This window comes from Sulfitobacter sediminis, from assembly GCF_040811725.1.
In the GTDB taxonomy this organism is placed as follows: Bacteria; Pseudomonadota; Alphaproteobacteria; order Rhodobacterales; family Rhodobacteraceae; genus Sulfitobacter; species Sulfitobacter sediminis.
Genome location: NZ_JBFNXX010000004.1, coordinates 280,940 through 324,649 on the forward strand (window position 1 = coordinate 280,940; position 43,710 = coordinate 324,649).

General features: G+C 62.7%; 50 protein-coding genes, 1 tRNA gene and 1 other RNA gene. 29 read left to right on the forward strand and 23 right to left on the reverse strand.

The window, feature by feature from the left end:
• Positions 1-32 precede the first annotated feature (32 nt).
• Positions 33-1,325, reverse strand: coding sequence for a capsule biosynthesis protein (locus tag AB2B41_RS07545; RefSeq protein ID WP_367877153.1), 1,293 nt, complete (start codon positions 1,323-1,325; stop codon positions 33-35).
• A 132-nt stretch (positions 1,326-1,457) separates the two neighbouring features.
• Here AB2B41_RS07545 and AB2B41_RS07550 point away from each other — a divergent pair, with 132 nt between their 5' ends.
• Positions 1,458-2,045: a riboflavin synthase gene (locus AB2B41_RS07550; RefSeq protein ID WP_367877154.1), complete on the forward strand. Its 588-nt coding sequence runs from the start codon at positions 1,458-1,460 to the stop codon at positions 2,043-2,045.
• Positions 2,042-2,611 (forward strand): hypothetical protein, encoded by a 570-nt coding sequence (locus AB2B41_RS07555; protein WP_367877155.1) that lies wholly within the window; start codon positions 2,042-2,044, stop codon positions 2,609-2,611. The genes AB2B41_RS07550 and AB2B41_RS07555 overlap by 4 nt, the downstream gene beginning before the upstream one ends.
• A gap of 3 nt (positions 2,612-2,614) precedes the next feature.
• Here the strand turns inward: AB2B41_RS07555 and AB2B41_RS07560 are convergent, their stop codons facing one another.
• Positions 2,615-3,574 (reverse strand): nuclear transport factor 2 family protein, encoded by a 960-nt coding sequence (locus AB2B41_RS07560; RefSeq protein WP_367877156.1) that lies wholly within the window; start codon positions 3,572-3,574, stop codon positions 2,615-2,617.
• A gap of 185 nt (positions 3,575-3,759) precedes the next feature.
• On the opposite strand from AB2B41_RS07560, the gene ribB reads away from it, so the two are divergent.
• Genes ribB through AB2B41_RS07580 form a run of 4 tightly spaced genes read left to right on the forward strand, consistent with a single transcriptional unit; the run spans position 3,760 to position 6,294 of the window.
• Positions 3,760-4,899, forward strand: coding sequence for a 3,4-dihydroxy-2-butanone-4-phosphate synthase (gene ribB / locus AB2B41_RS07565; RefSeq protein WP_367877157.1), 1,140 nt, complete (start codon positions 3,760-3,762; stop codon positions 4,897-4,899).
• A 5-nt stretch (positions 4,900-4,904) separates the two neighbouring features.
• Entirely contained in the window at positions 4,905-5,456 is a 552-nt protein-coding gene (locus tag AB2B41_RS07570) for a 6,7-dimethyl-8-ribityllumazine synthase (protein ID WP_367877158.1), read from the forward strand.
• Positions 5,453-5,926 carry a transcription antitermination factor NusB gene (nusB, locus tag AB2B41_RS07575; protein WP_367877159.1) on the forward strand — a complete coding sequence of 158 codons (474 nt, stop codon included), beginning with the start codon at positions 5,453-5,455 and terminating at the stop codon, positions 5,924-5,926. Before AB2B41_RS07570 ends, nusB begins: the two co-directional genes overlap by 4 nt.
• Positions 5,927-5,982: 56 nt before the next feature.
• Complete coding sequence (locus AB2B41_RS07580; protein WP_367877160.1) at positions 5,983-6,294, forward strand: hypothetical protein; 312 nt, start codon at positions 5,983-5,985, stop codon at positions 6,292-6,294.
• A gap of 36 nt (positions 6,295-6,330) precedes the next feature.
• On the opposite strand, the gene ssrS is transcribed toward AB2B41_RS07580, so the two are convergent.
• From ssrS to AB2B41_RS07590, 3 genes are all read right to left on the reverse strand, one after another.
• Positions 6,331-6,484: non-coding RNA, 6S RNA (ssrS, locus tag AB2B41_RS24070), on the reverse strand.
• 79 nt (positions 6,485-6,563) lie between these two features.
• Positions 6,564-6,986, reverse strand: a complete 423-nt coding sequence (locus AB2B41_RS07585) for an SRPBCC family protein (RefSeq protein ID WP_367877161.1) — start codon at positions 6,984-6,986, stop codon at positions 6,564-6,566.
• Positions 6,983-7,303 carry an ArsR/SmtB family transcription factor gene (locus tag AB2B41_RS07590; RefSeq protein WP_367877162.1) on the reverse strand — a complete coding sequence of 107 codons (321 nt, stop codon included), beginning with the start codon at positions 7,301-7,303 and terminating at the stop codon, positions 6,983-6,985. Before AB2B41_RS07590 ends, AB2B41_RS07585 begins: the two co-directional genes overlap by 4 nt.
• Before the next feature lie 201 nt (positions 7,304-7,504).
• Between AB2B41_RS07590 and AB2B41_RS07595 the strand changes: the two genes are divergently transcribed.
• Complete coding sequence (locus AB2B41_RS07595; protein WP_367877163.1) at positions 7,505-7,975, forward strand: MmcB family DNA repair protein; 471 nt, start codon at positions 7,505-7,507, stop codon at positions 7,973-7,975.
• A gap of 9 nt (positions 7,976-7,984) precedes the next feature.
• On the opposite strand, the gene AB2B41_RS07600 is transcribed toward AB2B41_RS07595, so the two are convergent.
• The gene (locus tag AB2B41_RS07600; protein ID WP_367877164.1) at positions 7,985-8,194 is read right to left on the reverse strand and encodes a DUF6324 family protein; all 210 of its coding nucleotides are present in this window, start codon (positions 8,192-8,194) and stop codon (positions 7,985-7,987) included.
• An 80-nt stretch (positions 8,195-8,274) separates the two neighbouring features.
• On the opposite strand from AB2B41_RS07600, the gene AB2B41_RS07605 reads away from it, so the two are divergent.
• From AB2B41_RS07605 to AB2B41_RS07620, 4 genes are all read left to right on the forward strand, one after another.
• A complete protein-coding gene (locus AB2B41_RS07605) occupies positions 8,275-8,757 on the forward strand; it encodes a GNAT family N-acetyltransferase (RefSeq protein ID WP_367877165.1) in 483 nt (160 codons plus the stop codon).
• Positions 8,754-9,614, forward strand: a complete 861-nt coding sequence (locus AB2B41_RS07610; protein ID WP_367877166.1) for a DMT family transporter — start codon at positions 8,754-8,756, stop codon at positions 9,612-9,614. The genes AB2B41_RS07605 and AB2B41_RS07610 overlap by 4 nt, the downstream gene beginning before the upstream one ends.
• Positions 9,615-9,681: 67 nt before the next feature.
• A tRNA-His gene (locus AB2B41_RS07615) sits at positions 9,682-9,758 on the forward strand.
• Between the two features lie 163 nt (positions 9,759-9,921).
• Positions 9,922-10,275, forward strand: coding sequence for a hypothetical protein (locus AB2B41_RS07620; RefSeq protein ID WP_367877167.1), 354 nt, complete (start codon positions 9,922-9,924; stop codon positions 10,273-10,275).
• 14 nt (positions 10,276-10,289) lie between these two features.
• Here the strand turns inward: AB2B41_RS07620 and AB2B41_RS07625 are convergent, their stop codons facing one another.
• The 3 genes from AB2B41_RS07625 to AB2B41_RS07635 form a co-directional block, all read right to left on the reverse strand.
• Positions 10,290-10,652, reverse strand: coding sequence for a type II toxin-antitoxin system HicB family antitoxin (locus tag AB2B41_RS07625; protein WP_367877168.1), 363 nt, complete (start codon positions 10,650-10,652; stop codon positions 10,290-10,292).
• Positions 10,645-10,911 (reverse strand): hypothetical protein, encoded by a 267-nt coding sequence (locus tag AB2B41_RS07630; RefSeq protein WP_367877169.1) that lies wholly within the window; start codon positions 10,909-10,911, stop codon positions 10,645-10,647. Before AB2B41_RS07630 ends, AB2B41_RS07625 begins: the two co-directional genes overlap by 8 nt.
• Before the next feature lie 81 nt (positions 10,912-10,992).
• Entirely contained in the window at positions 10,993-11,955 is a 963-nt protein-coding gene (locus AB2B41_RS07635; RefSeq protein ID WP_367877170.1) for an IS1595 family transposase, read from the reverse strand.
• A 102-nt stretch (positions 11,956-12,057) separates the two neighbouring features.
• Here AB2B41_RS07635 and AB2B41_RS07640 point away from each other — a divergent pair, with 102 nt between their 5' ends.
• Entirely contained in the window at positions 12,058-12,282 is a 225-nt protein-coding gene (locus AB2B41_RS07640; protein ID WP_367877171.1) for a DUF6471 domain-containing protein, read from the forward strand.
• Between the two features lie 146 nt (positions 12,283-12,428).
• Positions 12,429-13,034 carry a hypothetical protein gene (locus AB2B41_RS07645; RefSeq protein ID WP_367877172.1) on the forward strand — a complete coding sequence of 202 codons (606 nt, stop codon included), beginning with the start codon at positions 12,429-12,431 and terminating at the stop codon, positions 13,032-13,034.
• A gap of 94 nt (positions 13,035-13,128) precedes the next feature.
• Here the strand turns inward: AB2B41_RS07645 and AB2B41_RS07650 are convergent, their stop codons facing one another.
• Complete coding sequence (locus tag AB2B41_RS07650) at positions 13,129-13,413, reverse strand: DUF6476 family protein (RefSeq protein WP_367877209.1); 285 nt, start codon at positions 13,411-13,413, stop codon at positions 13,129-13,131.
• Between AB2B41_RS07650 and AB2B41_RS07655 the strand changes: the two genes are divergently transcribed.
• The 6 genes from AB2B41_RS07655 (at position 13,412) to AB2B41_RS07680 (ending at position 17,898) form a co-directional block, all read left to right on the forward strand.
• Positions 13,412-14,446, forward strand: coding sequence for an RluA family pseudouridine synthase (locus AB2B41_RS07655; RefSeq protein WP_367877173.1), 1,035 nt, complete (start codon positions 13,412-13,414; stop codon positions 14,444-14,446). The genes AB2B41_RS07650 and AB2B41_RS07655 overlap by 2 nt on opposite strands.
• 169 nt (positions 14,447-14,615) lie before the next feature.
• A complete protein-coding gene (gene rpoH, locus AB2B41_RS07660) occupies positions 14,616-15,512 on the forward strand; it encodes an RNA polymerase sigma factor RpoH (RefSeq protein WP_367877174.1) in 897 nt (298 codons plus the stop codon).
• A 69-nt stretch (positions 15,513-15,581) separates the two neighbouring features.
• Entirely contained in the window at positions 15,582-15,851 is a 270-nt protein-coding gene (locus AB2B41_RS07665) for a DksA/TraR family C4-type zinc finger protein (RefSeq protein WP_367877175.1), read from the forward strand.
• A 107-nt stretch (positions 15,852-15,958) separates the two neighbouring features.
• Complete coding sequence (locus AB2B41_RS07670) at positions 15,959-16,414, forward strand: DsrE family protein (protein ID WP_367877176.1); 456 nt, start codon at positions 15,959-15,961, stop codon at positions 16,412-16,414.
• A gap of 154 nt (positions 16,415-16,568) precedes the next feature.
• On the forward strand, positions 16,569-17,585 hold the full coding sequence (locus AB2B41_RS07675) for a glycoside hydrolase domain-containing protein (RefSeq protein ID WP_367877177.1): 1,017 nt from the start codon (positions 16,569-16,571) through the stop codon (positions 17,583-17,585).
• 70 nt (positions 17,586-17,655) lie between these two features.
• Positions 17,656-17,898, forward strand: coding sequence for a CDGSH iron-sulfur domain-containing protein (locus AB2B41_RS07680; protein ID WP_367877178.1), 243 nt, complete (start codon positions 17,656-17,658; stop codon positions 17,896-17,898).
• 9 nt (positions 17,899-17,907) lie between these two features.
• Here AB2B41_RS07680 and AB2B41_RS07685 read toward each other — a convergent pair whose 3' ends face one another.
• From AB2B41_RS07685 to AB2B41_RS07710, 6 genes are all read right to left on the reverse strand, one after another.
• On the reverse strand, positions 17,908-18,405 hold the full coding sequence (locus AB2B41_RS07685; protein WP_367877179.1) for a GNAT family N-acetyltransferase: 498 nt from the start codon (positions 18,403-18,405) through the stop codon (positions 17,908-17,910).
• Complete coding sequence (locus AB2B41_RS07690; RefSeq protein ID WP_367877180.1) at positions 18,402-20,222, reverse strand: M3 family oligoendopeptidase; 1,821 nt, start codon at positions 20,220-20,222, stop codon at positions 18,402-18,404. Before AB2B41_RS07690 ends, AB2B41_RS07685 begins: the two co-directional genes overlap by 4 nt.
• A gap of 340 nt (positions 20,223-20,562) precedes the next feature.
• Entirely contained in the window at positions 20,563-22,161 is a 1,599-nt protein-coding gene (locus AB2B41_RS07695) for an ATP-dependent DNA ligase (RefSeq protein ID WP_367877181.1), read from the reverse strand.
• The gene (locus tag AB2B41_RS07700) at positions 22,158-23,171 is read right to left on the reverse strand and encodes a ligase-associated DNA damage response exonuclease (protein ID WP_367877182.1); all 1,014 of its coding nucleotides are present in this window, start codon (positions 23,169-23,171) and stop codon (positions 22,158-22,160) included. Before AB2B41_RS07700 ends, AB2B41_RS07695 begins: the two co-directional genes overlap by 4 nt.
• 53 nt (positions 23,172-23,224) lie before the next feature.
• Positions 23,225-24,172 carry an alpha/beta fold hydrolase gene (locus AB2B41_RS07705; protein WP_367877183.1) on the reverse strand — a complete coding sequence of 316 codons (948 nt, stop codon included), beginning with the start codon at positions 24,170-24,172 and terminating at the stop codon, positions 23,225-23,227.
• Entirely contained in the window at positions 24,172-24,462 is a 291-nt protein-coding gene (locus AB2B41_RS07710) for an SCP2 sterol-binding domain-containing protein (RefSeq protein WP_367877184.1), read from the reverse strand. The genes AB2B41_RS07705 and AB2B41_RS07710 overlap by 1 nt, the downstream gene beginning before the upstream one ends.
• Positions 24,463-24,537: 75 nt before the next feature.
• On the opposite strand from AB2B41_RS07710, the gene AB2B41_RS07715 reads away from it, so the two are divergent.
• The 5 genes from AB2B41_RS07715 to AB2B41_RS07735 all read left to right on the forward strand — a co-directional run bounded on the left by AB2B41_RS07715 (position 24,538) and on the right by AB2B41_RS07735 (position 29,684).
• Positions 24,538-25,095, forward strand: a complete 558-nt coding sequence (locus AB2B41_RS07715; RefSeq protein WP_367877185.1) for a tetratricopeptide repeat protein — start codon at positions 24,538-24,540, stop codon at positions 25,093-25,095.
• A 12-nt stretch (positions 25,096-25,107) separates the two neighbouring features.
• Entirely contained in the window at positions 25,108-28,086 is a 2,979-nt protein-coding gene (locus AB2B41_RS07720) for a helicase-related protein (RefSeq protein WP_367877186.1), read from the forward strand.
• Positions 28,087-28,473: an RNA-binding S4 domain-containing protein gene (locus tag AB2B41_RS07725; protein WP_367877187.1), complete on the forward strand. Its 387-nt coding sequence runs from the start codon at positions 28,087-28,089 to the stop codon at positions 28,471-28,473.
• 51 nt (positions 28,474-28,524) lie between these two features.
• Positions 28,525-28,860, forward strand: a complete 336-nt coding sequence (gene fdxA / locus AB2B41_RS07730) for a ferredoxin FdxA (RefSeq protein ID WP_367877188.1) — start codon at positions 28,525-28,527, stop codon at positions 28,858-28,860.
• A 311-nt stretch (positions 28,861-29,171) separates the two neighbouring features.
• Positions 29,172-29,684: a CarD family transcriptional regulator gene (locus AB2B41_RS07735; protein ID WP_367877189.1), complete on the forward strand. Its 513-nt coding sequence runs from the start codon at positions 29,172-29,174 to the stop codon at positions 29,682-29,684.
• A 55-nt stretch (positions 29,685-29,739) separates the two neighbouring features.
• On the opposite strand, the gene AB2B41_RS07740 is transcribed toward AB2B41_RS07735, so the two are convergent.
• A complete protein-coding gene (locus tag AB2B41_RS07740) occupies positions 29,740-30,528 on the reverse strand; it encodes an adenosylcobinamide-GDP ribazoletransferase (RefSeq protein WP_367877190.1) in 789 nt (262 codons plus the stop codon).
• 80 nt (positions 30,529-30,608) lie between these two features.
• On the opposite strand from AB2B41_RS07740, the gene cobT reads away from it, so the two are divergent.
• Positions 30,609-31,622, forward strand: a complete 1,014-nt coding sequence (cobT, locus tag AB2B41_RS07745; protein ID WP_367877210.1) for a nicotinate-nucleotide--dimethylbenzimidazole phosphoribosyltransferase — start codon at positions 30,609-30,611, stop codon at positions 31,620-31,622.
• Between the two features lie 36 nt (positions 31,623-31,658).
• Here the strand turns inward: cobT and AB2B41_RS07750 are convergent, their stop codons facing one another.
• Entirely contained in the window at positions 31,659-33,578 is a 1,920-nt protein-coding gene (locus AB2B41_RS07750) for a cation:proton antiporter domain-containing protein (RefSeq protein ID WP_367877191.1), read from the reverse strand.
• A gap of 30 nt (positions 33,579-33,608) precedes the next feature.
• Positions 33,609-34,064 carry an Lrp/AsnC family transcriptional regulator gene (locus AB2B41_RS07755; RefSeq protein ID WP_367877192.1) on the reverse strand — a complete coding sequence of 152 codons (456 nt, stop codon included), beginning with the start codon at positions 34,062-34,064 and terminating at the stop codon, positions 33,609-33,611.
• 146 nt (positions 34,065-34,210) lie between these two features.
• On the opposite strand from AB2B41_RS07755, the gene hppD reads away from it, so the two are divergent.
• Positions 34,211-35,308: a 4-hydroxyphenylpyruvate dioxygenase gene (gene hppD / locus AB2B41_RS07760; protein WP_367877193.1), complete on the forward strand. Its 1,098-nt coding sequence runs from the start codon at positions 34,211-34,213 to the stop codon at positions 35,306-35,308.
• Positions 35,309-35,369: 61 nt separating this feature from the next.
• Here the strand turns inward: hppD and AB2B41_RS07765 are convergent, their stop codons facing one another.
• Both AB2B41_RS07765 and AB2B41_RS07770 read right to left on the reverse strand, forming a co-directional pair.
• On the reverse strand, positions 35,370-37,889 hold the full coding sequence (locus AB2B41_RS07765; RefSeq protein WP_367877194.1) for a hypothetical protein: 2,520 nt from the start codon (positions 37,887-37,889) through the stop codon (positions 35,370-35,372).
• A gap of 162 nt (positions 37,890-38,051) precedes the next feature.
• Positions 38,052-39,341, reverse strand: coding sequence for an O-acetylhomoserine aminocarboxypropyltransferase/cysteine synthase family protein (locus AB2B41_RS07770; RefSeq protein WP_367877195.1), 1,290 nt, complete (start codon positions 39,339-39,341; stop codon positions 38,052-38,054).
• Between the two features lie 245 nt (positions 39,342-39,586).
• Between AB2B41_RS07770 and AB2B41_RS07775 the strand changes: the two genes are divergently transcribed.
• Complete coding sequence (locus AB2B41_RS07775) at positions 39,587-40,180, forward strand: hypothetical protein (RefSeq protein ID WP_367877196.1); 594 nt, start codon at positions 39,587-39,589, stop codon at positions 40,178-40,180.
• Between the two features lie 6 nt (positions 40,181-40,186).
• On the opposite strand, the gene AB2B41_RS07780 is transcribed toward AB2B41_RS07775, so the two are convergent.
• Positions 40,187-41,191: a hypothetical protein gene (locus AB2B41_RS07780; protein ID WP_367877197.1), complete on the reverse strand. Its 1,005-nt coding sequence runs from the start codon at positions 41,189-41,191 to the stop codon at positions 40,187-40,189.
• 95 nt (positions 41,192-41,286) lie between these two features.
• Here AB2B41_RS07780 and AB2B41_RS07785 point away from each other — a divergent pair, with 95 nt between their 5' ends.
• Entirely contained in the window at positions 41,287-41,928 is a 642-nt protein-coding gene (locus AB2B41_RS07785; protein ID WP_367877198.1) for a hypothetical protein, read from the forward strand.
• A 16-nt stretch (positions 41,929-41,944) separates the two neighbouring features.
• On the opposite strand, the gene AB2B41_RS07790 is transcribed toward AB2B41_RS07785, so the two are convergent.
• Positions 41,945-42,994 (reverse strand): acetoacetate decarboxylase family protein, encoded by a 1,050-nt coding sequence (locus AB2B41_RS07790; protein ID WP_367877199.1) that lies wholly within the window; start codon positions 42,992-42,994, stop codon positions 41,945-41,947.
• A 444-nt stretch (positions 42,995-43,438) separates the two neighbouring features.
• Between AB2B41_RS07790 and AB2B41_RS07795 the strand changes: the two genes are divergently transcribed.
• Entirely contained in the window at positions 43,439-43,660 is a 222-nt protein-coding gene (locus tag AB2B41_RS07795; protein WP_367877200.1) for a hypothetical protein, read from the forward strand.
• Positions 43,661-43,710: the final 50 nt, after the last annotated feature.

Below are 43,710 nucleotides of genomic sequence, written 5' to 3' on the forward strand. Positions count from 1 at the left end.
GGCCGCAAAAGCTAGTCGGGCGCAGGATCGTTTCAGGTCACAAGGCGCAACTGTTGCCGTGGGGCCGCGGTGCCTGTGCTTAACGCGTCGTAGGGGTCTTGCGGGGACAGCATCATGTCGGTGACGAGGCGCAGCAACTGGCGGCGGCCCCGTGTGGAGTAGAAACCGCCGGGAACTTGCGAGGTTTCAAGAAGATAGCGGCGGAAGTCACGGTAGGCCCGGGTGTCGGGGCGGCCGGGCTGCGCGAAGAAGTCCGGCAGCGGCTGATCCGACACGAATTCGGGCTTGGCATAGACCGCCTTGCCGAAAACCTTGAGCGGGATACCGCGCCACAGGGCCTGCTGGCCGGCGGTGGAATTCACGGTGACGGCGGTGCGGGCCTCGTCCAGCAGCTGTGCCAGCTTGCCGCCACGCACGTAATGGACGCGGCGGGCGATCCCCTTCTCGCGCGCCAGCCGCCGCAGGGTCCGGGGGATTTGGGCCCGCCCGTCCTCAAGGGGATGGGCCTTGACCACGAGGTGGTGGTGCTTGGGCGCGCCCCTGGCAAATCCGTCGATGACCACCTCGAGGAAATCGGCTGTGCGGTCGAAAGGGGAATGCATCTGGAAGGCGCTGTCGTGCTCGAGCTGCAGGAGCGCCAGGTGATAGGGAAAGCCGCCCCTGCGGATGCGGCGCGTGGCCAGCATGCGATGGGCCGCGAAGAAAGGCATCAGGAGCAGGCGGCGCAGGTGGAGCCGGAATTCTTGCGAGACAGGCAGGCTGCGGTGCGGCCTGAAATTGCGGTAGCCGCCGTTTCGGAACATGATGTGCCAGTGGTAGAGCGCGCCGTAGAACACGTGCTGGCGCATGTCGCCCCAGTGGCCGGGCGGCAGCGGTCCTTCCATGTCGGTGAGCGCCAGCGCCGCCTGCATCTCGGCCACGCTCATCTCCATCAGTCGCGAATTCCCGTTCGATCCGCCGCGTTCGTAGGTGATCCAGTAGGGGCGCAGGTAGCCTTCTTCGAAGACGTGGACGGTGATGCCGCGTTTCCTGGCCTCGGCCACGGCCTGCGCATGGGCAGGCCGCGTGTCGCCATAGAGAACAAGGTCTGTCACCCCCTTTTCCGCGATCAGGCCACGCAGACGATCGGGCCAGTCCTCGGCCCGCTCGCGGAAGGGGATGAAATGCGCGCGGTCCGACCAGAAGGCCTGATCGCCTGCGTTGAAGCCGACGCGAAAGACCTGTGCGCCCGCCCGCCGCAGCATCTTTCCGAGGCGGTCGAAGAAAGGTCCATGGGGCCCCTGCAGGAAGAGAAAGACCCTGTTTTCTGCGCTGCTCACCTTCATTGCTTCCTTGTTACGCTCAAGTTGATGCTGAATAAAACGAAAACTGGTTAAGAAAGATTGCGCAACGGGCTTCTTGCCTTGATGAGGTGCTGCCGCTACCTCGGTTGGTGACCGATCAGAGGAGCCATTCAGATGTTTACCGGGATCATCACCGACGTGGGCGAGATCACCGCGCTGGCGCAGGAGGGCGATCTGCGGGCGCGGATCAGGACTGCCTATGACACCGGGCGCATTGACATGGGGGCGTCGATCGCGAGCGACGGCGTGTGCCTGACGGTGGTGGGACTGGGTCCTGACTGGTACGAGGTGCAGATCAGCGCCGAGACCGTTGAAAAGACGAATCTTTCCGACTGGAAGATCGGGCGGCGCGTGAACCTTGAGAGGGCGTTGCGCGTCGGGGATGAACTTGGCGGGCATATCGTTTCGGGTCATGTGGATGGGGTGGCCGAGGTCGTTGCGATGAAGGACGAAGGCGACAGCACGCGGGTGACGCTGCGCGCCCCGAAGGCGCTGGCGCGGTTCATCGCGCCCAAGGGGTCGGTGGCGCTGAACGGCACCTCGCTGACGGTCAACGAGGTCGATGGCTGCGATTTCGGGATCAACTTCATCCCGCACACAAAGAAGGTGACGACCTGGGGCGATGTGCAGGTCGGCGACCGTGTGAACCTCGAGATCGACACGCTGGCCCGCTATGTCGCGCGGCTGTCGGAGATGTCATGATGGCTGGTATCGGTCACAACCAGGGCCCCACGATGGAGCGGGGCGAGAAATGGCGCACCTTCCTGTGGAAGAAGGCGCGCGCCGATGCGATGCCCAAGACCATGCCGCTGATGGTGGTGCGGATGCATGTCGCCCGCGCACATCAGCTGGGGCTGGATTACCCGACCTATGCCGCGGTGCGCAAAGCCAGCGGGCGCGATATCATGGGGCTTCTGTTTTCGTCCAATGCGCTGCGGGTCGTGCGGGCCGAGAACCCCTACATGCCTTTGGCCCGTGGCGAAGCGCTCGGTGCCGTCAAGGGCGCGCAGAAGCTGGCGCTGGTGCACAGGCCGCTGAACGCGCAGGCGGTTGGGCTGGCGAACCCGGTGCTCGATGCGGTGGGCGTGGCACCGACCTTTACCGATAGCTGGGGCGAGATGCGGGCGCATCTGGCGGGTTTCATCGCCGAGCGGCGGCTGAGCCGCGACCAGGTGCTGATCGTGGGCGATACGACGCTGGAGCGGGATTGGACCGTGGCCGCTCAGGCGGCGGGGTATCTTGAGGCCGGTCGCTATTTCGCGGGCTGACCGCTACCAGTTGAGCCGGAAGAGAACGTGTCGGCCGGCAATACCGGCAAGCTCAGTCTCGACCGGGTCATCGAAGGTAAGGTCGGGGGTCTCTGCGGACATCAGGCGGCAGGCGTCGGAGATGCGGATTTCGCCCGGCGCGGCGGCGCTGGCGATGCGGGCGGCCTTGTTCACGACATTGCCGAAAAAATCGTCCTTGGTCTGGATCACGTCGCCGCTGTGCAGGCCGATGCGCAGGGTGAGCGGTGGCTCGGAGTCTGTGGCGGCGGTCTGGCGCTGAATGTCGCGCGCGGCGGCGAGGGCGGCGCGGGCAGAGGTAAAGCTCGACATCGTGCCGTCGCCGAGGGATTTGACCAGTTGGCCGCCTTGGTCCGTGACGATCTGAGTGACCTGGCGAAAATGCGCGCTGACGGTGGCGGTCCAGATGCGGTCGCCCACGGCGGCGGCGAGACCCGAGGAATTCACGATATCGGTAAACATGACCGTCGCCAGCCCCTCGCGCTGGTCGAGCGAGAACCCCTCGCGCGCGGCCTTGACGAGGCGGTCGAGGGCGGCGTGTTCAGTGCCCATCTTTTCCATGTTGGGAAAACCGTTCGAGCCGTGCATCTGGATCATCCGCCAAATCCCGTCCTCGATCACCAGCACGAAGGTGAAGCGGCAGGGCACCAGCTTGCCGTTGGAATGAAAGCGCAGGTTGGCAAGGCAGTGGGCCCAGCCGACATTACCCATCTCGAAGGCCTCGAGGCTGGTTTCCTCCCAGTCGAAATCGGGGATCTCGCGCGCGTGATCGGCAAAGCCTTCGCACAGGACCGGGCCGCGCCAGGTCTCGCCTTCGGCGCTGCCCTGGTAGAGCAGGTGTTCGGAGGTCGAGAGCATGTTGGTGAGCGCCCGCCCGTCCTTGCGCCGCATCGCGTCGTTCCAGCGGCGGACCACGGCGACAAGTTCGGGCGAGGGGGTGACCATGGGGCGGCCTTTGCGAGGGGGGTTGGCTTATGCTGCCCGGGGAAGGCGGAGCGATCAAGCGTGTTGGGGGGTGCAGGGCACCTGCACCTTACGGGATGGTCGGTGACGTAAGGTGGAGGCCCCCTCCACCGCTGGTCAAAGCGGCGGGGCTGGGCTACATGAGGCGCAGCCACTTGGGGAATGCCATGAACTACGAAACACCGGGACCTGTCGAGGAAGGACTGGCCAGCGCCATTTCGCCCATCGAGGAGATCATCGAGGAGGCGCGGCAGGGCCGGATGTTCATCCTTGTCGATCACGAGGACCGCGAGAATGAGGGCGATCTGGTCATTCCGGCGCAATTCGCCGATGCCGAGGCGATCAATTTCATGGCCACCCACGGGCGCGGGCTGATCTGTCTGCCGCTGACGGCGGAGCGGGTGGCCGAACTGGGCCTGCCGATGATGGCGGTGAACAATTCCTCGCGTCACGAGACCGCTTTCACGGTGAGCATCGAGGCGCGGGAAGGGGTGAGCACAGGTATCTCGGCCGCCGACCGGGCACTGACCATCGGCGTGGCGATTTCCGAGCAGGCGGGCGCGGCGGATATCGCGACGCCGGGCCATGTCTTTCCGCTGCGGGCGCGGGATGGCGGCGTGCTGGTGCGCGCGGGCCATACGGAGGCGGCGGTCGACATCAGCCGTCTGGCGGGGCTGCATCCCTCGGGCGTGATCTGCGAGATCATGAAAGACGATGGCACCATGGCGCGGCTGCCGGACCTCGTGGACTTCGGCGCGAAACACGGGCTCAAGATCGGGACGATCAGCGACCTGATTGCCTACCGTCACAAGCACGATAACCTGCTGGTGGAGCGTGACCGGCGGGACGTGACCTCGGCCTATGGCGGTGACTGGGAGATGCGGATTTTCGCGGACCAGATCACCGGGACGGACCACGTGGTGCTGATCAAGGGCGATATTTCGGGGCCCGAGCCGGTGCTGGTGCGGACCCATGCGATCAACGCGCTGGAGGATATTCTGGGCTTGGGGCCTAGTCCGGCGGATGAAATCCCCCGCGCGATGGAGATCATCGCCGAAGAGGGGCGCGGCGCGGTGCTGCTCTTCCGCGATCCCTATCCGCGTCTGCGGCTTGAGGGTGAGGAAGACGAGGGGCCGCGCACGGTCAAGAACACGGGGCTGGGCTCGCAGATACTGGCGACGCTTGGGCTGACCAAGCTGGTGCTGCTGACGGACAATCCCGAAACGCGGTACCTGGGCCTTGATGCCTATCACATTGAAATCGTGGGCACGCGGCCGATCACCACCGCGCCCGAGAGCAAGGGGTAAGAGCCATGGCATCCGCAGAAGAACATACCGTGCTGCCGCGTCCGACTTTCGACAAGCCCGTGAAGGTGCTGATCGTGGTCTCGCCCTATTACAGTGACGTCGCAGAGGGACTTTTGACCGGCGCCAAGGCCGAGCTCGACGCGGTGGGGGCTGCTTACGAGGTGATCGAGATGCCGGGGGCACTGGAGATACCGACCGCCATCGGGATCAGCGACCGGCGCAGCAATTTCGACGGCTATGTCGCCCTTGGCTGCGTGATCCGGGGGGAGACGACGCATTACGAGACCGTGTGCAACGACAGTTCGCGCGGGCTGATGACACTGGGTTTGGCGGGGCTGTGCATCGGCAACGGCATCCTGACGGTCGAGAACAAGGAACAGGCGCTGGTGCGCGCGGACCCCGAGGGGCAGAACAAGGGCGGCGGGGCGGCAGCGGCGGCCTTGCATCTGATTGCGCTGGCCCGTAAGTGGGCCTCGGCCAGCAAGGGCGTGGGGTTCAAGCCACGCGGAGAAGATACGCTGATGGCCGGCGATACGGACGGAAACACGACGGCATGAGCACGGGCCTTTCGGGCAATCAGAAGCGCAAGATGAGATCGGCGGCGCGGCTTTATGCCGTGCAGGCGCTGTTCCAGATGGAGCATTCCCACCAGACGGTGGAGGCGGTGCGGCGAGAGTTCCTCGACCACCGCTTTGGAGCGGTCTATGAGGGCGAGGAAATGGTCGATGGGGACATCGACCTCTTTGCGCGGTTGCTGGACGTGGCGGTGAATTACCAGGCGCCGATCGACCAGATGACGGACCGGGCGCTGGTGGCCAAATGGCCGATTGCGCGGATCGACCCGACGCTGCGGGCGCTCTTCCGCGCGGCGGGCGCGGAGTTGCGGGACGCGGGCACGCCGCCCAAGGTGATCATCACCGAATATGTCGATGTGGCACGCGCATTCTTTCCGGAAGGCAAGGAGCCCAAGTTCGTGAATGCCGTGCTCGACCACATGGCGCGCGAGGCCCGGCCCGAGGCATTCTGACCCATTTTGACGGACGGGCCGGGCGTGCTACCCTTCAGGCAGGAGGGACGTTTGCCATGCCCACGATCTTCAAATTCTACATCAAGCACTGCCTGATCGGCTTTGCCATTTCTGCCGTCTTCATCGCGATGCTGCTTTATTTCAACGTCGCGAACCTGTGGCATCTGATCAGCGGCTCGGACATCGGGCTGATGGCGCTTGTGGTGTTCTGGGTGCTGAACGGGATCGTGTTCGCCGGGGTGCAGAACGGTGTTGCGATCATGTTGATGGCGGAAGAGGGCAAGGACGATGGCGGGCCGCGCGGTGGGGCCCCGGAGGCGCTGGTTCCGGTGCCACAGACCGCGCCCGCGGCGAAGCGGTCGCTCTGAGCGCCGCTTACCTGCCTGATATCCCAGAGAAAGTGTGGCGGGACCGCCTCTGCCGGTCAGTGTTTATTCCCGAGGACCTGTTACTACAGGTGGGCGCCGGGTAACCGGACCAGGGCCCGGACAGAGCCAGCTCCCTCGGATTTGCTTAAGGCCACTGGAATGTAACGTCACACGAACAGCGCAGAACCCGCCACGGCGCTAGAGGTAGGCCGATGACGGGCGGGCTGCAAGGGTGCAGGCGGAGTTATTTCCCAAGCCCGCCAGAAGCATCAATCGGTCTCCCCGTGGAGATGCCTGCGCATCCGGCCCAGATGGTCGTCCCAGCCCTTGTCGAGCGCAAGCGTCAGGCCAAAGGCGGCCTCGCCCTGCGGCAAGCGGTCGTGGTAGAGATGCAGCCTTGTGCCGCCGAGCACTTCTTGCAAGGTCCATTTGACGGTGCTCACGGCATCGCCCATCGGTCCGACGGTAAAGGTGTATTCGAGATACTCCGGCGCGCGGGCGGTAATGACATCCCCCCAGATCACCTTTTCTCCGGATGTCGCGCCAAACATCTCGAGCGGTGCCCCCTCGGCCAGCGGTGCCTTGGGCGCATGGAACCATTGCGCCAGTTTGTCCGGCTGGGTCAGGTAGTCCCAGACCTCGGCAGGCGTGGCTTTGAGGAAGAGGGTCTTTTCGATCACGGTCGGTCTCATGGCTTGTCTTTTTCGATTGCGGATTTCAGGGCGTCGAGGCGGTCGTCCCAGAAGCTGTCGAAGAATTCGAACCAGCTCAGAACAGGGGCGAAACCCGCGGGATTGATCCTGTTGATCCGCTCCCGCCCGCGGGGCGTGACGGTGATGAGCCCACCGTCACTGAGCACGGTGAGATGTTTCTTGACCGCGGCGCGGGTCATATCGAAGCGGTCGGAGACATCCGCGATCGTCATCTCCTGCTGGCAAAGCAGTTTGAGGATGTCGCGCCGCGTCGGGTCCGCCAACGCACGGAAGGTCAGTTGAGCTGTATCTGGCATCGGTGTTCCTAAAAGTGATACCCTTTGGTATCACTAATTAATGATACCTAATAGTTCCATGTCAACCCCGGTTGCGTCGTCGCGTCGATGAACATTTTAACGTATTGAAAAACATAAAAATCCTCTGGGGCGCGGTGTTTGTTCTCAGTATTCTGTCGCCGTCCCCTTGATCATGTTCACGAAATGTTCATAAATTTGCGTATGGCGCATATCGACCTTCAATCGTCCGTACCGAACCTGCAGCCCGGCCAGCTTCTTGCCCGCGGTGTGGCGCGGCATCTGGTCAGTCATGGCTTTGCCTGCGTGGAAGAGCTGGTGCCCGCGCGGGGGTTGCGGGTGGATGTCATGGCGCTGGGACCGAAGGGCGAGGTCTGGGTGGTGGAGTGCAAGTCCTCGCGCGCCGATTTCACCTCGGACAGCAAGTGGCAAGGCTACATCGAATGGGCGGACCGTTTCTTCTGGGCCGTGGATCAGGATTTCCCGACGGAGCTTTTGCCGGACGACACCGGGCTGATCATCGGCGATGCCTACGGTGCCGAGATCATCCGCATGGGCCCCGAGGCGAAGCTTGCCCCGGCGCGGCGCAAGGTGATGGTGCAGAAATTCGCGTTCCACGCCGCGCGGCGGCTTCATCTGCTGCGTGATCCCGACTTGCTGCCGGAATGGGATTAGGGCGTTTCCCTACCGCTTTTTCTTTTTCTTGTTGGCCTGCATGCCCGAGACGCGGTTGGCGGCGGCGGTGATTTCCTCGGCAATCTCGAGCGCTTCCTCGGGCGTGAAATCCATGGGGATCTCAAAGCCGACACCCTCGATGTAAAGCCGGACCATGCCCGCATCGGTGGGGCCGATCTGCAGGTTGGCCTCGATATCGCTTTCGTCGTTGATGCCCATGGCTGCCTCCGGTCTGACAGGAGATATCGCTAGCCCGCCGCGCCTTGAAAGGCAAGCGGTTGGGGGCGCATGCTGGGGCGGTGGAAGATGTCGAGATTCGCAGGTTTGAACCGGGGGACCGGGACTGGCTGGTGGCTGCGCACCAGGACCATTACGCACGGGCCGAGGGGTTCGATGAGACTTTCGGGGTGCTGGTTGGTGAAATACTCGACGCCTTTCTGGCCGGCCATGACCCCGAGCGGGAAAGAGGCTGGATCGCCTGGCGCGGGGAACGGCGGCTTGGCAGCATCTTTTGCGTGGGGCTGGACGAAGAGACGGCGAAGCTGCGGCTCTTCCTGCTGACCGACGCGGCGCGTGGGAAGGGGCTGGGCAAGCGGCTTCTGGCGACCTGCATGGATTTCGCGCGGGCGCGGGGGTACCGGCACATGAAGCTTTGGACGCACGAGTCGCACCGGGCCGCGGGCGCGCTCTATGCCAAGACGGGCTGGCGGCTGGCGTCGTCCGAACCGGTCGTCTCCTTCGGGCAGCCGCTGGTGGAACAGCACTGGGACATCGACCTTTGAGCCGCTTGAAAGGCCAGCTGGCCGCGGCCGCGACCGGCGTGCAGGTGGGGCTGGCGCTGGTGGCGACGCGCGCTCTGGCGGGGGAGGTGAGCCCAATGACACTGGCGCTCCTGCGATACGGGATCGGGGTCTCCGTGCTCTTGCCGCTGTTTCTGCGGATGCGACGGGCGCGGATCGCGTCCGGTGATCTGGTGCCGATCCTGGCGCTTGGTGTGGGGCAATTCGCGGTGCTGGTGGCGCTGCTGAACGCCGGGCTGCAAAGTGTCACCGCCGCGCAGGGTGGCGTGATCTTTGCCACCTTTCCGCTGGTCACCATCCTGCTGGCGGCGGCGCTGGGGCGCGAGCGGCTGACGGTCCTGCGCGGGGTGGGGGCGCTGATATCTTTCACGGGCGTGGCGGTCTGCCTGGGTGCGACGACCTTGCCGAGCAGTCCTGTGGGTGCGGCGCTGGTCTTTGCCTCGGCCTGTGCCGGGGCGCTCTGTTCGATCTTCTACCGGCCCTATCTGCACCGCTATCCGACGCTGCAGATCGGCACCCTGGCGATGGCGGCGGCCACCGTGACGCTGATCCCCGGCACCCTGACCGAGGCACCGGGGGCCGAGATGGCCGCGCTGACAGTAACAGATTGGGGGCTGGTTCTCTTTATCGGTCTTGCCAGCGGGGCGGGCTACCTTCTGTGGCTGACCGCGCTCAAGCATACGGATGCGGGAGAGGCGACGGTGCTGATGGGGCTTTCGCCGGTCACCGCGACCCTCGTCGGGGCCCTTCTGCTGGGAGAAGGGGTGGGGCCGGTGTTCCTGCTGGGTCTCGGTCTGGCGCTGCTCGGGGTGAGCCTGGCGGTGCTGAGCCGGGGTTGAGGATTGGTCCGTCTTCTGCCTCTTGGGACTTGCAATCCGGGGTGTCGGCGGCTAAATCCGGCGCAGTGCCGCCTTAGCTCAGTTGGTTAGAGCGCCTGATTGTGGATCAGGAGGTCCCCCGTTCGAGCCGGGGAGGTGGTACCACCCTTTTCTCTGCAGAAATTGAGCCGCTGGCGCGGCGTTGTTTTTGTTTGGGGGCTCCGCCCCGTCGCGCAAGCGCGACTCCCCGGGACTTTATCGGCCTTATGTATCAAGCGCACCAACAATCTAGCTGACCTTGCGCCTGATGTGAATCATCCTTTGGGCCATGCAGGACAGAACGATAGATAGCGCGTTGCTGGCGCTCCGCAAACAGATCATCCGCAACAAGGGAGAGGGCCTAGAACACGTTGAGGAGCTGCTACGGATGCGGGGCGTTCACATGCCCCGTGTACTTCCACCCAAGCGCAAGGACGTGGCACCGCGCGGGATGATGACGGCAATGCTGCTAGAGGCGCTCAGGGACGGCCCTATGACGCTCAGAGAGGCCACGGCATACGTTGCCAAGCGCAGGCCGGAGTTAGAGCCAGACTTTGCCTATGGCAGGACGTTGCGCGTTCTGGTGAAGCTGAAGGCTAAGGGGCTGGTTCAGCGTGAGGGGCGGTTGTGGCTGGCCCCATAGGTCCAGTGATAGGACTAGCCCGCGATCCGAAATCCAGCACCGGCGCGTGGGTACTGAAATCGCGCCTTTCGTTGAGCCTTAAGTACGCGGATTTCCCGATTCGCTGCGGCAAGTTCATTTTCAAGCTTCTCGATATAGTCAGCCTGTTCTTGCATTTGCTGATCAAGTCGCTCGCTTTCCTCTCCCGGATTAGGAACTTCGGCACCGCGCTCGTTCTGCACCTCTATCCAAGCATATGATGCCGCGATCACGTCTTCTACAGCATCTTGTGGCGTTTCGCCGTCACCCATGCAGCCTTGGAGGTCGGGGATATATGCGTAGTATCCGCCGTCTTCCTCATCAGGAACGACAACAACAACATACTTTGTATCAGTCATCCTTCTTCCTCCTTTCCGCCCTTCGGTGGGCTTCAGTATAACTCACCAAACTCTTAATGTATCCCTGCTTGATCGGCCTTTTGTAAGGCACTGTGACATTGCCAAATATATGGTTGCTGGAAACGACATGATGAGAGCCCCCGTTAGGCTTACGGAAGTCCAGTCCTTCCTGCTTACAAAATGCCTCAACATCGCCAATCGTCCAGTCCCCTTTTGGATTGCTCTTCATTCTCTCAAATAAGGACTTCTTCTTTGCCATTAAACACCCTTCACGGCCCGGTGACAGGCTCACACTAGGTCTTAAGGGCACGATTCTACAACCAAGAGTGGCGAGTGGCGATCAAGCCGCCCGCTGCCAGTATCCCTTCCACTGACGCGACACCGGCGAACCCATCGCGTTGCTGACCACGATATGCGCCAGCGTGCCGTTGTCGGTGCGGCGGTTGTCCTCCAGCCACGCAGCGTGATTGGCGTACTGGTAAAGGCACTGTGGGCTGACGCCATGGTGCTGACCTTCCACCATGCGGCGCAGGCGCGAGAAATAGCTTTCGACCCAATTTGTGTGTTTGCCGTGATCGCTGTACATCTCGGAGTGGTTCACGCGGTCAACGTGCCAGCCCATATGCAGCATGTCCCAGTGGCTTGCTTCGTCCGCTGACATGGTAGCCATGCGGCTGACATTCTCGTTTGCCAGCGCAACGCCTTCCCCCTCATTGAGGGTAACAATCGGCAACGTGCGGCCATGACGCTCACGCATTGCGACAACAACGCGGCGCTTGCCGGTCTGGTGTTCTTTAAGGCGACGATCCACGCGATCAGTCTTGGCGTTCTTGGGGCGGAAATGACCGCCGAAGTACGCGCCATCAATCTCGACATGGCCTTCCAGAATTTCGCCTGTCTGCACTTCCAGTGCCATCGCTTCACGCAGCTTGTGGTCCAGTACGAAAGCTGTCTTGTACTGGCAATCCAGATCGCGGGAAAGCTGCACCATGGATACGCCCTTGGAGGCGTTCACGATGATGCAGATCGCGGCCAGCAGGTCTACGAAGTCCATCTTGCGGCTGGCGAAGATCGTGCCGCTAGTCACGCTGAACTGGTGATGGCAAGCCTTGCACTTGAACTTGCGGCGCGTGGTGATCTTGTAGGCTTCGTCAAAGCCGCAGCATGGGCAGACAGCTTCGCCATCAGTCTCAGGCCAGCGCATCTTGCAGAAGGTCTCATACGCCGCATCCTCGCCAGCCTTGTAGATCGCGCGAAGGCTGAGGGTTCGGGACGCTGCTGAGAGAAGAAAGTGCTGTGCCATTTGTACTTTATCCGTTGCTTATGTAGCAGATATAGTACGTTGACGTATCGCCTACAAGGGCATAGGTATCATTTACGTTACTTTTTTATTCATAGGTGATACATGCCCGACCAAACGGAATGGGAGACACAGGCGGCGAACATCCTCAAGGCAGAGTTGAAACGCAAGGGGGTGACTTACGCCCAACTTGTTGAAAAGCTGGGCGCTATTGGAATCAGCGAAAAAGAGGTGAACGTCCGCAACAAGCTGTCCCGTGGGAAGTTTTCAGCGGCGTTTATGTTGCAGTGTCTAACCGCCATTGGGGCCACGGATTTGCGATTGGATTAACGGTTGGTGTTGCCGCCACCGTTTTTCTCAGTTTGCTGCTTGATACTTATCCAGGCGAGGTAGCCGCACCAAGTTCCGAAAGCCAAGAAGGCAATGAGGTAGCCCCAAAGAATGACCGCTGGTGGCTGGTCTCGCGTGTCGTCTATATGGACGATACTCTCGCCCAATGGCTGATGACTTTGCTCACTCTGACTGCTGTTGTTCTGGTTTACTTTACCTTGCGTGACACTAGGATCATGGCCGCTGAAACCACGAGAATTGGTGAGGCTCAGGTTCGTGCATATCTGTCTTTCGAGGTCAAAGGCGCGGACGTCAGAGCGCCAAGCCTCAGCCCGGACAACACTGACGAACCCAAGCCGAACATTGTTGTTGAGATTCAGGGTAGAGTGCCAAATAGCGGTCAGTCTCCCGCTAGTTCGATCAGTTTCCTCTATCAAATTGACGCTCTTCCAAGGAGTGAAGAGTTTAGACTTAGAGATGAAAGAAGCCTCCACCGGACAATGCCAGTTGCTCACACGGTAAGAGCGCAAGGGGAAATAGAAAACCAAAGCCTGAAGAGAACTTTTAGAACCGACCTTGAAGCGCTTAGGTCTGGCGATTCGAACATATTCTTTGCTGTGATTGTCGAGTGGGTAGATGTCTTTGAGGAAATCGTCCAATCCGAACCAGTTTTCGGAACAATACCCTTCAAAGCAGATGCGGACGGCGTGAGGCAGGTCTACTTTGGAAGAGTTAGAACTGAGAAGACATAGAATTAGCACCAGCGCCTTAATCACGCCTCACCCCCTTCCGGGGGCTTGGTGCGTTTGATACATAAGGCCGGACTTTATGAGGCCAGAAAGAGGGTCAGTCGATCCTGACCGTCTGGCGGAGCGCGCCGGTGAGGCGGTCGAAGATCAGGATTTCATCGTCGGTGGTTACGATGGCGTACCAGTCGGGGCCTTGCGTGAAGGCGCGGGCCACTGTCCCGTCGGGCAGGGCGATCTGGTCGGGCAGGGTGGGTGTGTCGCGGTTCAGGCGCGTGACAAGCAGGCCGATCACGATTATGACCCCGGCAATCATCACCGCCGTGAGCATCGTCACCAACCGCCGCAGGAACCGCAGGTTCGCAGGCTCAACCGGATCGTCCATGTCCATTTATCGCACCGTGTCCTTCGCTTTCGGGGAAAGCCCGCCGCCCCGCCTTGATAAGGCGCTGGCGCGGGATGTGCCAGAGGAGGCGAACCTGTCGCGGACAAGGCTGGCCAGGCTGATCGAGCGGGGTGCCGTCAAGGTCGATGGGGCGGTGGCCCGCGATCCGAAAGCACGGGTGACAGAAGGGCAGATGGTCGAGATCGGGGTCGAGGAGGCGGAAGAGAGCCATATCCGGCCCGAGGCTATCCCGCTGGAGGTGGTGTTCGAGGATGACGACCTGATCGTCGTGAACAAGCCTGCGGGGATGGTGGTGCATCCGGCGCCCGGCACGCCTTCGGGCACGCTGGTCAATGCGCTGATGGCGCATTGCGGTGAAAACCTGTCCGGTGTCGGTGGCATGAAACGGCCCGGGATCGTGCACCGGATCGACAAGGAGACGAGCGGACTTCTGGTGGTCGCCAAGACGGATGCGGCGCACCACGGGCTGGCGGCGCAATTCGAGAAACACACGGTGGAGCGCTATTACAGGGCGCTGGTCTATGGGGTGCCGGATGCCAACGATCCGCGGTTGCGGGGGGTGAAGGGGGCTTCTTTCGAGCCGGGCAATATCCTCAAGATCACCACGCAGCTGGCGCGGCACCGGACGGACCGGCAGCGGCAGGCGGTGCTTTTCCAGGGTGGCAGGCATGCCGTAACGCGCGCGCGGACCATCGAGAGCTTTGGCACGCCGCCGGTTCTGGCCCTGATGGAATGCTGGCTGGAGACCGGGCGCACGCATCAGATCCGGGTGCATCTGGCCCATGCAGGCCACGGGCTGGTGGGCGATCCGGTCTATGGCGGGAAACGCAAGCTGCCCAAGGCCGCGCTTCCCGAATTGGCGGCGGCGGCGGTCCGGTCGATTCCCCGGCAGGCCCTGCACGCGGCGGTTCTGGGCTTCGATCACCCGGTGACCGGCGAGGTGATGCGCTTCGAGGCCGCTTTGCCGCGGGATATGGCAGATTTGCTGGACGCGGTGCGGCTGGCGGTCTGACATCAAGTGCACGAGCGCGTGAACGCGCAGCAATGTAAGTTATCTTTTACATATCTTGTGCCATTATTAAGAAACCGTACAAGCGATGCCTTGAATCCGCAGGATACCGCTACCATATCCATGTTAAGCCTTTAAACATAAGGCCCTGACGACAGGAAAAGGGGACAAGATGGCCAATTACGCAAATCTGCCGGCGCCGACGCCGGAAGGTGGTCTGAACCGCTACATGCAGGAGATTCGGAAGTTTCCGCTGCTGGAGCCGGAAGAGGAATATATGCTGGCCAAGCGTTGGGTCGAGGAACAGGACACCGAGGCCGCGCACAAGATGGTGACGTCGCATCTGCGGTTGGCGGCGAAAATCGCCATGGGCTATCGCGGTTACGGGCTGCCCCAGGCCGAGGTGATCTCGGAGGCCAACGTGGGCCTGATGCAGGCGGTCAAGCGCTTCGATCCCGAAAAGGGTTTCCGGCTGGCCACCTACGCGATGTGGTGGATCCGGGCGTCCATCCAGGAATACATTCTGCGGTCGTGGTCGCTGGTCAAACTGGGCACGACAAGCGGTCAGAAGAAGCTGTTCTTCAACCTGCGCAAGGCCAAGAACAAGATCGGCGCGCTCGAAGAGGGCGATTTGCGCCCCGAGAACGTCACCCAGATCGCCAATGACCTCGGCGTGACGGAGGAAGAGGTGATCTCGATGAACCGGCGCATGTCGGGGGGCGACGCCTCTCTCAATGCGCAGGTGGGCAGTGACGGCGAAGGCACGATGCAATGGCAGGACTGGCTGGAGGACGAGGACGCCGACCAGGCAGCGGATTATGCCGAACGCGATGAGCTGGAGACCCGGCGCGAGATGTTGGCCGAGGCGCTGGATGTGCTGAATGACCGGGAAAAGGACATCCTGACCCAGCGGCGGCTGAGCGACGAGACGATCACGCTGGAGGATCTCAGCGCCAAGTACGACGTCAGCCGCGAGCGTATCCGGCAGATCGAGGTGCGCGCCTTCGAGAAGCTGCAGAAGAAAATGCGCGAGCTTGCCAAGGAAAAAGGGATGATGGCGACAGCCTGATCGCCCGATCTTGACGCAGAACCGACCCTGCCCGCATCATCGGGCAGGGTTTTCTTTTGGGAGCATGACATGGCAGGCGGTTGGGCGAAGGACGGTGCGGTCAGCGAGCAGATCGAGGCGTCGATCAGCGACGAACTGGCGCGCATGAAAGCGCGCCGCGCCCCGGTGGGCGAGAGTCTGACCCATTGCGCGGAATGCGAAGAACCGATCCCCGATGCGCGGAGGAAGGCGATACCGGGGGTCAAGTTGTGCGTGGATTGCGTGGCGGAGCGGGACGCGGTCTTCAAGGTGCGCGGCGGCATCAACCGGCGGGGGTCAAAGGACAGCCAGCTCAAGTAAGGGGCGGTTTGCGGGGTTTCCGGTCGCTTTTCATTCTAACATATGAATATTTGGATATTTCCCGATTCCCGGCTAGGCTCACCTGACAACAGTCTAGGGAGGACATCATGTTGAAATCGTTTCTGGCTATCGCCTTTGCTGCCCTGTTCGCGCTGAGCGGGGCCATTCAGGCGGAGGCATCGGAAAGATACGGCAAGCAGAAGGTGGTCTATCACATCAATTACGATGGGGGACCGGAATCGAAGAAATACAAGGGCGCCATGCGCAACATCCAGAACCATATCAACGCCGTGGGTGCGGAGAACATGGACATCAAGGTGGTGCTGCACGGCAATGGCCTTGGCGTGCTGATGAGCGCCAAGACAGACGATGCGCTGAAGACGGCGGTCTCTTCGCTGAAGGGGCAGAACGTGAGCTTTCAGGTGTGCAACAATACGCTGAAAGGGCGCAAGATCAGCTATTCGGATGATCTCTATGATGTCTGGGAGGAGGACATCGTGCCCTCGGGCGTGGCCGAGCTGTCGCATCTGCAGCAGCAGGGATATACCTACATCAAGCCCTGAGCCCAGGGCGCACAGAAGAGGGAGAAGGGGCGCGGCGGCGCCCCTTTCTTGTTTGGCCCTCGGTCAGGTGACCCGCCCGGATCGCGGGAATCAGCGGATGATGGTAACCTGCGGTCCAAGCTGACCCCGTGCCCCTGGCTGGATCGCGCACCCGATGACCTGGCGCCACTTCTTGCTGCTGTTGCTCTTTGCACTCTGCGGATCGCCGCTGAGGGCCGGGCCAGGCTGTGAGGCGCAGCCGGAGATGACGGCGATCGACGCCTCGCATCCGCTGACGGAACTGACCGCGCGCGGCGGGGTGCCGGGGCTGTCCGCGCTGAGGCAGATGGGCGTCGAGACAGTCATCCGCTACTACGACAATGTGGCCGAGACGCTGCCGTGCAAAACACCGATGCCGGAGGAGACACAGGCCCTTTTGGAGGCGGGATTTTCAGTGCTGGCGGTGTTTCAGCACCACAATGACAACCCGATGACTTTCCTCACACCGGGGCGTGCCGCGCTCGATGCGCAGCGGGCGATCGAGCTGGCGCTGGCCAATGGCCAGCCGTCCGGATCGGCCATCTATTTCGGGGTGGACGGGGTCGACGGGGCGCTGGTGTCGGCCAACTACGAATTCGCCAAGAGCGGCGGCGGCCCGATCTCGGCCGCCCGCGAGGCCACCTTGCAGACGAGCATGGGCGCGGGAGCCTACCGCAAACACAAGGCGTTCTACGACATATACCGCGAAGAGGGGGCGGCGCTGTTCGGCGGCACCTTGGGCAAGCATCGCGGCGAAGACATGCTTCCGCATGTGGAGAGCTATTTTCGGGACCTGCAAAGGATATTCGCCAATTTCGGGCAGCAGACGGGCATCCGCTACCGCCTCGGAGCCTACGGCGGCGGAATGGTCTGCGAGCATTTGCTGGGGCTTGGGCTGGCCGAGATTTGCTGGCTGTCGCAATCGAAGGGGCTGCCGGGTTACGACCGTTTCAACGCCTCTGGGCGCTGGGTGATGCGGCAGGAACTGACGACCGTCTGCCAGGGATGGTCATTTCAGAAGGGGGGGATTTCCAGTTTGATTTCAATGCGGTCAACCCGGAGATCCCGGATTTCGGACAGTGGCGCGCGCGGGTGGATTACGCCATTCCCTTCAGCCGTCCGCTGCGACGCGACGTATGCCTGGGAGGAGTGAAACCTTCGGATTTGCCAGCCCCGTTGCGCGTTGCTAGGCTTTGCCGGTATCGAAGCTCAGAGGCTCTTTCATGTCAGACGTTCCGAACATCGCCCAGAAGTCTCCCTTCCGCGTGGAGGTCGAGGCAGGCAAGTCCTATTTCTACTGCACCTGTGGCCAATCGTCGAAGCAGCCCTTCTGCGACGGCTCGCACAAGGGATCCTCCTTTGCGCCGATGAAATACGAGGCGACCGAAAGCAAGCCGGTGTTTTTCTGTGGGTGCAAGCACAGTGGCAAGGCGCCCGTCTGCGACGGGACGCATGCGAAGATCTGACCGCTCTGGTCAGGCGGTTGGGGCAGGCTGTGCCAGGGTCATGCGCATGATATGCTGCAGGCCTGCATCGCCGTGGGGCCATTCTTCGCCGGTGTCGGTGAAACCACCCTTCAGGTAGGCGCGGATAGCGCCCGAGTTGACCTTGTTCACGGTCAAGTAGATGACTTTGGCATGGGGATACAATGCGCGCAGGTAATCGGGCAGAAGGCGCACCGCGCGGCTGGCGATGCCTTCGCCCTGGCGGCCGTGATCGACCATGAAGGCGCGCAGGCCAAGGGCGCCTGCCGGGACGAAGGGAAAGCGGATGTCGTAAGCGCGGTCTATCTTGAAGAAACCCGCAGCCTCAGCGCCCTCGAGGATGGCGTGAAAGTCGACGCCCTCTTCCGCCGCCCCGAAAGCCTCGGCCACGCTGCCGGAGTAGATCAACTGATCAGGTGCCACGCGGATATGGGCGACCTTGATTAGGTCGCCCGCGCCCAGCGGTTCCAGCCGCAGGGTCTGGCTCACTCCTCCATCGCCTCCAACTCATCAATGAAGCCCGAGATCATGCTGAGGCCCTTGTCCCAGAAGGCGGGATCGCTGGCATCGAGGCCGAAGGGCGCGAGAAGCTCTTTGTGGTGCTTGGAGCCGCCCGCTTTGAGCATGTCGAAGTACTTGTCCTCGAACCCTTTTTCGCCCTCCGCGTAGACGGCGTAAAGCGCGTTCACGAGCCCGTCGCCAAAGGCGTAGGCGTAGACGTAGAAAGGGGAGTGGACGAAGTGGGGGATATAGGCCCAGAAGGTCTCGTATCCTTCCATGAAATCGAAGGCGGGCCCGAGGCTTTCGGCCTGCACCGACATCCAGAGCGCGTTGATGTCATTGGGGGTGAGTTCGCCGCCGCGCCGTGCGTCGTGCAGTTTGCATTCGAAGTCGTAAAAGGCAATCTGGCGGACAACCGTGTTGATCATGTCCTCGACCTTGCCCGCGAGCAGGACCTTGCGCTCGGCGTCGTTCTTGGCCCCGTCGAGCATCTTGCGGAAGGTGAGCATCTCGCCAAAGACGGAGGCCGTTTCGGCCAGTGTCAACGGGGTTGAGGAGAGCATTTCGCCCTGATCGGCGGCGAGGCGCTGGTGCACGCCGTGGCCAAGCTCATGCGCCAGCGTCATCACGTCGCGCGGTTTGCCAAGGTAGTTCAGCATCACATAAGGGTGCACGTTGGTCACGGTGGGATGCGCAAAGGCACCCGGCGCCTTTCCCGGCTTCACGGCGGCGTCGATCCAGCCCTTGTCGAAGAAGGGGGTGGCCAGTTCACCCATGCGGGGATCGAAGGCTGTGTAGGCGTCCATCACGATCTTGCGCGCGGACGGCCAGTCGACGATGCGGGGGTCTTCCATGGGGAGCGGCGCGTTGCGGTCCCAGACCTGCATCCGGTCAAGGCCAAGCCACTGGCGTTTCAGCTCGTAATAGCGGTGCGAGAGTTTCGGGTAGGCATTCACCGCGGCGTTGCGCAGGGCCTCGACCACCTCGGGTTCGACCTGGTTCGACAGGTGCCGCGCGGTCTGGGCGGTGGGCATGGCGCGCCAGCGGTCGATGACCTCTTTTTCCTTGGCTTGCGTGTTGTGGACGCGGGCAAAGGTCTTGATGTTGTTCTGAAAAACCGCCGCCAGTTCGCGCGCGGCGGCCTCGCGCTTGGCACGCTCGGGGTCGGTCAGCAGGTTCAGGGTACCTTCTATGCCCAGCACTTCTCCGTCAACGTCGAACTCAAGCCCGGCGATGGTCTCATCGAACATCCGCTCCCAGGCGTCGCCGACGACGCCGAGGTCGTGCAGGAATTTCTCGAGCTCGTCAGAGAGCTGGTAGGGTTTCATCGCGCGGATGCGGTCGAAGATGGGCTTGTAGCGGGCGAGATCGGCGTTCTGGTCGAGCAGCTTGTCGAGGTGGTCGTCGGGCAGCTTGTTGAGTTCCAGCGTGAAGAACACGAGCGGCGTGGTGAAATTGGTGATCTTCTCCTGGCAGTCGGAGAGGAATTTCGCCCGGCCCGCGTCGGTGGTCAGCTGGTAGTAGCGCAGGCCGGCGAAGGACATGATGCGGCCCGCCACCTGGTTGATCTTTTCGTTGCGCAGCACGCAGTCGAGCAGCCCCTTGGCGTCGAGGTCTTTCAGCTTGCCTTCGTAGTCTGTGGCGAAATCGGCGCAGGCTTTCTCAAGCCAGTCGAGATCGCGCTTGAGTTCGGGCGCGTCCTGCCCAGTGTAGAGATCGTCGAGGTCCCATTCCGGCAGATCGCCGAGGTTCTTGCCACCTGCGGTGGCATTGGCGTCACGAACGGGGAACGGAAGGGGGAGCATCGGGGTACCTCATGTTGTTTGTCTCTAGGTAGGGGGCAGAGCGGGGAAGGGCAAGCGGCGGGCTCATCGCACCCCTTGCGGGGGCTCTTCGCCGGTGGTGCGGCTATTCCGGGTGTGTCGTTGGCCTCGACGGGGGCGGCGCTGCGAGCTCTCCAAAACCAGCGGAGGTTCCGGAGCCCCCCTTGCATGGTGCCCGCCTGACATGAGCCGGACCGCTTCCCAAGCGGAATGGCCGTCTCCGCTGAAGGCGCCCCTCGGCAATTCCGCTTGGCAATTGGCCCGCCTCATGTCCGCCTGTCCCCACGCAAGGGCGGCTTCGAAACCAGCGGATTTGGCGGGGTCAGCCGTAGGTGCGGAGCATGTCCTTGAGATCGTCGAGAGTGTTGGCCTCTTGCAGGGGTTTGTCCTTGCGCCAGCGTTTCATGCGGGGAAAGCGCAGAGCGACGCCGGATTTGTGGCGCGACGAGGCCTGGATGCCCTCGAAGGCGATTTCGAAGACGTGGGTCGGTGTGACCTGGCGGACGGGGCCGAAGCGTTGCTGGGTGTTCTTGCGAACCCAGGCGGTGATTTCGCGGAATTCCGCGTCTGTGAGGCCGGAATAGGCCTTGGTGAAGGGGACAAGATCGTTGTCGTTCCAGACGGCGAAGGTGAAGTCGGTAAAAAGGTTCGCGCGGCGGCCCGAGCCCGATTGCGCGTAGATCATCACCGCGTCGATGGTGAGCGGGTCGAGCTTCCATTTCCACCAGTCGCCCTTCTTGCGGCCTGCCAGATAGGGGCTGTCGGCGCGTTTGAGCATGAGGCCCTCGGCGTTCTCGTCGCGGGCGGTGGCGCGCAGCTCGCCAAGTTCTTCCCAGGAGGTGAAACCGTGCTGCGGTGAGAGCCGGACGGGTGCGTCAGCGGGCAGATCGCCGCATGCAGCCTCAAGCCGTGCGCGGCGGTCGGCGAAGGGCTGGTTGCGCATATCCTCGCCCTGACATTCGAGCAGGTCGTAGGCGTGCAGGATCACGGGCGCTTCGCTGAGCAGTTTCTTGGGCACGGTCTTGCGGCCGATGCGGGCCTGCAGCGCGTTGAAAGAGCAGGGATTATCCGCGCCTGCCCGCCAGACCAGCAGTTCGCCGTCGAGGACGGTGCCGGGGGGGATATGGTCGATGGCCCGGGCTAGTTCCGGGAAGCGGTCGGTCATCAGTTCCTCGCCGCGGGACCAGACGTGGTAATCGCCGTCGCGCAGGATCAGCTGGCCGCGGATGCCGTCCCATTTCCATTCCGCCCGCCATTCGGAAGGATCTCCCAGGGTGTCGGGCGCGTCCTCGAGCGCATAGGCGAGGTAGAACGGATAGGGGCGGGAGGTGTCGGCCGAGGCGTCTTCGGCCTCAATCAGGCTGTGCCAGCTGACGTCGTCCGGGTGCCAGTTGCCCATCAGGCGGTGGGCGAGTTCCGGTTCGGGTTTGCCGGTGGCCTGCGACAGGGCGCGGGTCATCAGTTTCTGGCTGATGCCGACGCGGAAGCCGCCGGTGATCAGCTTGTTGAACAGGAACCGCTCGGTGCCACCGAGGCGCTGCCAGGCATCGAGGACGAAGGTCTTGCGTGCCGGTTCATCCACATTAGCGAGGGCGCGCAAGTCATTGATCCAATGGGAGAGAGGGCGGTCTTTCACTGAGGTGTTGGGGGGCAGGACGAGAGCGATGGTTTCGGCCAGGTCGCCGACGATGGCATAGCTGTCCTCGAAGAGCCAGAGGGGGATGCCCGCCACCTCGGCGGCCCATTCGCGCAGGCGGGTCGTGGTGACGGCGCGTTTGGGGCGGCGGCCGGAGAAAAGCGCGACAGTCCAGAGCTTGTCGGTTTCCTCCGCGTCCGCGAAATAGGCGGCGAGGGCGGCGACCTTGACCGTGGTCCTGGTGCTTTGGTCGATGGCGTTGAAGAGGGTCGCGAAACGCTTCATGCCTCTTCCTCCCGGTCGAGGGTTTCGCCTTCGAACTGGGTCGGGACGACCCGGGCGCTCCAGCCGTTGTCATTCAGATAGCGGGTGAAGATGTCCGTGTAACCATGAGTGACGTATATGTTTTCCGCCTCCGTCTCACGAATGGCCCAGAGCAGGCCGGACCAGTCGGCGTGGTCGGAGATGACGAAACCACGGTCGCCCGCGCGGCGGCGGCGGATGCCGCGCAGGGCCATCCAGCCCGAGGCGAAAGCGCTTTCCTGCGGGCCGAATCTGCGGGCCCATTTGCTGCCCAGGGCGGAAGGTGGGGCGAGGACCAGAGCGCCGGGGTGGTCTTTCGGGTTCAGGTCTTGCGATGCATGGATCGTGTCGGGCAGGCGAATGCCCTGATCACGCATCACCGCGTTGGTGTTCTCGATTGCCCCATGCGTGAGGATGGGCCCGATGTCGGGGTCCAGCATGGACAACAGGCGCTGGGCCTTGCCAAGGGCGTAAGCCCCTAGAAACGCGGTCTTTCCTGCCGATGCACAGGCGGCCCACCAGCTGTTGATTTCTGCCGCGATATCCGCTTGCGGGGCCCAGCGGAAGACCGGCAGGCCGAAGGTGCTTTCTGTGATGAAGTGGTGGCATTTCACAGGCTCGAAGGGTTCCGTTAACCCATCGTCAACGATCTTGTAGTCTCCTGAGACCACCCAGACTTCGCCCGCGACTTCGACCCGGATTTGCGCAGATCCGGGCACATGGCCAGCGGGATGGAAGGAAACCGTCGCGCCACCGATCTGGCGCGCTTGTCCAAATGCGATCCCTTCGGCCGAGATATCCCCAAGCCGGTGCCGCATTACCGGTAAAGTGCCATCTGTGGCCAGATATGTCCCCATGCCCCAGCGTGCGTGATCGGAATGGCCATGGGTGATGAGCGCACGGTCCACCGGGCGCCAGGGGTCAATGTGGAAATCGCCAGCGGGGCAATAGATGCCCTTGTCAGTGAAGGTGAGGACCGGATCGCGTACCATGCGGAACGATCTAAGCCGCTTGCGCGTCTTTCAAAGGGGAAGGGCGGCGGTGCCTATCCGGTCACATTGCCCAGGAAGAGTTTCTGGATGCCGTCCATGACCGGGCGGCGCAGGGCTTCGGCTTCCATCAGGACCTCATGTTCGCTGCCTGCGACCATCTCGAGGCGACTGCTTTTCCAGGTTTCCATGCGTTTCTGGATCGGGGGGACGCTCACGATGCGTTCGCTGGTGCCAAGCCAGGTCACAGCGGGCAGGTTCGGGGCGGGACGTCCGGCAAGGTGCTGTGTTTCCGTGAAAGCCTCGCGCAGCCACACGAAACTGGGTCCGCCCAGCGACAATTCTGGATGCGCGGCAAGCTGGTCGCGCATCATGTCCCACATCTGCCGGTCGGTGGTGAGCATGTTGTCCTCGAAAGGATCGCTCAGCACGTAGGGTTCCTTGGTCGTGCCGGGTGGCAGGCCATGGGCGTTGCCGACCTTTGGCATGATGGTCGCCATCGCCTTGGCGAAGGGGCGCAGGTGCGGCTTGACGTAGATGCCCCACATGGGTCCGGTGAAGGCGGCGGCCTGAACACCCAGGCCTTCCATCACGGCGCGCAGGCCGATGCAGCCGCCCATGGAATGGGCCAGCAGAAAGTACGGGCGCGGCAGGCCGAATGCGCGGGCGGCACGCATAAGGGCCGCAACGTCCTTCTGGTAGTCGGAGAAAGCTTCCACATGGCCGATGAGCGGGTCGTCGATCAGCCGGTCGGCCAGACCCTGGCCGCGCCAGTCGATGCTGATCGTGGCAAGGCCGCGCTCGGCGAGTTCGGATGCAGTGTGCCCGTATTTTTCGATATATTCGGTGCGACCGGGGAACAGCAGGACCGTTCCCTTTGCACCTTCAAGCGGCCAGTGGCCGACCCTGATCCTTTTGCCGTCCGAGGTGACGGCCCAATGTGCCTGGCCCCCATCGGGGCCGGGATGCACATCGGTAAAGAAAGGGGCCGGCGTCAGGTCCATCAGGCGAGGACGGAGGCCAACTTCATCGCCATGCCCATGTCGCCGTCGACCTTCAGCTTGCCGGTCATGAAGGCGGAGGTGGGGTTGGTCTCGCCCGACATGATTTCCTGGAAGGTATCGGCATCGGCGCTGAGCGTGACGTCGGTTTCCTCGTCGGAGGCGCGGGCGCCGCTGCTGTCGATCACCACCGAGCCTTCGCCCTCGATATCGAACTTGGCCGTGCCGTCGAAATCGGCGCCGTTCAGCTTTTCGTTCAGTGCTGCTACCGCTTGGTTCACAATATCGCTCATGTCGTGCCCTTTTTGGCTGAATGGCTCCGGTCACGTCTGGAAATGCGGCGGCAGCCTGTTACATTGACATGTGTTATGCGCATCTTACCCGTCAACCTCAAACGTCACCTTACGGCACTTGCCCCGATTGTGTTGCTATGCGGCACAGGTGTGGCGGAAACAGCGCCGCCCGAACTCTTCGGTAGGTTGAAAAGCGCGACCGAGGCCGAGGCGCCCCGCGTGGTGGCCGAGATCGAGGCGATCTGGTCGCGGTCGGGCTCTGCCTCGATGGATTTGCTCTTGAAGCGCGGGCGCGACGCGATGGAGGAGGGGGATTTCGGCACCGCCATCGAACATCTGACCGCGCTGACCGATCACGCGCCGCAATTCGCCGAAGGGTTTCACGCGCGGGCCGAGGCCTATTTCCGGGCCGAACTTTATGGCCCCGCTCTGGACGATCTTGAGACGACGCTGGCGCTGAACCCCAATCATTTCGACGCCATCTTTGGCCTAGGGGTGATGTTTCAGGAGTTCGGAGACCTGCGCAAGGCGGCACAGCTCTATCGCAGGGTGCTCGCACTTCATCCCAACCATGAAAATGCGCGCGAGGCGCTCGACCGCCTCAAGCGCGACGGCATCGGCCGCGAACTCTGATCGGGGACAGCAGTGTCGAAGGACAGCCGGGTCGTGGCCATTCTGGGCCCGACCAACACGGGAAAAACCACCTACGCCATTGAACGGATGCTGGGGCATCGGACGGGGGTCATCGGACTGCCGCTGCGGCTTCTGGCGCGGGAGGTTTACGACCGGATCGTCCAGCTGCGCGGGCCGTCGGTGGTGGCGCTGGTCACGGGCGAGGAGCGGATCGTGCCGCCGCGCACGCAGTACTGGGTCTGCACGGTTGAGGCGATGCCTGAGGGGATGGGGGCCGATTTCGTTGCGGTCGACGAGATACAGCTTTGCGCCGATCCGGAGCGGGGGCATGTGTTCACCGACCGTCTGCTCCGGGCGCGGGGGCTGCACGAGACGAATTTCCTGGGCTCCGACACGATGCGCGGCACGATTGCCGCTCTGGTGCCGGGCGTGCAGTTCATCAAGCGAGAGCGGATGTCGGAACTGGTCTATTCGGGCCAGAAGAAAATCAGCCGGATGCGCCCCCGGTCGGCCATCGTCGGGTTCTCGGTCGAGAACGTCTATGCGATTGCAGAACTGATCCGCCGCCAGAAGGGCGGGGCAGCGGTGGTGATGGGGGCGCTCTCACCCCGCACGCGCAATGCGCAGGTGGCGATGTATCAGAACGGCGAGGTGGATTATCTTGTGGCGACGGACGCCATCGGGATGGGTCTGAACCTCGACGTGGACCACGTGGCGTTTTCCGCGCTGTCGAAGTTCGACGGACGGCGGATGCGGCCCCTGGCGCCCAACGAGCTGGCGCAGATCGCGGGGCGTGCGGGTCGCGGTTTCAAGAGCGGTACCTTCGGCGTCACCGGCGATGCCCCGGCGCTTGACGATGGCGTTGCGCGGGCGATCATGGATCACAGCTTTACCCCGCTCAACAAAATCAACTGGCGCAATCATGCCTTGCAATTCGGCTCCATCGACCGGCTGATTTCGACGCTGGAGGCGAAGTCGGACAACGACCGTCTGGTCCGGGCGCGCGAGGCGGACGATCTGCGGGCGCTCAAGGCGCTGGGACAGGTGGACGAGATATTCGCCCGCTGTACCGACGGGCCGTCGGTCAAGCTGTTGTGGGACGTCTGCCGGATTCCCGATTTCCGGGGCATCAGCCATGCCGAACACGCTTCGCTGCTGGAAAGCATCTTCATCGACCTGCATCAGCGCGGCACCATCCCCGACGACTGGCTGGCGCGACAAATCAAGCGTATCGACCGAACCGATGGTGACATTGACGCGTTATCGAAACGATTGGCTTATATCCGCACATGGACCTATGTCGCGCAGCGCAAGGGTTGGACGAAGGATGAAAGCCATTGGCGCGGGGCCACCCGTGTCGTAGAAGACCGCTTGTCGGACGCATTGCACGAACGTCTGACCCAGAGATTTGTAGACCGGCGCACATCCGTGCTTTTGCGCCGGCTAGGACAGAAGGAGGCCATGGTGGCCGAAGTGAACGAGACCGGTGAAGTCACCGTTGAAGGCGAATTCGTAGGCAAGCTGGACGGGTTCCGTTTCCGGGCGGACAAGGGTGCCGGCGGGGCCGAGGAGAAGACGATCAAGTCGGCGGCCCTGCAGGCGCTGGCACCGCAGTTCCACCTGCGCGCGGATCGTTTCTACAACGCGCCGGATACCGAGATCGACTTTACCGAGCAGGGCGGGCTGATGTGGGGCTCTTCCGCCGTGGGCAAGCTGGTGGCGGGGTCCGATCCGTTGAAGCCGCAGGTGCAGGTCTTTGTCGACGATGTAGCGGGGCCTGAGGTGGCACAAAAGGTCGAACGCCGGCTGCAGCATTTCATCGACCGCAAGATCGCATCCCTTTTCGAGCCGCTGATCGGGCTGTCGCGGGACGAGTCGTTGACCGGTCTGGCGCGCGGCTTTGCCTTCCAGATGGTCGAGAACTTCGGGATCATTCCCCGCGCCAAGGTGGCCGATGACGTCAAGGCGCTGGATCAGGATGCACGCGGCGCGCTGCGCAAGCACGGGATCCGTTTTGGTCAGTTCACGATCTTCATGCCGCTTCTGCTGAAACCAGCGCCGACGCGGATGCGACTGGTTTTGTGGTCTCTTTCCAAGGGATTGGGGGAGTTTCCTGAAGCGCCTCCGCCCGGGCTTGTGACGATCCCGGTGGAAAAGGATGCGCCCGAAGGGGCGGACACCATGTCGGGCTACCGCAACGCGGGCAGCCGTGCGATCCGGATCGACATGCTCGAGCGATTGGCCGACATGCTGCGGGGTGAGGATTCGCGCGGTGGTTTCGAGGCGAAGGCGGACATGCTGTCCATCACGGGCATGACGCTTGAGCAGTTCGCGGATTTGATGGCGGGCCTTGGCTACCGCGCCGAAAAGGGCGAGAGGGTCAAGGCCAAGCCGGTGGACGAGGTGACGCCGAAAGACGGTAGCCACAAGATGATGGAGCCGTCGGCGGATACATTGGTACCGGAAAAAGCCGCATTGGACGCCGCCGAAGGAGACGCGCCCGACAAGCCGGTCATGGACGTGGCCGCCGAACGGCCCGAGGGCGGGATTACGGAACAGTCGGTTCCGGGCGAAGGGACCGAAGCGGCACCCGAGCCAGTCGCTCAGATGCCCGACGAGGGCATCGCGCCCGTTGCAGCCGAACCTGCCGAAACACCGGAAGTCGCGCCAGAGATTGCCGAGACGCCCGCTGAGGAAATCCTGCCCGGCACGGCACCGGATGCCGGGGTGGGCGACGCCGAGATGGAGGTGTTCTATACCTTCACCTGGGGCCGTCCGCCGCGTGCCAACCAGAACCAGAACCAGCGGCGCGGCGCAGACAAGCCGCGCGGCAAGGGCACGCCGCAGGGCAAGGGCAAGAAGGGTGGCCCGCGCGGGGACAGGGGCAACAAGCCCCAGCAGTTCACGGCGCGTCCACCCAAGAAGGAAAAACGGATCGACCCGGACAATCCCTTCGCAGCCGCGCTGATGGGGTTGAAGGACACGAAATAAGTGTCTGACGTGTCTGAAAAACTGCGCGTGGACAAATGGCTTTGGCACGCGCGGTTCTTCAAGACAAGAACGCTGGCAGCGGGCCGGGCCAAGGCAGACGGGGTGCGGATCAACGGGACAATCAGCCACAAACCGTCCAGCATGGTCGCCGTCGGGGACGTGCTGACCTTTGCCCAGGGCGATCATATTCGCGTGATCCAGATCGACGCGCTGGGTGAGCGGCGCGGACCCGCGCCCGAAGCGCAGGCGCTTTACACCGATTTGTCCCCGCCAAAGCCGAAATCCGAGGACAGACAGACCGCAAATCCGAAGTTTGACGGAAAAGGCCGCCCCACGAAGAAGGATCGTCGCAGTCTCGATATTTCGAAGGCGCGGCATCTTGAATGATCTCGCCCCCCGGTTTAGCAAACGGCACGCACAGCTGACAGAGACCGCTCCATGACCTACATCGTCAACGACGCCTGCATCGCCTGCAAATACACCGACTGCGTCGAGGTATGTCCGGTCGACTGTTTCTACGAGGGCGAGAACATGCTGGTCATCCATCCCGATGAGTGCATCGACTGCGGCGTGTGCGAACCGGAATGCCCCGCAGACGCGATCCGTCCGGACACTGAGCCGGGCATGGAAAAATGGGTCGAGTTCAACCGGAAATATTCCGAGCTGTGGCCGGTGATCATCACCAAGAAGGACCCGCTGCCGACGGCGGAGGAGATGGACGGCAAGGAAGGGAAGATGGAATTCTTCTCGGAGAAGCCGGGCGAAGGCGGCTGATTCGCAACACGGATTGTCCCGATAGACCAACGAAAACCCTCGGTAACAGGCGTTTCGATGAAAATCGGGCAGTGTTTTTGACCTGCCTTCCGAATGCCTTGTTTTTGTGCTATGATATCTCCAATGCGTAACGTAACAACATTCAGCAACAGACGTATGACAAGTTCGACCCAGCTGCTGCGGTTGACCTGAAAAACCTGAACAGAACGCACCCTGACGCGCGCCCTTGCGCCGCCCGGATGCGTCTTTTGCGTGTCTGATATTGCTTACGCCTTTCTTGCGGGTCCGCCCGCGCCCATAGGAGCCTGTACATGAGTAAGTCGAAGAAGCATGATTTCCGCCCTAACGAGTTCGTAGTTTACCCCGCGCATGGCGTGGGCCAGATCATCTCGATCGAGGAGCAGGAAGTCGCCGGCATTTCGCTGGAGCTGTTCGTGATTGCCTTCGAGAAAGACAAGATGACCCTGCGTGTGCCCACGCACAAGGCGACGGAGATCGGGATGCGCGCGCTGTCGAGCCCCGACGTGATCGACCACGCGATGAAGACCCTGAAGGGCAAGGCCAAGGTCAAGCGCGCCATGTGGTCCCGCCGCGCGCAGGAATATGAGCAGAAGATCAATTCCGGTGACCTCATTGCCATCGCCGAAGTCGTGCGCGACCTGCACCGCACCGACGATCAGCGCGAGCAAAGCTATTCCGAGCGGCAGCTTTACGAAGCGGCCCTTGAGCGTCTGACCCGCGAAGTCGCGGCTGTCAGTGGTGGCGATGAAATCGCGGCGGCCAAGCAGGTTGGGGACGTGCTGGAAAGCCGTATCGCGGCCTGAGTCAACGATCTTATCCAGGTACCGCGCCGCCTTCTCCGGAAGGCGGCGTTTTTCGTTAGGGCAGGCTGGCGACGCAGGCCAGCAGCACGGCGATCTCGACCACCTGCTGCGTCGCACCAAGGACGTCGCCGGTCTGGCCCCGTATCTTGGCGCGGGCGATCAGCGCCACGGCGAAGGTGGCAAGGAGCACGGTCAGGATGATCGGGAGAAGATCTGCGGGCGTCAAAGTGACCGCTGCGATCAGTCCCAGCGCACCGGCCAAGAGTGCCGCGTTACGTGGCGGCTGTCCGGTCTGCCGGGAAAGCCCGCTGCTGCGCGCATGGGGCAGGGCGTGCATCACCGCGACCATTGCCGCGCGCGAAATGATCGCCGCCCCGAGGATCGCCACGAAGAAGACTTCCCCCGCAATCAGCGTGGTAAGCGCGTTCCACCGCAGGCCGAAGGATGTGATGAGCGCGAGCACGCCGTAGGTGCCGATCTGGCTGTCCTTCATGATTTCGAGCCGCCGTTCCCTGTTCCAGCCGCCCCAGAAGCCGTCTGCGCAATCGGCAAGCCCGTCTTCGTGCATCGCGCCAGAGAGAAAGACACCCGTCACCAGAAGCAAGAGCGCGGCAATCGAGGGTGAAAGCCCCGCAGCGAGGGCAAGCCAGGCGGCCGTAGCCGATGGGACGGCGACCGCGAGCCCGGCCAGCGGATAGGCCCAGGCGGCATGGGCGGCAGGGCGCGAATCTTTGGGGCTGAAGGCCTTGTCCGGCAGCGGCCATCGCGTCAGCAGTGCCAGCGCGATCAGCAGGTCCCTGGGGCGGGGGCGAAAGGCGGGCACGGCGATGTCGTTTCCGGTCATTTTTCTGCCTCTCGGCCTCTTTCGGTGCCGGGATGCGGCGGCTAGACAGGGGCAACTTAACGAAGACGTCGAGCATGTCCATGACCCAAGATTTCTCTACCCTCTCGGATTTCCGCGCCCTGCTGGCCGCGCAACCCGGCGCCGATCAGCACGTGCTGGATGCCGCTGCGGATCACAATATGCAACTGACCAAGCCGCCGGGCGCCCTTGGGCGGCTGGAGGACCTTGCCCTGTGGTACCGCAGCTGGCGCGGCGGCGAAAACGCCGAGATCGCCGCACCGCAGGTGATCGTTTTCGCCGGCAATCATGGGGTGGCCGCGCGCGGGGTATCTGCCTTTCCGGCCGAGGTGACCACGCAGATGGTGCTGAATTTTCAACATGGTGGTGCGGCGATCAACCAGATCGCGCGGGCCAATGGTGCCACGCTTGACGTTGTCGCGCTCGACCTCGACCGGCCCACTCGGGATTTCACCGCAGGCCCGGCAATGGACGAGGACGAATGCGTTGCCGCGCTGCAGTCCGGCTGGTCAGCGGTCAAGGCTGAAGCCGATCTGCTGGTTGTCGGAGAGATGGGCATTGCGAACACGACGGCAGCGGCGGCATTGTCCTGCGCCCTGCTTGGTGGTGAGGCGGCGGACTGGACGGGCCGGGGGACCGGTGTGGATGATGCCGGTCTGGTGCTCAAGACCGAGGTTGTCGCCGAGGGTGTCGCCCTGCACGGCGGACAGGGCGACGGTCTGGAGACCCTGCGCCGGCTTGGCGGGCGGGAATTGGTGGCGATGGTGGGAGCGATCGCCCGGGCACGCAGCCTGCGCATCCCGGTGATCCTCGATGGCTATATCTGCACCGCGGCGGCACTTTGTCTGGAGCATACGCAGGCCGGGGCGCTCGATCACGCGGTTGCCGGGCATCTGAGCCCCGAAGGTGGGCATGCACGCATGCTGGAGGCGCTTGGCAAGGCACCGCTCCTGCAGTTGGGGATGCGGCTGGGGGAGGCGTCGGGCGGGGCGCTCGCCATCGCGGTGTTGAAGGGCGCTATGGCCTGCCACGCGGGCATGGCGACTTTCGCGCAGGCCGGTGTGAGCGAAGGATAAACTGAGGTGGCGGGCGCGGACTGACGCCCTCCGTCTTCACGCGCGTTTCTTTTCTTCCTCGGGTTCGCCGCGGTTCAGGAAGGCCGTCTCGAGGTCTTTCTGCAGTTCCTTGGCGCGCTCCACGTAGGCCTTGTTGGCCGAGGGTTCCACGTCCGGGCGCCAGAGCAATGCCAGTTCCCGTACCGACATGCGGTCGTGGTCGTAGAACATTCGCTCGGCCTCGTGTGCCTCAAACTCCGACAGACCCAGGTTTTCCAGCACGTAGCGGCCCGCGCGCAGGGAGCTGTCGAACATCTCGCGCACGATGTCGTCCGACCCCGCCTGATACTGGCGGTAGACATCGGTGCGGTCGTGGGCACGGGAGATGATATGCAGGTCCGGCCGCTGCTTGCGGGCGTAGGCGATAAGCTCCAGCGCGGATTTCTGGTCGTCCAGGGCCACCACGAGCACACGCGCATCGTTGAGCCCTGCCTTGCGCAGGATGTCGGGACGCGTCGGATCACCCAGGTAGGCCTTGTAGCCAAAGCGGCGCATCACCGCGATTGTCTCGGGATTGTGGTCGAGCACCACGGTCTGAAAGCCGCTTGCCTGCACCAGCCGGTTGACGATCTGGCCGAACCGCCCGATGCCCGCGATGATGACCGGGCCTTCCTCGTCGATGTCGTCGGGGACAATGGGGCCGTGGTTTTCCTCGTGCCGCTTGCTGATGATCTCGTAGATGATGAAGAGCAGGGGCGTGATCAACATCGAGAGCGCGATCACGAGAAGCAGGGTTTCGGCCACGGTGTTCGGCATGACGGCGGTCGCAACCGAGAAGCTGACCAGCACGAAACCGAATTCCCCGGCCTGGGCGAGGCCGAGGGCGAAGAGCCATTTGTCCCGGCCGCGGAGCTTGAAAGCGTAGCCGAGGGCGAAGAGGATGAGCCCCTTCACGATGATCACCAGAAGCGCCATGCCGAGGATGATGATCGTATCGGCAAAGAGCAGCTCGAAATTGATCCCCGCGCCCACGGTGATGAAGAAAAGACCCAGCAGCAGGCCCTTGAAGGGTTCGAGGTCGGTTTCCAGCTCGTGGCGGAATTCGGAGCTGGCCAGCACGACGCCGGCAAGAAAGGCGCCGAGCGCGGGCGAGAGGCCCACGAGGATCATCAGGAAGGAGATGCCGACGACGATCAGCAGGGCGATGGCGGTATACATCTCGCGCAGGTTGGCGGAGTGGATGAAGCGGAAAACGGGGCGGGTAAAGAACACCCCGACCACGATGATCAGCGCGACCGCCCCGAGGGTGACCAGCGTGATGCCCCATCCCGGCAGGCTTTCGATGAAATGCCGCGCACCTTCCACGGCGGCAGGGGCGTGATGCCCGTCGCCACCCTCATGGGCCTTGGTCACCGCATCGGGGTCTACGGAGATCGAACCGTCGGGCATGAAGCCACCCATGGTCTGGATGGCCAGCAGCGGCAGGAAGGCGAGGATCGGGATGACCGCGATGTCCTGCGTCAGCAGCACCGAGAAGACCGACCGCCCGCCGTTAGTCTGCATCAGGTTCTTTTCCGAGAGGGTCTGCAGCACGATGGCGGTCGAGGACAGCGCCAGCGTCAGGCCCACGGCAAGCGCCACGTTCCAGGGCTGGTCATAGGCCATGGCGATACCCATCAGCGCCGCTGTCGACAGGGCGATCTGCAGCCCGCCCAAGCCGAAGAGCTTGTGGCGCATATCCCAGAGCGCACGTGGTTCCAGCTCCAGCCCGATGAGGAACAGCATCATCACCACGCCGAATTCCGCGAAATGCTGCAGGTCCTTCGTCTCGGACCCCACCAGCCCCAGCATGGGGCCGATCAGAATGCCCGCAGCGAGGTATCCCAACACTGACCCCAACCCTAGCCGCGAGGCGATAGGTACCGCGATGACCGCGGCGGCGAGATAGATGGTGGCTTGAAACAGAAAACCTTCCATTGGGTTCCTTTCGGGCGTCCGGAGGCGCGGTCAGGTGGGCAGCGGCCCATCACTCTTGAGCTGATCCATCACGATCTGGCTGTGGACACGGGCCACCGCCGGATGGGGCAGCAAGACTTCGTGGATCAGGCGATTCAGGCTGGGCAAATCTTCGCAATATACGCGTAGAAGATAATCCGCATCGCCGGTCATTGTCCACGCGCTCACGATCTCTTGTCGGCTGGCAAGCAGCTGTCCGAAGCTGCGCGAGTATTCCGGCCCGTGCGTGGACAGATGGACCTGCACGAAACCCTGTACATTCAACCCCAGCTTGAGCGGGTCGAGCCGCGCGGTATAGCCGCGGATGTATCCCTCGGCCTCGAGCCGCTGGCGCCTGCGGCCCGCCTGTGAGGCGGAAAGGTTCAGCCGCTCGCCCAGTTCCTGCGCGGTAAGATGGGCGTCTTTCTGCAGCGCGGTGAGGAGTCTGAGGTCTGTATCATCCAGCATGGTGCGTAAAACTCGCATGATTTGGCTGCAAGATGCGCAAAGCGGCCAAAGATTCAACCGCCCGAGATCAAGAATGCGCAGTTTGAGCGGTGAATTGCGCATATGTTGATCACGAAAGCATAACTTGCCTCAAAAGGAGACATTCCATGGGTCCCTTCCCGCATGACGCCCCGAAATCGAAGATCACCGCAGAGAACCCCGCGGGAACGGACGGCTTTGAATTCGTGGAATTCGCCAGCCCCAACCCGCAGGAGTTGCGCGATCTCTTTACTCGGATGGGCTATGCCCACGTCGCCAACCACAAGACACAGCAGATCGAGCTCTGGCAGCAGGGTGATATCACCTACGTACTGAACGCCGATCCCGATAGCTTTGCCGCCCGCTTCGTGGAAGAGCACGGGCCCTGCGCGCCCTCGATGGGGTGGCGCGTGGTCAATGCGCAGCACGCGCTGGAGCATGCTGTGGCCCACGGGGCCGAGGAATACACCGGCGACGGCAAGGTTCTGGACGTGCCGGCGATCAAGGGTATCGGCGGGTCGCTGATCTATTTCGTCGACCAGTACTACGACACTTCGCCCTACAACTGGGAATACGACTGGATCGCGCAGTCCAAGCCCGAAGGCGTGGGCTTCTACTACCTCGATCACCTGACGCACAACGTCTACAAGGGCAACATGGACGTCTGGTTCAAGTTCTACGGCGATCTGTTCAATTTTCGTGAAATCCGCTTCTTCGACATCTCCGGCAAATACACCGGGTTGACCAGCCGCGCGCTGACCTCGCCCTGCGGACGCATCCGCATCCCGATCAACGAGGACCGGGATGAGAAGGGTCAGATCGTGGCCTACCTCAAGAAATACAAGGGCGAGGGCATTCAGCACATCGCAGTGGGCGCGCGCGACATCTATGACGCGACGGATGCGATTGCCGAGAACGGGCTGATGTTCATGCCGGGGCCGAATGACACCTATTACGAGCAGAGCCGCGAGCGCGTCGTCGGCCACGAGGAGCCGCTGGAGCGAATGAAGAAGCATGGCATCCTGATCGACGGCGAAGGGGTCGTGGACGGGGGCGAGACGCGCATCTTGCTGCAGATATTCTCGAAAACCGTGATCGGCCCGATCTTCTTCGAATTCATCGAGCGCAAGGGCGATGACGGCTTTGGCGAGGGCAACTTCAAGGCGCTGTTCGAAAGCATCGAGCAGGAGCAGATCAACAATGGTGAATTGAAGGAAGCGTCCTGAGCGATCCGGATTTATCCGCCTCTGGAGCAAGAGCGCCGCGGTCCCATGGGCCGCGGCGTTTTCATCTGGGCATCCTCAGCACCAGGTCACGGCCGCGCTTGGTATAGCGCAACTCGTTGTCGCCGATGGCGGATACACGGCCGCCGTCGATCCGGTCCCCGACGACGACCTTCTGATAGCGCCCGTTGCTGAGCCGGACGAGGGCACGGCGGTTGGAGGGTTTCCCGTAGACGCCGATCAGGTTGATCTGACGCAGGTTGATCGCGTTCTTGACAGTGGCCTGTTTCGCGACATTCGCGGTGGAGGGGATCTTGGGCTGGACCGTGCGCGGGGCCACGGCGGCGGCGCTGGCGACGCGCACCTCTTCATTCTCGGTGCTCTTCTGGGCGTTTTGGACAATGCGCGCGAAATTGCGGGGGCGGGTGTCGGGCCGGATCGAGGCGGCGATGGCGTAGCGCGTGGGGCTCTCGAAAGCGGAGGGGGTTTGCAGGGCGGTTTCGACCGCTTCGTCGGTGTCGATGGCGGCAAGAGAAGCGCTCTGCGCCTCGGCCTCCTGTTGCAGGGATTGGGGACGCAGGACGGGACGCAGTGCGGCCAGCTCGGATCGGGTCAGGCCGTCAAGCTGCGCGCGTTCGGTGTTTTCGACAAGGTCAGTGGGCCGAGATTCAGGCCGGAAGGCCGCGAGCGCGGAGCGGATCACGGTGTCCTGCGGTTCAGACTGAAACCGCGTGGGCGTGGCAGGCGGTTTCAGGGGCGGGGCGCCGAGAAATACCGTGTAACCATCGGGGCTGAGCGCGCCCTGTGCCGTGGGAGTGACAAGGCCCTCTGCGTCAAGGTCGAAGGCCGTTCCCGCAGCTGGTGGCGAGGCGACGGCGGCCAGGACCTCGTCTGTCGCGAAAGCCTGCGGATCGGGCAGGGCGATCGCGTCCGAAGCCGTGCTCACCGGGTCGATCCCGGTGAGGTAGAGGTCTTCGATATCGACGAGGTTTGCCGGTTCGGGCGGCGCTTCCGGCGCGCGGGGCCAGATACCCGTTGCGGCATAGGCCGCTTCCATTTCCTGCTCGCTCAACTCCCGGGGCGGGATCGGTTGCGCGGGCTCGCGCAGCGCATCGAGGACCGCCGCGTCTTCCTCCGTCAGCGTAGGCTCGAGCGAGGCTGTGATGACTTCCGCTTCGGGCTGCACCATTTCCGGGGCCTGCTGGATCGCTTCCGGAAGGCTTGGCGCGGCCTCGGGCTCGACCTCGACAACCTCCGGTTCGCGGGCGCCGAAGAGGCGCGAGAGCTTGAACCCGTCGTCCAGGAACACCGAGGCCCAGGCAGCAACGCCTGCAAGGAAGATCAGCAGTACCGCCGTCAGGATCAGTCCCAGGAAGCGCGGCTTGCCGCCAACGGCGGACTTGCGCGCGCCGAAGATGGTCATGCGCTCCTGTTCGGTATGCCCGTCATCGACAAGCGCGGGGGCCGGGGGGGCGCTGATGACCTTCCCGCCGGGCTGGCGGGGCTCCTTCGTCTTGCGGCGGCTCAGGAAACCGCTGCGCGGTTCCTTTTCGGGCGGCGGATTGAGGGACGCGCTGTCGGGCTCGATGACGATCTCGGCCGCGGCGATCCCGTTTGCCCCGGGCGTCGTCAGGTCGGGGAAGGCCGGGACTTCGGTCGCGGGGGGAGGGGCCTCGCGCTGCACACCACCGAGTGAGGGGGATTTGCGCCGGTCTGGCGCGCGGCGGCTGGCAAAGCCGATGGCGGGCGGGGCGGATTGATCGTCGGGCTTTTCTTCGGGCGCGCGGCTGCGCAGGGGCGGCAGAGCGGGCGCTTTTTCGGGCGTTTCGGCTGTCACGGCTTCGGTGACCTTGACGCCGGTTTCCGGAGCTTTGCGGGCGGCTGCAGCTGCCGCCTTCCCGGTCTTGGCTTCAGGGGGTTCTTCCTCCTGCAGTGATATATCCTCAGTGGGCGTTTCCTGGTCGCCTGAGTTTTCCTCTTCCGGCTCGGCAACCGCGGGCTCCTGCGCGTCGCCAGCAGTCGGGACCGGTTTCCGGATCTCGCCGATCACCACGACGGCGATACCGTCCGGCTCCACGCTTTCGCCCGGTTCGAGAAATTTCGCAGCACCCTGCGTCTGCCCAAAGAACGGCTCGCCCAGATAGGGCTGATCGCCGGGCACGGCTGCAAAGCTTACGGGCTGAAAACGGTGTTCGACGGCGAATGCCTCGGCTTCGGCCAAGGTCTCTTTCGCTACGGCAGCGATATGGGTGAGATCGCCCTCGGCGCTGATGTCAAAGGACAGATCGGCAACCGCATAGGGTGTGGCCCCGTCAAGCGCGTCGCGTGCCGCCTGTCTGCGGGCATCTTCGTCAAGGCCCGGGGTCTCGATGCTGAGGTACTTGATCTGATCGTTTGGCAGCAGCAGCTTAGAGCGCACGCCCCCCGGCTCAAGCGCGGCGGCGGTCTTGCGGAGTACCTCCAGCTCGGCGGACATGTCGGGGCTATCGAGCGACACTTCGCCCACCACGCGCCACCCGCCTGCGGCCCGGTACAACAGCCGGATTCCGTCGAACGAGAGCGAGAGGGCAAAACTGGGTTTCATCACTACGACTTTAACACGGGCGTGGGCTTTTCATATCATATCGCCCTAACGTAAAAGAATAGCGCGTGACCCCGCCCAAGGAAAGAGCCGCCACAGGATGGCGGCGGCTCTGCTGGTTGGTCAACCTGCGGCAAATCGGGGCAGGCATAGACGTTGCCGGGGTCAGCTGGAGGCCTTGCTGAGTGCCTGGTCGAGGTCGGCAATCAGGTCGTCCGCGTCCTCGATCCCGATGGAAAGGCGGACGACGTTCGGACCCGCGCCCGCGGCCTCCTGCTGTTCGGCGGAAAGCTGGCGGTGGGTGGTCGAGGCGGAGTGGATCACCAGCGAACGCGCGTCGCCGAGGTTTGCGACGTGGCTGAAGATTTCCAGCGCATTGACGAGCTTCACGCAGGCCTCGTAGCCGCCCTTTACCGATATGGTGAAAAGCGCGCCCGCTCCGCGCGGGCATACTTTCTTGACCCGATCATAGTAGGGGGAGGATTTCAGCCCGGCATAGGTAACTTTCTCGATGCGGTCGTCTTTTTCCAGCCATTCGGCGACCTTCCTGGCGTTCTCGACATGGCGGTCCATGCGCAGCGACAGCGTCTCGATCCCCATCAGCGTATAATGCGCCGCCTGCGGGTTCATCGTCATGCCGAGGTCGCGCAGACCGATGGCGATGCCGTGGAAGGTATAGGCAAGGTTGCCGAAGGTCTCGTGGAACTTCAGCCCGTGATAGGCCGGTTCCGGCTGACTGAGGGAGGGGAACTTGTCGTTCGCGGACCAGTCGAACTTTCCCGAATCCACAACGCAACCGCCGGTCACCGTGCCATTACCGGTGAGGTATTTCGTGGTTGAATGCACCACCAGCGTGGCGCCGTGTTCGATGGGACGGCAGAGATAGGGGGTGGCTGAAGTGTTGTCGATGATCAGCGGGATTTCGGCGGCATCGGCGATGTCGGCGATGGCGCGCACGTCCATGATGTAGCCGCCCGGGTTCGCGATGGCCTCACCAAAGACGGCGCGGGTGTCGTCGTCGATGGCCGCCTTCACCGCGTCCAGATCGTCGAAATCGACGAACTTGCACTCCCAGCCGAAGCGCTTGATCGTCTGGCTGAACTGCGTGACGGTGCCGCCATAGAGACGCGTGGAGGCGACGATGTTCTTGCCGGGTCCCATCAGCGGGAACAGCGCCATGATCTGTGCGGCGTGACCGGAGGAGCAGCAGACGGCACCGACACCGCCCTCGAGCGTCGCGATACGTTCCTGCAGCACGGCAACCGTGGGGTTGGTCAGACGGGAGTAGATGTAGCCCACTTCCTGGAGGTTGAAGAGGGCCGCAGCGTGATCGGCATCGCGGAACACGTAGGCCGTGGTTTGGTAGATCGGGGTTTGCCGCGCACCTGTCGCCGGGTCGGGCCGGGCACCTGCATGGATCTGCAGCGTGTCGAAACCGTAGGTGTGGTCGCTCATGGGTGTCTCCTTGTTGGTCCCGCAAATGGGTTGCGCCAATCGTTAAGGGAATGGTGTGGAGCAGACAAGAGACGCAACGTTGCCGGCCGCTGGGATGAACGGGCATCCGCCGGGGGGCGAGCGGCGTTGGCGGAACGCAGTTCTTATATCGCAAGTGCAAGCGCTCAGCATACATCAAATGTATGTTGACTGAGAAAGCGCATTCGCATACATGCAAAGTATGTTGAGAGGCAGGAGGCCATCAAATGGGAAAAATCGAAAAAATCACACCCGCGAAATCAGGCACTGAAAAGGGCAAGCGCCCGGTCGACCGTCAGGCGCGCAAGGAAGCGCTGGCCAAGGCGTTGACCGTGACCTTCACGCTCGAACCCGCCGTGCACCGTTTCATGAGCGCGCAGGCGAAGTCCGAGGAAATGAACCTCACCCACTACATGCAGAAGCTTATCGAGACGCATGTGATCGAGGCCGCGCCCAAGGATGACCCGCTGGCGTTGCGGTTGGCAGGCAAGCGTCACGTGATCACCCACGCGCTCGAGACCGCGCGCAAGCTGGACAAGGCCGGCAAGTTCGACGAGCACTTCATCCTGACGGTCGTGAAAGAGGCCGAAAAGGACGCGGAGTTCGTCAAGCACTACGAATGTGCGCTGGGCGGCAGGGAAGCCGAGGGCACGCGGATCGGCGAGCGTCAACGGGTATCGCTGAACCAGCAGATCGGTCGGGTGATCAAGAAGGCCGTCGGCGCGCGCAGCAAGCGCAACGAGGAAACCGGCAAGATCGCTCGCGCACAGGTCTCGGATGCGATCATCACGACCTACACCTTGCTGGAAAAGCCCGCCTGACGGTGGTCAGCGGATCCAGAAGCCGTTCTTCTTGATGACATTTCGGATCGCCTGCTCCCTCCGGGGCAGGTGATCCTGATCGAAGAGCGCTCGTACCTTGCGGCCGCGCCCCTGGTAGACCATGCGCTTGATCGCGTTCGACCCTTTGAGCACCTTCTTGAGCTTGTTGGGTGCGGTCACCGTTTCCAGCACTTCGATAGCCCGGTCGCTTTCCCGCGCGTAGAGCAGCGGCAGGAAGCGGTAGTGGCAGCTGATCTCGCCGTCGATCAGCCCGTCGGGCAGCGTGTCGCGACCACCACCGAGGGCATGGATGGTCAGCGGCAAAGCGATCTGGTCGAGCCAGGGATCAAAACTCTGCGCACATAGCTCCACCGGTGGGTTGTCGCGGATCGCCAGCGCGTAGTGCAGGAATTTCGCCCCGAATTCGCGCGGGCAGCGGAAAAAGAAAAAGCCCGCGTTGAAATAGAGATAACGCTTCCAGTATTCGTCCGGCTGGCTGAGATCGAGGCTGCTTTCGAAATCGAGTTCGAACTTGTCGTAGAGCGATTTCCACAGGCCCGTGTAGCCGGGACCGTAGAGCTGCGGTTCGGGCCAGGTTCCTTCACGGCGCATCGAGGCGGTTGGTTTGTTGAAGTCGAAGGGCACCGATTGCAGATCGCCGGTGATCAGCGTGTCGGTATCGAAAAAGACAAAGGGTTCGTCCTTGGGCAGAACCTTCAGCATTTCGATCTTGTTGCCGTAGGGATAGGATTCACCGAAGAAATTGTTCTCGAACGGCACGATTTCGGCGCCAAGGCTTTCAAGAGCCGTACGGATATCGCCGTTCTTGATGGTCGGATCATGTTCCCACTGCGGCCCGGCCTGCGGTTCAGCGACGATGAGCCGCCCTTTGAACTCAGGTGTGCAATGGCGCAGCGAGGCGGCAAAGATCAGCGCCTCGTAGGCAAGGCGGCCTTGCTGGCCGACGACGGCCACGTTGAATGTTTGCGAGCTTGCCCGTTTGCGTGCCATAACTGCTCTGCGCCCTGCTTTTTTCGGCAACTATAGGGGCGAATGCATATTCGCAAAAGACGGCATTTGAGCTGACGTTTTGAGGGGGACAACCGATGTTGGATATTTTCTTTGCCATGTTGGCCGCGGGCATGAACGGGGCGCCTGCGCCTTCGGGCGACACGCAGGAACTGGCATTGGCACAGCCGCCTGCCGTTGTGGCGCCAGCGCAGGAAGGTACGGCGACCGCCGGTTCCGCCACGGTACAGATCGCGCCGGATAACGTCACCGTGGGGCAGGGCGTCGTGATCGGGGGAAATGCGACCGGGGCGGGGGCACAGGACAATGGCTTCAACATGTCAGTCGTTCCTGCGGGGCTGGTCGCCGAGCCGCAAACCCCCAGCGGCAAGTTCACCACCGCCGCCGAAGTGAAGCCAATCCTCAGCGCCACAAAGGGCAACTGGGTCGCGGTGCGCGAGTACGATGGCAAGGACTGGCTCTATGTCACGCATGTCTGGAGCTGGCGTTGCGGGCTGAAGGCAATGGCGATCTCGGTCAATGACGAGGCCATGCAGAACTGGCCGCTGCCGCCCTGCCATGAGCAGTTCACCACCCCCAATGCGGTGCTGGAGGATGACGGTCTGCCGGTGCTGACCTTCCAGCCCGGTTCGGTCGAAACCATCACCATCCAGATCGTCTACGATGACCTCAGTATGGATGTTGGCCGCTTCGAGCGGGGGAATGTGCTGATCCCGTGACCGACCTGCCAGATGCTCAGCAGTGGCAGGTCAACAGCGTCGTGTCGTCGATCCTGAAGTCAAGGTCGATCCAGTAGGGGTGCCAGACCGGAACCTTGCCCAGAAAGGTTTGCATCCCGAAACTGTCAACGAGATCGAGGGGGTCGTAGCGGTGCACCGTCAAGGGGCCTGAGACGACGTGTCCGGTTCCGGCAATTGCTGTCGTGCGCGACGTCGCCGAAATCCGTGCCTGGTAGGCCGCTTGCTCGGGCGCGGGGGCCAGGACCGTTGTGCTGTCGATCTGCTTCAGCGTCTCGGTCGCCATTTCCGAGAATACGATGGGCATGTCGGAGCTGTCGAAGAGGTGCCGCCAGGCGACTTCGTCCAGTTCGAACGGCGGTTCCTCATCGCCCACGTCCGTGCCGCGGCCGTCCTCCTTGCGAAACAGCCGCCGAATCGGGCCGTAGGGCCAGGTGACATCTGGCTTTTCGTCCAGGGTGAGAAAGGCGGTGCTGCGCGCATAGGCGGGTTGGCCGAGCAGCGGATGTTCGGCAAGTTGCGCGTTAGCGTCCTGGGTGGGGGTTAGCCAGTTCGTGACGCTGATGTCACTGTCGGTGATCTGGAAGCCCCCGAAGGTCTTGGCAAAGCCGAAGACCTCGCGCCCAACGGTCAGTGAGACGGGGTTGTCGACCACGAGGTAAGGGGAAAAGAAGCCGACCTTCGGCTCGGTCGCCTTGAAGGGTGAGATGATCGGGATCTGGAAGAGCAGTTCGTTCTGCCGGATGAAGCCGAATTGGGCATAGGGTTCCGACACGAGACGGTCGTATTGCAGGACCTGCACATAGACCATGGAGGTCAGCGGACGCCAGTCGGGCGAGGCCGGATCGGGTGCATTGAGGTACCGGTCGCAAAGTGCCGTGAGCTTGAACAAGGAGGCCGCAACAGGAAAGGACAGCATCCGCACGCCGGTGGCAACAAAGGGTGGAACGGAGCGTGTGCCGGTCAGGTCGGGAACGAGATTTGCCGGATCGCAGCCACATCCGGCGTCGCCCTGTCGGTTCGTCGCTTCGTTGTGGGTTTGCGCCATGTCTCCTCGCTTCACGGCAAAGGCGATGTGAGAGACGGTCGGAACAGGGCCTTTGTCCAGCGGACGCAGGATAGCACGGAAGAGGGATTCAAACCAGCGAGGGGCTGTGGCAAGAGAGGGAGAGTGAGCAGCACTGGCACGGAATTATCATTGATTTAATGGTGTCTTCCTTCGTGCAGGGTCGTGTTCCCTTGTCGGGACATCAAGCCGCGCATGGGGCTGCAGGCCGAATCGCCGTGCCACATTTTCGACACCTGTTACCCAGCCATTTCAACAATGCGGTTACCAAGGGTGGATTGGCTTGATCGGGGAAACGGCTTTCTGCTTCAATTCTATTCCTTGACCGGGACTGTTTCCGATTGATGTGATTTGACGGTTTTTTGAAGACGAAAATGCGGCGCTCGCCTACCGATGGGACATCTTTGAAGGCTCCCGGAGTTCCCTATGTCAAACGCAAGCCCCCCGGTCACGATCACGCTTGGATGCGATCCGCAGGTCAATGTCACCGTTTCCGAGACGACAACCGGAACGCTTTTCGTGACTGTCTCTTCCGCCCATCCGACGCAGCCCGTCGGTGACATCGACGGCATCTTCTTTAACCTCGCCCAGGACAGCACCCTCGCGGATCTGGTGTTTTTCCCTGAGCCTTCTGTATCTCTGATCTGATATTGATGCCCCATCACCGGGCTTGGCGAAGATCGGTGATGGGGCAGTGT

Excerpts from the sequence above, each read along its gene's own strand:
- AB2B41_RS07545 (WP_367877153.1), bottom strand. The coding sequence starts at position 1,325 with ATGAAGGTGAGCAGCGCAGAAAACAGGGTCTTTCTCTTCCTGCAGGGG.
- AB2B41_RS07580 (WP_367877160.1), top strand. The coding sequence starts at position 5,983 with ATGCCCACGATCTTCAAATTCTACATCAAGCACTGCCTGATCGGCTTT.
- AB2B41_RS07635 (WP_367877170.1), bottom strand. The coding sequence starts at position 11,955 with ATGGCACAGCACTTTCTTCTCTCAGCAGCGTCCCGAACCCTCAGCCTT.
- AB2B41_RS07550 (WP_367877154.1), top strand. The coding sequence starts at position 1,458 with ATGTTTACCGGGATCATCACCGACGTGGGCGAGATCACCGCGCTGGCG.
- AB2B41_RS07705 (WP_367877183.1), bottom strand. The coding sequence starts at position 24,172 with ATGGACCTGACGCCGGCCCCTTTCTTTACCGATGTGCATCCCGGCCCC.
- AB2B41_RS07675 (WP_367877177.1), top strand. The coding sequence starts at position 16,569 with ATGACCTGGCGCCACTTCTTGCTGCTGTTGCTCTTTGCACTCTGCGGA.
- AB2B41_RS07795 (WP_367877200.1), top strand. The coding sequence starts at position 43,439 with ATGTCAAACGCAAGCCCCCCGGTCACGATCACGCTTGGATGCGATCCG.
- AB2B41_RS07595 (WP_367877163.1), top strand. The coding sequence starts at position 7,505 with ATGGCGCATATCGACCTTCAATCGTCCGTACCGAACCTGCAGCCCGGC.
- AB2B41_RS07560 (WP_367877156.1), bottom strand. The coding sequence starts at position 3,574 with ATGGTCACCCCCTCGCCCGAACTTGTCGCCGTGGTCCGCCGCTGGAAC.
- AB2B41_RS07715 (WP_367877185.1), top strand. The coding sequence starts at position 24,538 with ATGCGCATCTTACCCGTCAACCTCAAACGTCACCTTACGGCACTTGCC.
- AB2B41_RS07785 (WP_367877198.1), top strand. The coding sequence starts at position 41,287 with ATGTTGGATATTTTCTTTGCCATGTTGGCCGCGGGCATGAACGGGGCG.
- AB2B41_RS07590 (WP_367877162.1), bottom strand. The coding sequence starts at position 7,303 with ATGCCAGATACAGCTCAACTGACCTTCCGTGCGTTGGCGGACCCGACG.
- AB2B41_RS07695 (WP_367877181.1), bottom strand. The coding sequence starts at position 22,161 with ATGAAGCGTTTCGCGACCCTCTTCAACGCCATCGACCAAAGCACCAGG.
- AB2B41_RS07665 (WP_367877175.1), top strand. The coding sequence starts at position 15,582 with ATGGCAGGCGGTTGGGCGAAGGACGGTGCGGTCAGCGAGCAGATCGAG.
- AB2B41_RS07670 (WP_367877176.1), top strand. The coding sequence starts at position 15,959 with ATGTTGAAATCGTTTCTGGCTATCGCCTTTGCTGCCCTGTTCGCGCTG.
- AB2B41_RS07600 (WP_367877164.1), bottom strand. The coding sequence starts at position 8,194 with ATGGGCATCAACGACGAAAGCGATATCGAGGCCAACCTGCAGATCGGC.
- AB2B41_RS07750 (WP_367877191.1), bottom strand. The coding sequence starts at position 33,578 with ATGGAAGGTTTTCTGTTTCAAGCCACCATCTATCTCGCCGCCGCGGTC.
- AB2B41_RS07775 (WP_367877196.1), top strand. The coding sequence starts at position 39,587 with ATGGGAAAAATCGAAAAAATCACACCCGCGAAATCAGGCACTGAAAAG.
- AB2B41_RS07790 (WP_367877199.1), bottom strand. The coding sequence starts at position 42,994 with ATGGCGCAAACCCACAACGAAGCGACGAACCGACAGGGCGACGCCGGA.
- AB2B41_RS07640 (WP_367877171.1), top strand. The coding sequence starts at position 12,058 with ATGCCCGACCAAACGGAATGGGAGACACAGGCGGCGAACATCCTCAAG.
- nusB (WP_367877159.1), top strand. The coding sequence starts at position 5,453 with ATGAGCACGGGCCTTTCGGGCAATCAGAAGCGCAAGATGAGATCGGCG.
- AB2B41_RS07555 (WP_367877155.1), top strand. The coding sequence starts at position 2,042 with ATGATGGCTGGTATCGGTCACAACCAGGGCCCCACGATGGAGCGGGGC.
- AB2B41_RS07765 (WP_367877194.1), bottom strand. The coding sequence starts at position 37,889 with ATGAAACCCAGTTTTGCCCTCTCGCTCTCGTTCGACGGAATCCGGCTG.
- AB2B41_RS07755 (WP_367877192.1), bottom strand. The coding sequence starts at position 34,064 with ATGCTGGATGATACAGACCTCAGACTCCTCACCGCGCTGCAGAAAGAC.
- rpoH (WP_367877174.1), top strand. The coding sequence starts at position 14,616 with ATGGCCAATTACGCAAATCTGCCGGCGCCGACGCCGGAAGGTGGTCTG.
- cobT (WP_367877210.1), top strand. The coding sequence starts at position 30,609 with ATGACCCAAGATTTCTCTACCCTCTCGGATTTCCGCGCCCTGCTGGCC.
- AB2B41_RS07585 (WP_367877161.1), bottom strand. The coding sequence starts at position 6,986 with ATGAGACCGACCGTGATCGAAAAGACCCTCTTCCTCAAAGCCACGCCT.
- ribB (WP_367877157.1), top strand. The coding sequence starts at position 3,760 with ATGAACTACGAAACACCGGGACCTGTCGAGGAAGGACTGGCCAGCGCC.
- AB2B41_RS07740 (WP_367877190.1), bottom strand. The coding sequence starts at position 30,528 with ATGACCGGAAACGACATCGCCGTGCCCGCCTTTCGCCCCCGCCCCAGG.
- AB2B41_RS07620 (WP_367877167.1), top strand. The coding sequence starts at position 9,922 with ATGCAGGACAGAACGATAGATAGCGCGTTGCTGGCGCTCCGCAAACAG.
- AB2B41_RS07570 (WP_367877158.1), top strand. The coding sequence starts at position 4,905 with ATGGCATCCGCAGAAGAACATACCGTGCTGCCGCGTCCGACTTTCGAC.
- AB2B41_RS07710 (WP_367877184.1), bottom strand. The coding sequence starts at position 24,462 with ATGAGCGATATTGTGAACCAAGCGGTAGCAGCACTGAACGAAAAGCTG.
- AB2B41_RS07630 (WP_367877169.1), bottom strand. The coding sequence starts at position 10,911 with ATGGCAAAGAAGAAGTCCTTATTTGAGAGAATGAAGAGCAATCCAAAA.
- fdxA (WP_367877188.1), top strand. The coding sequence starts at position 28,525 with ATGACCTACATCGTCAACGACGCCTGCATCGCCTGCAAATACACCGAC.
- AB2B41_RS07655 (WP_367877173.1), top strand. The coding sequence starts at position 13,412 with ATGTCCATTTATCGCACCGTGTCCTTCGCTTTCGGGGAAAGCCCGCCG.
- hppD (WP_367877193.1), top strand. The coding sequence starts at position 34,211 with ATGGGTCCCTTCCCGCATGACGCCCCGAAATCGAAGATCACCGCAGAG.
- AB2B41_RS07770 (WP_367877195.1), bottom strand. The coding sequence starts at position 39,341 with ATGAGCGACCACACCTACGGTTTCGACACGCTGCAGATCCATGCAGGT.
- AB2B41_RS07625 (WP_367877168.1), bottom strand. The coding sequence starts at position 10,652 with ATGACTGATACAAAGTATGTTGTTGTTGTCGTTCCTGATGAGGAAGAC.
- AB2B41_RS07780 (WP_367877197.1), bottom strand. The coding sequence starts at position 41,191 with ATGGCACGCAAACGGGCAAGCTCGCAAACATTCAACGTGGCCGTCGTC.
- AB2B41_RS07650 (WP_367877209.1), bottom strand. The coding sequence starts at position 13,413 with ATGGACGATCCGGTTGAGCCTGCGAACCTGCGGTTCCTGCGGCGGTTG.
- AB2B41_RS07680 (WP_367877178.1), top strand. The coding sequence starts at position 17,656 with ATGTCAGACGTTCCGAACATCGCCCAGAAGTCTCCCTTCCGCGTGGAG.
- AB2B41_RS07700 (WP_367877182.1), bottom strand. The coding sequence starts at position 23,171 with ATGGTACGCGATCCGGTCCTCACCTTCACTGACAAGGGCATCTATTGC.
- AB2B41_RS07690 (WP_367877180.1), bottom strand. The coding sequence starts at position 20,222 with ATGCTCCCCCTTCCGTTCCCCGTTCGTGACGCCAATGCCACCGCAGGT.
- AB2B41_RS07735 (WP_367877189.1), top strand. The coding sequence starts at position 29,172 with ATGAGTAAGTCGAAGAAGCATGATTTCCGCCCTAACGAGTTCGTAGTT.
- AB2B41_RS07645 (WP_367877172.1), top strand. The coding sequence starts at position 12,429 with ATGGACGATACTCTCGCCCAATGGCTGATGACTTTGCTCACTCTGACT.